Here is a 56,004-nt window from a genome sequence, read left to right as displayed (position 1 = left end):
CGCGCAGCGACTCGACCGACGGCGTCTCGACCTGCAGCGCCATTTCGAGGCTGTCCTTGACCGGCACCAGCGCCTCGGCAAAGCCCTCGATCGCGAATTTGTGGGCACGTGCGATATCGTCCTGGGCGCGGCGTCGGGCATTCTCGGCCTCGGCCTTGGCGCGCAGGAAGGCGTCCTGCAGTTCCTGGATCTGCTGCTGCGCGGTGGCCAGCTGTTCTTCCAGCGTCGGCGCCGCTGCGGCGGGCGCCTCGGCGTCGCCAGCCTTTACCGGCTCTTCCATCGATGCCGCCTGCTCGGCGTACTTGTCCTGGTCTTGCATGAAAAAATCTCCAACAATCAATGGGTTACAGCAACATGGCTGAATGCGGGAATGAATACGAATGCCCACATGGGGCTATCCCCCATGTTTTCAAGAGAGTGGCAGCGGGAAAATTGACGCTCCGCCAACTTTCCGGCCGCGTCCGTGCCGGAGCAACCCGCGATGATAAGGCGAGCAGGCGCCTTGATGTTGTAATTTTTTCGGCTGGCGCGCGGTTGGTTTGCAGCCGCTACGGCTGAAAGTCCTGTGACGCCTGCTCCTCGTCGGCCAGACGCAGTTGCCGGTCGAGTTCCTCGCGCTGCGCAGCATTCGCCAGCGTCGGCCAGCCGATCATGTGCTGCTCGGCGATCTCGGCCAGCGCCGCGATCCAGGCCTCGTGCTCGTTCAGGCACGGAATGTAATGAAAATCGCTGCCGCCGGCCCGCAGGAAGTCCTGCCGCACTTCCATCGCGATCTCTTCCAGCGTTTCCAGGCAATCGCTGGTGAAGCCGGGACAGATCACATCGACGCGCCGCACGCCGTCGCGCGCGAGCTGCTGCAAAGTCGGCGCGGTGTAGGGCTGCAGCCATTCGGCCTTGCCGAAACGCGACTGGAAGGTCACCAGATACTGCTCCGGCGACAACCCCAGCGACTGCGCCAGCAGCCTTGCGGTCTGCTGGCATTCGTGGAAATACGGGTCGCCCTGCTCCAGCGTGCGCTTGGGCACGCCGTGGAAACTCATGACCAGCTTTTCGGGCTGGCCGGCCATTTCCCAGTGCGCCAACACCGACTGCCGCAGCGCGCGCACATAGCCTTCATGGTCGTGGTAATGCTTGACGAAGCGCAGTTCCGGCACATCGCGCACCTGGCGGTAATGCGCGAACACGGCGTCGAAGATGGAAGCGGTGGTGGTACCCGAATACTGCGGGTAGGCCGGCAGCACGAGGATGCGTTCGCAGCCTTCTTCCTTGAGCTTGCGCAGCACCGCCGGCACGCCGGGATTGCCGTAGCGCATCGCATGCACCACGCGCACGCGGTGGCCGCGCCGGTTCAGCGCAAGCGCCAGCAGGCGCGCCTGCCGTTCGGTATGGATGCGCAGCGGCGAACCTTCCTCTTCCCAGATCGCATCGTACTTGGCGGCCGACTGCCCGGAGCGAAACGGCAGGATCGCCAGATGCAGGATGGGCGACCAGACGAGGCGCGGAATCTCGACCACGCGCGGGTCCGACAGGAACTGCTTGAGGTAGCGGCGCACCGCGGAACTGGTCGGCGCATCGGGCGTGCCGAGATTGACCAGCACGATGGCGGTGCCGGTCGGCTTGCCATGGGCGGGCGGAGGTTCGGGAAGGAAGCGCATGGCGGTGTTCTGGACTCCTCGGAGCAAGGGCGATGCAGGGATGGATGGCGGCGCCGCGGTTTGGTTCAAAACCGGTTCAACCGGCCAGCAGTTCGCGCGCATGCGAGCGCGTGGTGGCAGTGATTTCGAGCCCGCCCAGCATGCGCGCGATTTCCTCCACGCGCGCCTCGGCATCAAGCGCGGCGATGGTCGAGACCGTCTTGCCGTCGCTGTTGCGCTTGCTGACCTCGAAATGCCGGTTGGCCTGGCTGGCGACCTGCGGCAGGTGCGTCACGCACAGTACCTGGCGCTCCTGCCCGAGCCTGCGCAGCAGGCGGCCGACGACTTCGGCCACGCCGCCGCCGATGCCGCTGTCGACCTCGTCGAAGATCAGGGTCGGCGTCGCCGTCGCGCTCGATGCGATGACCGAGATCGCTAGCGAGATGCGCGCCAGTTCGCCGCCCGAAGCGACCTTGGCGAGCGGACGCGGCGTGGTGCCGGCATGGCCGGCCACCAGGAATTCGACCTGTTCCAGGCCGAAGGACGCCGGCTCGCACGATTGCAGCGCAATCTCGAAACGGCCGCCGGCCATGCTCAGTTCCTGCATCGCCGTGGTGACCGCCGCGCCCAGCGCCTTGGCCGCCTTGGCACGCGCCTTGGACAGTTTTTGCGCTGCCGCCATGTAGGCCGCCTTCAGTTTGTCCTCCTGCGCGCGCAAGGCATCGAGGTCGCTGGCGTCGGCCAGCTGCTGGAGTTGCGCCGACAAATTGTCGAGCTCCTGAGGCAGCGCGTCGGCGTCGATGTGGAACTTGCGCGAGGCCGCGTGCAGGTCTTCGAGCCGGGTTTCGACCTGGCGCAGCCGTGCCGGGTCGAGCTCGATGCGGGACAGGTAATCGTTGAGCGCATAGACCGCTTCCTGCAACTGGATGCGCGCGGGCTCCAGCACGTCGAGCACCGGCTGCAGGCCGGCATCGAGATCAACCAGCTTGCCGAGGCGGGAATTGATGGCCGACAGCTGCGACAGGATGGGCGCGGCATCGGATTCGGAAATCGCCTGCAGGGCTTCCTGCGCGCCCTCGATCAGCGAGGCCGCATGCGACAGGCGGCTGTGCTCGGCGCTGATCTCGCTCCATTCGCCGGCCCTGGGCGCTAGCTTCTCGAGCTCGCCGACCTGCCATTCGAGGCGTTCGCGCTCGAGCAACACGTTCTTCGCATTGGTTTCGAATTCCTCGCGCTGTTTCGCCAGCGCGCGCCACGCCTTGTAGGCGGCGGCCACGGCTTTCGCCTCCTCCTGCAGGCCGGCCTGATTGTCGAGCAGCACACGCTGCGCGTCGGCCTTCAGCAGCGACTGGTGTGCGTGCTGGCCGTGGATGTCGACCAATTTCTCGCCGAGTTCGCGCAGCTGGGTGGCGGTGGCGGCGATGCCGTTGATGAATGCGCGCGAACGGCCGGCGCTGTCGATCACGCGCCGCAGCAGCGCGCCACCGTCCTCGTTGGCAAAGGCGTTGTCGGCCAGCCAGGCGTCGAGCTCGGGACCAGCGGCGAATTCCGCCGTGATGTCGGCCTTGGCCGCGCCCTCGCGCACCACGCTGGCATCGCCGCGCCCGCCGAGCGCCAGGGCCAGTGCATCGATCAGAATGGATTTGCCGGCGCCGGTCTCGCCCGTGAACACCGAAAATCCCGCGGAAAACTCGAGATCGATGGCATCGACAATGACGAAATCGCGAATGGAAAGCGTGCGCAGCATGGAATGGAATCGGCCCTGTGTCGTTGTTCGTCCGCCTGCGCGGCGTGTGAAAGCCGCGCGGCGGCGATTATTTTAACCGTCCCTCGACAGACAGATACTCGTTCCAGTGCAGCTTCTCGCGCAAGGTATCGTAGTAATTCCAGCCGTAAGGATGCAGGAAGGTCGCCGCGTGCTCGGAGCGCTTGACGACGATGCGGTCATAGTCCTGCAGGCGAGCCACCGACTGCATGTCGAAATTGATGTTGGCCTCGCGACCGCCGAGCACCTGGATCACGATCTCGCTCGAATCGGGCACCACGATCGGCCGGTTCGACAGCGCATGCGGCGCGATCGGCACCATCGCGATGCCATGCACGCTCGGGTGCAGAATCGGCCCGCCGGCCGACAGCGCATAGGCGGTGGAACCGGTCGGCGTCGCCACGATCAGGCCGTCGGAACGCTGGTTGTACATGAAGTTGCCGTCGACCTCGACGTGCAGTTCGATCATGCCGGAGCCGGAACCGCGCGACAGCACCACGTCGTTGAGCGCCAAGTTGTGATGCGTGACCACATCGTCGCGCATGATCACGCCTTCGAGCAGGGTACGTTTTTCGGAGACGACGGAGCCGTTCAGCATTTCCTGCAGCATCGGCATCATGCGGTCGAGCGAAACGTCGGTCATGAAGCCGAGCCGGCCCTGGTTGACGCCGATCAGCGGCACGTCGAACGGCGCCAGCTGGCGTGCGATGCCGAGCATGGTGCCGTCGCCGCCGACGATGATGACGGCATCCGCCGATTCGCCGATCTCGCGCAGCGATTTCGACTCGTAGCCGACCAGCGAGAAATTCTGCACGGTCTCGGCTTCGAACAGCACGCGACGGCCGGTCGCATCGAGACAATCCGCAATCTGCATCAGCGACTGCGCGGTACCGCCGGCCATGTATTTGCCGACGATGGCAATGGTCTGGAAACGCGGCAAGGGAGTGGAATGAGGGGTGGGAAACATGATGCAGCAGATTAGACCATAATTTGTTATTCCATTGCACCCGGACACCGGCCCATTCGCGCAAAAGACACGGCGCGCGCATGGCCCTCGCGACGCATGACAACTCCTCCGATCAAGGCAGTCCTGTTCGACCTCGACGACACCCTGTGGCCGCTCGATGCGGTCATCAAGCGCGCCGAAAACACGCTGTACGAATGGCTGGCCATCCATGCGCCGGGCGTGACGCAGCGTTTTACGCAGGACGGTCTGCGTGCGCTGCGCGCCGACCTGCTGCCGACCGATCCGCGCTACCGCTACGACCTGTGGGCATTGCGCCATGCCACGCTGACCCGTGCCTGCGAGGAATGCGGCGAGGACACCGCGCGCATGCTGCAGGCCATGGCCGTCTTTTCGGAGGCACGCAATGCCGTCACGCCGTTCGACGACGTCGCTTCGGGCCTCGCCAGCCTCGGCCACCGCCACCTGCTGGGCTCGGTGTCGAACGGCTTTGCCGATCTGCAGGCCATCGGCCTCGCGCATCACTTCAGGGCCTCCTTCGCCGCGCGCCAGTTCGGCAGCGCCAAACCCGATCCCGCCATTTTCCTCGCCGCCTGCGAAGCACTCGGCGTGGCACCCGGCGAGACGCTCTACGTGGGCGACGATCCGCTGCTCGATGTGGCCGGTGCGCGGAATGCCGGCCTGCAGGCAGGCTGGATGAACCGCTTCGGCCGAACCTTGCCCGATCACATCGTGCCGGCCGCGCAGTTCACCACGCTGCACGATATCGACCGTTGGCTGCGGCAGCCGGCCTGATGCCTGGCGCGCGGCGGTTCCGCTCTTGAGATTTCCGGCCATGCCGGCATGTTGAGTGTGATACGGTGCAAGCGTCGTCCGACTGCTTGCCGGACGGCATTGCGACTCTTTACAATATGCTCACCATGCAACTCGACAATCGCGCCCAAACCCTGCTCAAGGCTCTGATCGAACGCTATATCGCGGACGGCCAGCCGGTCGGTTCGCGCGAACTGTCACGCATTTCCGGACTGGAGCTGTCGCCGGCCACCATCCGCAACGTGATGGCGGACCTGGAGGAAATGGGGTTCGTCGCCAGCCCGCACACCTCGGCCGGCCGCGTGCCGACGCCGCGCGGCTACCGCGTGTTCGTCGATACCCTGCTGACGGTGCAGACCATCGATCACAGCAGCGTCGAATCGAAACTGCAGTCGTCGCTGCACACGGGTTCGTCGCAGAAGGTGATTTCCAATGCGGCGCAGATCCTGTCGTCGCTGTCCGAGTTCGCCGGCATCGTGATGACACCGCGCCGCGAATCGGTGTTCCAGCAGATCGATTTCCTGCGCCTGTCCGAAAAGCGCATCCTGCTGGTGATCGTCGGCCCCACCGGCGACGTGCAGAACCGCCTGCTGCTGACCGAAACCGACTACACGCCCTCGCAGTTGGTGCAGGCCGCCAACTTCATCAACCAGCATTACGGCGGCCTCAGCTTCGACGAGGTCAAGCTGCGTCTGCAAGGCGAACTGCAGCAGTTGCGCGACGACATGACGCGCCTGATGCAGATCGCGGTCGAAGCCGGCAGCGACGCCATGAACGACAGCAGCGAGGACGTCGTGATCTCGGGCGAACGCAATCTGCTGAGCGTGACCGACCTGTCGTCCAACATGGCCTCGCTGCGCCGGTTGTTCGAACTGTTCGAGCAGAAGACCAGCCTGATGCAGCTGCTCGACAGCTCCAACAAGGCCAGCGGCGTGCAGATCTTCATCGGCGGCGAATCGAACCTGGTGCCGATGGACCAGATGAGCGTGGTGACCTCGCCCTACAGCGTCAACGGCAAGGTGGTCGGCACGCTGGGCGTGATCGGACCGACGCGCATGGCCTACGAACGCGTGATCCCGATCGTCGACATCACGGCCAAGCTGCTGTCGAACGCGCTCAGCCACTCGTCCGGCTGACCTGCCAACAAAAAAGCCGCTCGTCCCTGCGGAGAGCGGCTTTTGCATGAAGCGCGTTTCTTTTATTTCTTTTTCTTCTGGCAATCCTTGCAGTGGCCGTACAGCGCCAGTGCATGGTCGGCGATCTCGAAGCCGTACTGCTGGGCGATGCGCACCTGGCGTTTTTCGATTTCCTCGTCGTAGAACTCTTCGACCTTGCCGCAATCGAGACAGACCAGGTGGTCGTGGTGCGAACCTTCGTTCAGTTCGAACACGGCCTTGCCGGTTTCGAAGTGATTGCGCTGCAGGATGCCGGCTTGCTCGAACTGCGTCAGCACGCGATAGACGGTCGCCAGACCGACATCGAGATTATCGGCCAGCAACATCTTGTAGACGTCTTCGGCGCTCAGGTGGCGCACCTTGGCGTTCTGAAAGATATCGAGGATCTTCAGACGGGGCAGCGTCGCCTTGAGGCCGCTGGCTTTGAGTTCGGATGGATTGTTGGGCATGTTCTTGCTCACGTAATGAATATCTGCCTTATCATATAGCGTTTTCATAGTATTGCTCAACCACCGAGATTCCCTATGCCCCACCTGCCTTTCCAATCCGGCCGCTTCCCGGCAGCCGCCAGCGTTCTGTGCGCGGCGCTGGCCGTACTTGTCGCAGGCTGCGCGACCAAGAAGAATCCGCTGATGGAGGAGCCAACTCCGGTGGCCGCCAGCCAGCCGGCTGCGGCGGCAGACGGCGACAAGGCAAAGAGCGATGCCAAGGCAGCCACGGCAGGCGGCGTGCAGACGGTCAAGGAAAAGCGCTTCCTCGGCTTCCTGCGCCCCTATCGTCCCGACATCCAGCAAGGCAACTTTGTCTCGCAGGAAATGGTGGCCCAGCTCAAGCCTGGCATGACGCAGGACCAGGTGGTGTTCCTGCTCGGCACGCCGCTGCTGACCGATGTATTCCACGCCGATCGCTGGGATTATGCGTTCCGTCTGCAGAAGGGCAACGGCGAGGTCACGACCAGCCACGTGACCGTGCATTTCAAGGATGGCGTGGTATCGAGCTTCGAGGGTGGCGACGACCTGCCGACCGAACAGGATTACCTCGACCGCATCGCCGACAAGGCCAAGAAGAAATAATCCCATCCACCTCATGACTCAACTCAACATCGCGGTGGCCGGCGCTTCCGGCCGCATGGGCCAGATGCTGGTCGAAGCCATTGCCAACGCACCGGACGCCACGCTGGCCGGCGCGCTCGACATCCCCTCTTCCCCCGCCATCGGCCAGGATGCCGGCGCCTTCCTCGGCAAACCGGCCGGCGTGGCGATCGAATCCGACCGGTCCAAGGGCCTGGCGAAAGCCGGCTTCCTGATCGACTTCACGCGCCCCGAAGGCACGCTCGCGCATCTCGAATACTGCGCGGCGCACGGCATCAGGATGATCATCGGCACCACCGGCTTCGACGCCGACGGCAAGGCTGCCATCGCCAGGGCTGCCGAAAAGACCGCCATCGTGTTCGCGCCCAACATGAGCGTGGGCGTCAACGTGACGATGAAGCTGCTCGAAATGGCGGCGAAGAATTTCTCCGAAGGCTACGACATCGAGATCATCGAAGCGCACCACCGCCACAAGGTCGATGCACCGTCCGGCACCGCGATCAAGATGGGCGAGGTGATCGCCGGCGCGCTCGGCAAGGACCTCAACGATGTCGCGGTATGGGCGCGCGAAGGCGTGACCGGCCCGCGCGATCCGTCGTCCATCGGCTTTGCGACCGTGCGCGGCGGCGACATCATCGGCGACCACACCGTGCTGTTCGCCGGCATCGGCGAGCGCATCGAGATTTCGCACAAGTCGTCGAGCCGCGTATCGTACGCGACCGGCAGCCTGCGCGCGGCACGCTTCCTGGCCGACAAGCAGACCGGCCTGTACGACATGCAGGACGTGCTCGGCCTGCGCTGATCCCCTTTTTCATTACCAGCCAACCGGATTCAACGACATGGGTACTGCAGCGAATCAGGGTTTGGGGCTCGCCCACTACTGGGCCCAGGGCGATGCGGTCTCGCACGCGGCAGCCTACGTGCTGCTGGCGATGTCGATATTGAGCTGGTTCTACATCCTGTCCAAGACCTGGAGCTCGTGGCGCATCCGCCGCAGCGCCTCGGCGCTCGAGCGTTTCTGGCAGGCGCCGTCGCTGCCGGACGCGATCGCCGGCCTGCGCGGCGCGGATCGCGAACACGTCTATACGCCGCTGGCCGCGCAGAGCGTGGAAGCCGCCAACCTCAAGCCGCAGACCGGCTCGCTCAATGCCAACACCGATCCCGGCGAACTCATCACGCGCACGCTGCGGCAGGAAATCAACCGCGTCTCGGCGCGGCTCGAAAGCGGACTCACCCTGCTCGCCTCGGTCGGCGCCACCGCCCCCTTCGTCGGCCTGTTCGGCACCGTGTGGGGCATCTATCATGCGCTGATCGCGGTGTCGGCAACCGGCACGGTGCAGATCGACAAGGTCGCCGGCCCGGTCGGCGAGGCGCTGATCATGACGGCGCTCGGACTGGTGGTCGCGATCCCGGCAGTGCTCGCCTACAACGCCTTCGTGCGCGTCAACCGCATCACGCTGGCCGAGCTCGACGCCTTCGCGCACGACCTGCATGCCTACCTGACCACCGGCGCGCGCGTCGGCCAGCGCGCGTGAGCCGGCCATGAGCTTCGGCGGTTTCAACGACAACAAGCAACCGGCGCCGATGGCCGAGATCAACGTCACGCCGATGGTCGATGTGATGCTGGTGCTGCTGGTGATCTTCATCCTGGCCGCGCCGCTGTTCACGCACGCGATCAAGCTCGACCTGCCGGCCGCGCAATCGGAACCGGTACCGGCCGAACCGACGACCGTTTCGCTGTCCATCGACGGCGAAGGCCGGATCTTCTGGAATCTCGATGCCGTCAGCTTCGACCAGCTGCGCCAGAAACTCGAAAAGGCCGCCACCCAGCAACCGCAGCCGCAGGTGCAATTGCGCGCCGACCGCAACACGCGCTACGAAACCATCGCGCAGGTGATGGCCGCCGCGCAATCGCAGGGGCTGACGCGCCTGGGCTTCGTCACCGAGGTGCCGGCGGAAGCGTCGGCACAGGCAGGTCAATGACGATGACCGAGGTCCGACTCGACGGCGCGGCGATCGGCGACTGGCCGGCCTTCCACGCCGCCTGCCGCGATGCGTTCGGCTTCCCGGAGTTCTACGGCAACAACATGAATGCCTGGGTTGACTGCCTCAGCTACCTGCGCGATGACGACGGCATGACGCGCTTCCGGCTCAAGCAGAACGAGGTGCTGCGCATCGTCGTCGCCAACGCCGCCGCGCTGCGCGCCACGGCGCCCGAGATCCTCGACGACCTGCAGTTCTGCATAGCCGCCATCAACGACCGCTACGCCGACTACGGCGAGAAACCGGCGCTCGCACTCGAACTGGCCTGATACGGATTCGCCTTCAAGCGCATAACTGCGTTGGGGCACCTTGCCGTGCGTCAGCACTGCCTGCGGCACCCCGCCTTGTTCTACGCTTGAAGGCAAATCCGTCTGAATCCGATAGTGCCGTGGCAGCGCGCAAGCCTGCCATCGGCAGGGGCGAACCGCTATAATCACCCCTTTGGCCGTGCCCGCGCGGCCGCGCAGTCATTTTCTTTCATCCCTTTCTTTTGGCTTCATCCGTCATGCAAGATAAATACAGCCCCGCCGATGTGGAAAAATCGGCGCAAGACCACTGGCAATCCATCAACGCCTACAAGACGGTGGAGCACGCCACGGACCGGAACGGCAAGGAAAAGAAGAAGTTCTATGCATGCTCGATGCTGCCGTATCCGTCCGGCAAGCTGCACATGGGCCACGTGCGCAACTACACGATCAACGACGTGATGTACCGCTACCTGCGCATGAACGGCTACAACGTGCTGATGCCGATGGGCTGGGACGCGTTCGGCATGCCGGCCGAGAACGCGGCGATGGCCAACAACGTGCCGCCCGCGCAATGGACCTACGCCAACATCGACTACATGAAGACGCAGATGGCGTCCATGGGCCTGGCGATCGACTGGTCGCGCGAGATGACGGCCTGCAAGCCCGAATACTACAAGTGGAACCAGTGGATGTTCCTAAAGATGCTCGAGAAAGGCATCATCTATCGCAAGACCGGCACCGTGAACTGGGACCCGATCGACCAGACCGTGCTCGCCAACGAGCAGGTCATCGACGGCCGCGGCTGGCGCTCGGGCGCGCTGATCGAGAAGCGCGAGATCCCGATGTACTACGCGCGCATCACCGACTATGCCGAGGAACTGCTCGACCACGTCGATCACAAGCTGCCGGGCTGGCCCGAGCGCGTGCGCATCATGCAGTCGAACTGGATCGGCAAGTCGACCGGCGTGCGCTTCGCCTTCACACACGAGATCGAGGACGACGGCCAGCTCATCAACGACGGCAAGCTGTGGGTCTTCACCACGCGCGCCGACACCATCAAGGGCGTGACCTTCTGCGCCGTGGCGCCCGAGCATGCGCTGGCGACCTTTGCCGCCAGGAGCAATCCGGAACTCGCCGAATTCATCGCCGAATGCAAGAAAGGCAGCGTCATCGAGGCCGACATGGCGACGATGGAAAAGAAAGGCATGCCGACCGGCCTGTTCGTCAAGCATCCGCTGACCGGCGCGCTGGTCGAGGTCTGGGTCGGCAACTACGTGCTGATCACCTACGGCGACGGCGCCGTGATGGGCGTGCCGGCGCACGACGAGCGCGACTTCGCCTTCGCCAGGAAATACGTGCTGCCGATCCACCAAGTCATCGCTGTCGAAGGCAAGACCTTCTCCGAAGAGAAATGGCAGGACTGGTATGCCGACAAGGAAAACGGCCGCTGCATCAATTCCGGCAAGTACGACGGCCTGAACCACCAGCAGGCGGTTGATGCGATCGCCGCCGATCTGGAAGAGCTCGGCCTCGGCGAGAAGAAGATCACCTGGCGCCTGCGCGACTGGGGCATCTCGCGCCAGCGCTACTGGGGCACGCCGATCCCGATGATCAACTGCCCGGACTGCGGCCCGGTGCCGGTGCCCGAGAAGGACCTGCCGGTGGTGCTGCCCGAGGACTGCGTGCCCGACGGCAGCGGCAATCCGCTCAACAAGCACGAAGCCTTCCTCAAGTGCGACTGCCCGCAGTGCGGCAAGCCGGCACGCCGCGAGACCGACACCATGGATACCTTCGTCGATTCGTCGTGGTACTTCATGCGCTACTGCTCGCCCGGTTCGAACGATGCGATGGTTGATGCCCGCAACGACTACTGGATGCCGATGGACCAGTACATCGGCGGCATCGAGCACGCCGTGCTGCACCTGCTGTACGCGCGCTTCTGGACCAAGGTCATGCGCGACTTCGGCCTCGTCAAGTTCGACGAGCCGTTCACCAAGCTGCTGACGCAGGGCATGGTGCTCAACGAAACCTATTACCGCGAGGACGCCAGCGGCAAGAAGACCTGGTATAACCCGGCCGACGTCGAACTGACCTTCGACGACAAGGGCCGTCCGCAATCGGCGGTGCTCAAGGCCGACGGCCAGCCGGTCGAGATCGGCGGCACCGAGAAGATGTCCAAGTCCAAGAACAACGGCATCGACCCGCAGGCGCAGATCGAGCAGTACGGCGCCGACACCGCGCGCCTGTTCACCATGTTCGCCTCGCCGCCGGAGCAGACGCTCGAATGGTCGGGCACCGGCGTCGAGGGCGCCAACCGCTTCCTGCGCCGCGTGTGGGCGTTCGCCGCCAGCCAGGCCGCGCGCGTGGCCGCTGCCGGCAGGCTCGATGCAGCCGCGCTGTCCGAACCTCACAAGACGCTGCGCCGCGAAGTGCACAAGATCCTGCAGCAGGCCGATCACGACTATCAGCGCATCCAGTACAACACCGTGGTCTCGGCCAGCATGAAGATGCTCAACACGCTGGAAGGCGCCAAGCTCGACGATTCCGCCGCCTCCAGCGCGGTGATCGCCGAAGGCCTGTCCATCTTCCTGCGCGTGCTCAATCCGGTCGCGCCGCACATCACGCACGTGCTGTGGCAGGAACTCGGCTATGCGGCAAGCTTCGGCGACATCCTCGACGCCGAATGGCCGCAGGTCGATGCCGCCGCGCTCGAGCAGGCCGAGATCGAACTGATGGTGCAGGTCAACGGCAAGCTGCGCGGCAGCGTGGTGGTCGCCAAGGATGCCGACAAGGCAACCATCGAGGCCGCTGCCCTTGCCAACGAAAGCGTGCAGAAGTTCATCGAAGGCACGCCGAAGAAGATCATCGTGGTGCCGGGCAAGCTGGTCAACATCGTCGCCTGAACCCTTACATGAGCCGCTCATTCAACCGCAGGATTCCGTCATGCTGAAAAACCGCCGTCTTCTCTGTCTCGCGCTGGGTTCCACCGTTCTGCTGTCGGCCTGCGGCTTCAAGCTGCGCGGCTCGCTGCTCGGTGACGACCTGCCGTTCAAGAGCATCTATCTCGACATTCCGCAGAATTCGACGCTGGGCGCCGAACTGCGTCGCAACATTCGCGGCAGCGGCGAACTGAAAATCGTCGATACCCGCGAAGAAGCCGAGGCGATCCTCGACATCCCGAGCGAACGGCGCCAGAAGTCCATCCTGTCCCTCAACAGCCAGGGCCGCGTGCGCGAATTCGCGCTCTATTACCACGTCACGGTGCGCGTGCGCGACCAGCACAACGTCGAACTGCTGCCGCCAACGCAAATTTCGCTCAAGCGCGACATGACCTACAACGAGAACCAGGTGCTGGCGAAGGAAGGCGAGGAAGTCATGCTCTACCGCGACATGCAGTCGGACATCGTGCAGCAGATCCTGCGCCGCGTCGCGTCGATCCAGCCTCCCACCAGCATCGCTCCCGCCGGAACGGAATAAGCGGCCATGCAACTGCGCGCCGACGCGCTCGATACTCACCTCGCGAAACCGCTCGCCGGTCTGTACGTGATCACGAGCGACGAGCACCTGCTCGCGCTCGAGGCTGCCGACAAGATCCGCAAGGCGGCGCGCACCCAGGGCCTGACCGAGCGTGAGGTGTTGGTAGTCGAACGCAGCTTCAAGTGGGGTGAGCTGCTGGCGGCAAACCAGTCGCAATCGCTGTTCGGCGACCGCAAGCTGATCGAACTGCGCATCCCGACCGGAAAGCCCGGCAAGGACGGCGGCAAGGCGCTGCAGGATTACGCGGCCTCGCCAAGTCCCGACAACGTCACCCTGATCACGCTGCCCAAGCTCGACTGGCAGACGCAGAAAGCGGCCTGGGTCGCGAGCCTGCAGGCGGCCGGCGTCTGGATCGACATTCCGCTGGTCGAGCGCGCGCAGCTGCCGGCCTGGCTCGGCACGCGCCTGACAGCGCAGAAACAGAGCGCCAGCCGCGAATGCCTGGACTTCATCGCCGACCGCGTGGAAGGCAACCTGCTGGCCGCGCACCAGGAAATCCGCAAGCTCGCCCTGCTCTATCCCGAAGGCCAACTGAGCTTCGAGCAGGTGCACGACGCCGTGCTCAATGTCGCCCGCTACGACGTCTTCAAGCTCAACGAAGCCATGCTCGGCGGCGACGCCACGCGGCTGGTGCGCATGCTCGAAGGCCTGAAGGGCGAAGGCGAGGCGTTGCCGCTGGTGCTGTGGGCGGTGGCCGAGGAAATCCGCACCCTGCTCAAGCTCAAGGCCGGCGTCGAACAGGGCCGGCCGCTGCCGCAGTTGATGAAGGAAGCGCGCATCTGGGGACCGCGCGAACGGCTGATCGCCCCGGCGCTGCGCCGCCTGCGTCTTGCCACGCTGGAAGAAGCCCTGCAGGAAGCCGCGCAAATCGATAAGATGGTGAAAGGTTTGCGCGCCAAGTCGCACAGCGGCGACGCCTGGGACGCCATGCTGCAGCTCGGGTTGAAAGTCGCGCACGGCTAGCGGCGCAGGGTTGATGGCGCTGGCCGAACCCGCATCCCGCAGCACCCGAAGAATTGTCACACCAACCATAGTCACGATCATGGACATCAAGCAATACATGAAGCAGATCGGCGAGCGCGCGCGGCAAGCGTCGCACGCCATGGCGAAAGCCGACAGCGCCGCCAAGAACCGCGCGCTGACGCTGATCGCCGCCGCCATCCGCCGCGACGCCGACGCGCTGCGCGCCGCCAACAAGCTCGACCTCGACGCCGCGCTCGCCAACGGACTGGAGCCGGCGCTGCTCGACCGCCTGACGCTGTCCGACAAGGCGATCGCCACCATGGCCGAAGGCCTGGAACAGATCGTCGCCCTGCCCGATCCGATCGGCGAGATCTCCAACATGAAAGTGCGCCCGACCGGCATCCAGATCGGCCAGATGCGCGTACCGCTGGGCGTGATCGGCATCATTTACGAAGCGCGCCCCAACGTGACGGTGGATGCCGCCGGCCTCTGCATCAAGAGCGGCAACGCCACCATCCTGCGCGGCGGCTCGGAAGCCATCCATTGCAACCAGGCGCTGGCCAAGCTCGTCAAGGAAGGACTGGCAGGCGCCGGCCTGCCGCAGGACGCGGTGCAGGTCGTCGAAACCACCGACCGCGCCGCGGTCGGCGAACTGATCACCATGCCGCAGTACGTCGATGTCATCGTGCCGCGCGGCGGCAAGGGCCTGATCGCACGCCTGATGGCCGAGGCCACGGTGCCCATGATCAAGCACCTCGACGGCATCTGCCACGTCTATATCGACGACAAGGCCGATCCGAAGAAGGCGCTGGATGTCGCCTTCAACGCCAAGTGCCACCGCTACGGCACCTGCAACACGATGGAAACGCTGCTGGTCGCGCGCGACATCGCGCCGTCCATCCTGCCGCAGCTGGCAAAGCTGTACGCCGAGAAGGAAGTCGAACTGCGCTGCGACGACGAGGCGAAGAAGATCCTTGCCGGCTACGCGCACCTGGCTTCGGCCACCGAGGAAGACTGGTCCACCGAATACCTGGCGCCCATCCTCTCGATCAAGACCGTGGGCGGCGTCGATGAAGCGATCGCGCACATCAACCGCTATTCGTCCAAGCACACCGACGCCATCATCACCGAGGATTACTCGCGCGCCTTGCAGTTCCTGCGCGAGGTCGATTCCGCCTCGGTGATGGTCAATGCCTCGACGCGCTTCGCCGACGGTTTCGAATACGGCCTGGGCGCCGAGATCGGCATTTCGAACGACAAGCTGCACGCACGCGGTCCGGTCGGACTCGAAGGGCTGACCTCGCTCAAGTATGTCGTGTTCGGTCACGGAGAAGTCCGAACCTAAGGGTATCGGACCGCTCATGGCCATGTTCTGGATCAAATCGCTGCACCTGATCTTCGTCATCTCGTGGTTCGCCGGCCTGTTCTATCTGCCGCGCATCTTCGTGAACCTGGCGATGGAGACCGATGCCAACGCCACCACGCGCTTGCTGATGATGGCGCGCAAGCTCTATCGCTTCATGACGATACTGGCGGTGCCGGCGCTGCTGTTCGGCATCTGGCTGCTGAGCTTCGGCTTCGGCCAGGGGCCGGGCAATGGCTGGCTGCACGCCAAGCTCGCGCTGGTGGTGCTGCTGGTCGGCTATCACCATGCCTGCGGCCGGTTGCTGCGCAAGTTCGAGGATGGCCGCAACGTGCGCAGCCATCGCTGGTATCGCTGGTTCAACGAAGTGCCGACCGTGCTCATGTTCGCCATCGTGATCCTGGTCGTCGTCAAACCCTTCTGAGCGGAGTCATCCATGCCCCGTGTCTGTGAATACTATTTCGCGCCGCAGTCGCCCTGGTCCTACTTCGGCCATGCGCGGCTGGTGGCACTGGCACGGCAATACGACGTGACGCTCGAACTCAAGCCGATCAGCCTGCCGCACGTATTCAGCGTATCCGGCGGCCTGCCCTTGGCGCAGCGTCCGCCGCAACGCCAGGCATATCGCCTGATCGAACTCAGGCGCTGGAGCGAGAAGCTGAACCTGCCGCTGAATCCGCAGCCGCGCTTCGCGCCGGTCTCGGGCGACGCCGCCGCCAGGCTCATCATCGCCGCGCGCTTCGCACACGGCACCGATGCGGCGCTGGCGCTGACCGGCGCCATCATGCATGCCTTCTGGGCGGCCGACCGCAACATCATGGATGCCGATACGCTGACCGCGCTCGCCAACGAAGCCGGCCACGACGGCAAGGCGCTGCTCAAGGCCTCGGAAACCGCCAGCGTGGAAGCCGAATACCAGCGCTTCACCGACGAGGCGATTGCCGCCAACGTGTTCGGCGCGCCGTGGTACGTGGTGGACGGCGAACCGTTCTGGGGCCAGGACCGCCTCGATTTCGTCGAGGCCGCATTCGCAAGAACGTAATACCGCATCACCCAACAAAACCATCGCGCCGCCTCGCCAGGAAGCGGCGCTTCTTTCAAACGGATAAAGGGTTCCCCGCCATGACGACATTCCATTCCTTCTTCTGTCCCTGCCCGCGCGGCATGGAAGCCGCCCTCGCCGAGGAACTCGACGAGATCGCCCAGCTCGGCAAGGCCGACGGCGGCAAGCTCAAGGTACACAACCAGGTACCGGGCGGCGTGCACTGCTCGGGCACGCTGGCCGACGCGATGCGCATGAACCTGCATTCGCGCATCGCCTCGCGCGTGCTGATGCGCATGGCGCATGCGGGCTACGTCAACGAGAACGACATCTACGACCTGACGCTGGCGCAGCCGTGGGAAGACTGGTTCGGCATCCATCATACGATCCGCATCGACGTCACCGCCATCAAGTCGCCGCTGCGCAGCCTCGAATTCACCACACTCAAGATCAAGGACGGCATCTGCGACCGCTTCCGCGATCTGTGCGGCAAGCGGCCCTCGGTCGATACGCGCATGCCCGACATGCGCATCGTCGGCTTCCTCGACGCCAACAACTTCACCGTCTATCTCGACACCTCGGGCGAGGCGCTGTTCAAGCGCGGCTGGCGGCTCGACACCGGCGACGCCCCGCTGCGCGAGAACCTCGCCGCCGGCCTGCTGCGCGTGGCCGGCTGGAAGCCCGGCATTCCGCTGTTCGATCCGATGTGCGGCTCCGGCACCATCCTCGCCGAAGCCGCGCAGATGGTGGCCGGCATTCCGCCCGGCCTGCACCGCGAATTCGCGTTCGAGAAATTCAACGACTTCGACCAGGATGCCTGGCAGGCCATCAAGGGCAGCGTCAGGCTCAATGCGCTGCCGGCCGAACCGAGCGTGTTCGGCAGCGACATCTCGGGCGACATGGTCGTGATGGCGCGCGCCAACCTGAACCGCGCCGGCATCCGCTTCGACGTACCGCTGAAGCAGATCGAGGCGCAGGAAGTGAAGGCGCCGACCGCCACGCCCGGCATCCTGCTGACCAACCCGCCATACGGCGAGCGCATCGGCGTGCGCGGCGACAAGACGCTGGCCGAGGACGAACTGGCGAAGGAATTCTTCAGCGCGTTCGGCACCACGCTCAAACAGCGCTTCGCCGGCTGGTCGGTGTTCCTGTTCACGGCCGACCTGACCGTGCCGAAGATGCTGCGCCTGAAGGAAGCGCGCAAGACGCCGTTCTTCAACGGCGCCATCGAATGCCGGCTGTTCCGCTTCGACATGGTGGCCGGCTTCAACCGCCGCGAGCAGGCCAAGCCGAAGGATGCGCAGGACGGCCAGGCCTGACGCCGCGCAGGCTTGCCGTCGCACAACCCGGCCTGCCGTCCGGTACGTGGGCCAGCGAACCGTGGCGGCGGCGGTTTCGCGCTAGGTTGTTCCCTTCACTTCCCGCAGGAGAAAGACCATGACGCATCTCCCTCCTCTCGACGATCCCGCCCTGCTACGCTCACAGGCCTACATCGATGGCGCGTGGGTGGATGGCGGCGCACGTTTCGACGTCATCAATCCGGCCGACAACCGCGTGGTCGGCAGCGTGCCGAACCTGGCGCGCGCCGAAACGGAACAGGCGATCGCGGCCGCCGGCGCGGCCTTTCCCGCATGGTCGGCCAGGACCGGCAAGGAACGCGCCAATCTGATGCGCAAGTGGTTCGACCTGATGATGGCCAGCGCCGAGGACCTGGCGCGGCTGATGACGGCCGAACAGGGCAAGCCGCTGATCGAATCGCGCGGCGAGATCGCCTACGGCGCGAGTTTCATCGAATGGTTCGCGGAAGAAGCCAAGCGCGTCTGCGGCGACGTGCTGGCGAGCACCTGGACGAACCGGCGCACGGTCGTCATCAAGCAGCCGGTCGGCGTCTGCGCGGCCATCACGCCCTGGAATTTCCCGATCTCGATGATCACGCGCAAGATCGCGCCGGCGCTGGCTGCCGGCTGCACCATCGTCATCAAGCCGGCCGAGCAGACGCCGCTGTCGGCGCTGGCGCTGGCCGAACTTGCGCACCGTGCCGGCATTCCGCGCGGCGTCATCAACGTGGTCACGGCCGACGCCGACAATTCGGCGACGGTTGGCAAGGTGCTGTGCGCCAGCCCCGTGGTGCGCCACCTGTCCTTTACCGGCTCGACGCCGGTCGGCCGCATCCTGATGGAACAATGCGCGCCGACCGTCAAGCGGCTCAGCCTCGAACTCGGCGGCCACGCGCCCTTCATCGTGTTCGAGGATGCCGACCTCGACGCGGCGGTCAAGGGCGCGCTCGCCTCCAAGTACCGCAATGCGGGTCAGACCTGCGTCTGCACCAATCGCTTCTATGTGCACACCGCCGTGTATGACGAATTCGTGCGCCGGCTGGCCGACGGCTCGGCGCGCATCCGCCTCGGCAACGGTTTCGACGACGGCGTGATGCAGGGCCCGTTGATCGACGACGCGGCCGTGCAGAAAGTCGCGCAGCACGTCGAGGATGCGGTAGCCAAGGGTGCGCGCCTGCTGACGGGCGGCCGCCTGCATCCGCAGCTCGGCGGACGCTTCTACGAGCCGACCGTGCTGGCCGATGCGAAGCAGGACATGACCATCATGCGCGAGGAAACTTTCGGTCCGGTATCGGCCGTGACGCGCTTTTCGAGCGACGAGGAAGTCATCGCCGCTGCCAACGACAGCGAATTCGGCCTTGCGAGCTACTTCTACTCGCGCGGCATCGGCCGCGTCTGGCGCGTCGCCGAACGGCTGCAGTACGGCATGGTCGGCATCAACACGGGATCGATCTCCAACGAGGTGGCGCCCTTCGGCGGCGTCAAGCAATCGGGACTCGGACGCGAAGGATCGAAGTACGGCATGGACGAATACCTGGACATCAAGTACCTGTGCATGGGCGGCATCGATTCGTGACCGCCCGCTGATGCCCGACCTCAACACACATGTCTGATCCCGCGCACACGCCCTCCTCGACACCGCCGGCCGAACCGCCGCTAGCGCTGCTGGTCGGCAGCACGGCACTCGCCATCATGCTGGCGCTGCTCGCCATGCTCGGGCCATTCTCGATCGACACCTACCTGCCGGCCTTCCCCGCCATCCGCGCCTCGCTGCAGGCCAGTCCGCTCGAAATCCAGCAGACGCTGACGGCCTACATGTTCTCGTTCGCCGTCATGATCCTCTGGCATGGCGCGCTGTCCGACGCCTTCGGTCGCCGCAACATCATCCTCGTCTCGCTCGGCGTGTTCGCGCTGGCCTCGGTCGGCTGCGCGCTTGCACCGAGCATCGAAGCGCTGTGGCTGTTCCGCATGCTGCAGGGTATCTCGGCCGGTGCCGGCGTCGTCATCGGCCGCGCCATCATCCGCGATCTCTACGCGGGCGCGGCGGCGGCGCGCCTGCTGTCGCTGGTGACCATGATCTTCTCGATCGCGCCAGCCATCGCGCCCATCATGGGCGGCTGGATCGTCAAGCATCTCGACTGGCGCGCGATCTTCTTCATGTTGGTCGCCTATGCGGTGCTGCTGCTGATCTACTGCTACCGCCGCCTGCCGGAAACACTGCCGCCCTCGCGTCGCCAGCCGTTCCGCCCGAGCGCTCTCTACCGCAGCTACAAGCAGGTATTCCTGTCGCCGCTGTTCCACCTGAAGGGCGGCACGGTCGCCTTCAACTTTGCCGGCATGTTCCTCTACGTGGCGGCCGCGCCGGTATTCCTGGTCGAACATCTGGGATTGGGACCGGACCAGTTCGGCTGGCAGTTCGTGCCGACCGTGGCCGGCATCTTCTGCGGCGCGCTGACCGCCAACCGGCTGGCCGGCCGCATTGCGCTGGCGCGGCAGATCGCGATCGGCTTCACGCTGCTGCTGGGCGCGGCCGGCATCAATCTCGTCTATCACCTGCTGCTGCCGCCGGCGCTGCCGTGGTCGGTCGCGCCGCTGTTCTTCTATACCTTCGGCATGTCGATGGTGGCGCCGGTCGCAACACTGATGGTGCTGGACCTGTTCCCGGCGATTCGCGGCATTGTCGCCTCGTGCCAGTCGTTCACGCAGACACTGCTGGGCGCCGTCATCGCCGGCGTGATGGCGCCGATCCTGTCGCACTCGCCGGTATCGCTGGCGCTGGGCCAGCTCGGCTGCACGTTGATCGCCTTCATGCTCTGGCACGGCGGCGCGGCATGGCGGCGCGCGCACGCGACAGGCGATGCGCAGGAGACGTGGGCGGCGGAACGGGAGCGCTGAAAGGCGGGAGTAGCTAAGCGAACGCCTTGCTCATCAGGCGCAGGCTGTTTTCGTCAACGGAATTCTGGATGGCGAGCAGCGTCTGCTCGAGGTGCTGCTTGACGATGCGCTCGACGCTGCGCGCATTCTTCTTCTCGTAGCCTTCGAGTATCTGTTCGTGCTCGATGTTGTCGGTCGCAAGAATCTGCGGATGGATGAAGATCGACAGCGACACGTACGGTTCGGCGATCACCAGCAGGTTCCTCACCATGTCGTAGAGCCGCGTGTCCTTCTCGCTCGCCATCAGCGTGACGTGGAATTCCTTGTTCAGCGCGGCCCAGCGATGCGGGTCCGACGAGGCCGACATCTCGTGATGGATCAGCCGTGCCGCTTCCAGCGCATCCGGCGCGATGGTGGCGACCGACTTGCGCGCGAGCAGCGGTTCGAGCGCGATGCGCAGCTCGTAGATTTCGGCCACGTCCTTGACCGTCAATCCCTTGACGATCACGCCCTTGTTGGTATCTATCCAGACCAGACCTTCGGAGCGCAGGTCGCGAAACGCCTCCCGCACCGGCGTGGTGCTGACTTCGAAGCGCCGCGCGACCTCGTCCTGCCTGAGCCTGTCGCCGGGCTGATATCTGCCGCCGAGTATGTCCCTGCGCAACTGGTTGAGCACGTACTGTTCGACGGTTTTGTAGTCTTTCGGCATGGCTCGATTATATATGAGGCCTCTTTCCACAAAGCCGCCGCGAGCCGACGGGAACGGCCTCCCTTCTCGCCCCGCAAGCCGTCAGGCGCCCGCGTGCAGCGGACGCGCGAGCCGCGGCAGCATGCCCTCCAACCAGCGTCCGATGCGGATCAGCTGCGCATCGTCGCCGCCGCGTCCCACCAGTTGCACGCCCAGCGGCAGCAGCGTGTCCGAGATGCCGGACGGCACGCCCAGCGCCGGCAGGCCGAGGAAGGTCCACGGCGCGCAGAACGAGGCATCGCCGGTGCGCGCCAGGCCGAACGGCGCGGCGGTCGGCGAGGTGATCGAGAGGATCGCGTCGATGCCGTCCAGCGGCCGGTCGCGCTCCATGCGCATGTTCGCCACCAGCGCGCGCAGGCTGTCGTATTCGTCGGACGAAATGGTCAGCCCCAGTTTGATCAGGTCCTGCGTCCACGGTCCGGCCTGCTCCAGCCTGTCCTTGATGTCGCGGTACAGATGCTGCGTGGTTTCGTAGGCCATGATGCGGTTGCCGGCATCGACGATCTCGCGGATGTCGAGCCCGAGTCCGACTTCCACGCACTGCACGCCGCAGGCTTCGAGCCGCCGCACCACGGCATCGAAGTTGTCCTTCACGTCGCCATCGACCTGGCTCCACTGCGAGGAGCGATAGAGCCCGAGTTTGGTCGGCTTGCGCGCCGCATCGCCGGCCTGCGCGGCATCCTTGCCGTGTGCGCAGACCAGGTCGTGCGCCACCGCGGTCCAGTGCACATCGGACGTGATGAAGCCGAGGTGATCAAGCGTGGGCGACAGGTAGCGCGTGCCGTCGTGCGGAATCGTGCCATAGGTGGGCTTGTAGCCGACCACACCGCAATAGGATGCGGGCCGGATGATGGAGCCCACGGTCTGGGTGCCAATCGCAACATCGACGATGCCGGCGCCGACCGCCGCCGCGGAGCCGCTCGATGAGCCGCCGGGACTGTAGGCCGGATTCCATGGATTGACGGTCGCGCCCGGATCGCGCCATGCGAATTCGGTGGTGACGGTCTTGCCGAAGATGACGGCGCCGGCGTCGCGCAGGCGCTGCACGATCCAGGCGTCGCGCGCGGGACGGTGCCCGGCATAGATCGCCGAACCGTAGGTGGTCGGCATGTCCGCCGTGTCGACGAGGTCCTTGACGGCGACCGGCACGCCGGCGAGCGCGGTCTGCGTCGCTGCGCCGTCGGGGTAGCTGTCCGGACGGAAGTTGAAGGCCTTGAGATCGCCGTCCAGACGGTCGGCGGCGGCGATGGCTGTCTCCAGGCGTGTCGCCGGGGTGGAACTGTTTTCGTTGTCTTGATGTGTATGCATGATGAGAGTGGGCATGGGTGCGGCAGCGTGAACGCTCATTTGATCATGCTGCGGCCTAGCCGTGTTGTCGTTGCAAGCGGCGGCGGATGGATAGTGACGATCGATCGCATCCGCGCCGTCCTTCGATGCGTATCAGCGTTTGAGCTTTTCCGCAAAGCTGTTGTCGATCGCGCCTTCATACGTGACCTCGCCCGGCTTGACGTTGCCGATGTAGAGATTCATATCGACATTGTTCTGGAACGACTGGCGCGAGATCGAGGGATTGGGCGGATAGACGTTCTGCGCCAGCATGCGCTTGACCGCGTTGCTGACCACCACCGGATCGAGCGTCGGGAACTCCTTCTGCGCGACGCGGATCGCGGTCTCCGGCGAGGTGCGCATCAGCGCCTCGGCATCGCCGATCGCCGCCACGAAGTTCTGCACCAGCTGCGGCCGCTTCTCGATCGTTGCCTTCTGCGTGGTCATGGTCGAGAACGCATATTCGGCATCGTATTGCTTGCCGAACTCGTGCACGATCTTGTAGCCGTTGGCCAGCGCCTGGTCAACCTGCGGCTGGTACAGCACGGCCGCCGCCGCGCGGCCGGCACTGACCGGCGACAGCTCGGTGCCGATCTGCACCGTGTTGACCTTCACGTTCGACAACCCTTTTTCCTTCAGCAGCTTCTGCAGCATGTAGGTGCTGGTTGACGGCGGCAGCGCGACCGAAATGGTCTGGTCCTTGAGGTCCGCCAGCGAATTGATAGTCGAATTGCCGGGCGCAACCATCCATACCGGCACGCCGGCCACCACCATCGCCACGTTGCGCAGGTCGGCGCCTTTCAGGTTGGCCAGCACCGCCGTGATCGGATCCTGCAGCGAGAAATCGGCATGGCCGCCGATGACCGCAGCCACGCCCTGCGCACCGCCACCCGCCGTGACCTTCTGCACGTCGAGGCCATGCTTGGCGAACAGGCCCTCGTTGAGCGCCACGTAGAGCGGCAGATACTGGATCGACTGGAAGGCCTGATACACCACCGCCTTCTCGGCCGCCTGCGCCGGCGCCGCAAAGCTGGCCGCCGTCAATGCTGCGGCGAGCAGGCCGCGCATGTACTTCATCGTTCGGATTTCCATGAAACCACCCTTTCCTCTATCAGTTGAACAAACCACGTAAGAAGCGCCGCCATCAAGGTCAGCACGATGACACCCAGCCACACGCTGTTCAGGTCGAACAGCGAGCCCGCGACGAACACCGAATGGCCGAGGCCATGTTCGGACGCGATGAATTCACCGACCACCGCGCCGATCAGGGCGAAGCCGATGTTGATGCGGAAGATCGAGAAGATCCACGGGATCGAAGCCGGCACGATCAGCTTGCGGAAGATCATGGCGCGCCTGGCCTTGAAGGAGCGGAACAGGTTGAGCAGATCGGGATCGACTTCCTTGGCCGCCGCGCAGGCCGAGATCATCGCCACCGCGAACGTGGAGATCACCGCGAGCCAGACCTTGGACACCATGCCGGAGCCGAACCAGATGATGATGAGCGGACCCAGCGCGATCTTCGGTACGCTGTTGAGCAGGATGGAGAACTGCTCCGCGACTTCCGACACGCGCGGCCAGAACCAGAGCATCAGGCCGAGCGCGATGCCGAGTCCGCTGCCGATCACAAGGCCGAGCACGGTTTCCGCCAGCGTGACCCAGGTGTCGTGCAGCAGATCGCCCTTGGTCAGCCCGATCAGTCCGGCCTGGAAGATGCCGAGCGGCGAACCCAGCAGCTGGCCGTTGATCCAGCCGGCCTGCGCCGCTACCTGCCAGAAGATCACGAGCGCGATCAGGATCGTGGTGACGATGAATGCGGAATTGCCTGTCTTGTTCATGTCGTTTTCCCGTTCAGATGGAGGCATGGGTGACGTCGCTCGCGCGCAGCGCATCCCAGACGCGCGTGTGGTACTGGTGGAACTCGGGCGCGCCGCGCGCCGTGATCGCATCGCGCTCGCCGGGCACGGTCAGCACGATGTCTTCCTGCAGGCTGATCTTGGCCGGGCGCCCGCCAAGCACCACGATGCGGTTGCTCATCGCGATCGCCTCGTCGATGTCGTGAGTGACGAGGATGACGCTGGTGCCCTCGGTCCTGGTCAGCGTGATGACGTCGTTCTCGAGCATCAGGCGCGTTTCGTAATCGAGCGCGGAGAACGGTTCGTCGAGCAGCACCACGGTCGGATTGGTCAGCAGCGTGCGCGTCAGCGCGACGCGCTGCTTCATGCCGCCAGACAGCGAGTGCGGATAGGCGTTGGCAACCGATTCCAGTCCGTAGCGCGCAAGCATGGCGCGCGCCCGCGTGCGGTCGGCCTCGGTCACGGGCCGGTGCAGTTCGATGCCGAGCACCGCGTTGTCGAGGATGGTGCGCCATGGCAGCAGCAGGTCCTTCTGCAGCATGTAGGCGAGGCTGCCGGCTTCGCCGTTGGCGCGCTTGCCGAGCGTGATGGTGCCCGCCGTCGGTTTCAGCAGGCCCGAGATCAGGTTGAACAGCGTGCTCTTGCCGGAGCCGCTCCGGCCGACCACCGCCACGATCTCGGCCGGCCCCACGTGGAAGCAGAGGTTGCGGAATATGCGGATTTCCTCGTTGCCCGGCGTGATGAACGCATGACTGAGATTGGTCACTTCCAGACGGTTTTCCAACTTCTTTTCTCCCGTTTTTGAAGACTGGCGGCGAAGGCAAGGCAGCATGCAGGGCGCATGAAACCTCGCTCTCATCAGATTGCATACAATGCATAATGCATTAAGCATCATCCGTACCAGCCTCAAAGACGGCGGTTCTGCACAAAAAAGCGTCATCCGGCGGCATGGCAGGCAAGCTTGCCGGACGCCTGGCGCACTTGAAGCGTGCGGCTGCACTGCATGCGCACATGCGAACGGAATCGATGCAAGGAAATGGACCGCGGCGGCAGGCAAGACTGCCGATATGACAACCGGCACGCCTGCGCAGAGATCGCGATAACAGGCAGCAGCACGGGCTGCGATATCGCCATGCTTGTCTATATAGGAAGCACGCGCCTCCACACTTCCGCCTCGTCACTCGAAACAAATCGACACACTTCTCCTGGCGCGAACGTCATGCCAACACCGCGCCAACACCTTTCTCACGTGGTTCTCACGCGCCACCCATGTGAATGAAAACGACACGTCTATTTTCAAGAAAGGCGTCAACGCCGCCATGCATGCGGCGTTAGAGACAGACGAATCGGCCTTTCGATTCGCGACGAATGACACTCAAAAAAGAGAGAGAGCACGCACATGAAAAAACTGATCGCCACCCTGGTTGCCGCCCTGTTCGCCTCGGCCGCTTTCGCCCAACCGGCCGCCACGCCGGAACCGACCGCTCCGACGGCCGCGCATGCCGAAGGCAAGGCGCCTGCTGCCAAGCACAAGAAAAAGAAAGTCGCCAAGAAGAAAAAGAAAGCGCACAAGCCTGCCGCCCATCAGGCCGCAGCGCCTGCGCCGGACGCAGTGAAGTAAAGCAGTCGCTGAAATGAAAAAGACAGGCCGCGGCCTGTCTTTTTCATATGCGTAGTTTCAAGGTCGCCGTTACGCACCGAGCGCCCGCCCGTCGCTGCGCGGATCGTGCGCGCCCGAGAAGCGCGGCCCCACCGCATCCGCCTCGATGACGATCGCGCCCGGATGGCCCGACAGAAGGCTCTGCGCCGGCAGCGGGCTCAACTCGTGACCGCGCCGCGCGAGTTCCGTCAGCACCTCCTGTCCGACGTCCTGTTCGAGCTTGAGCGTGTCGCGCGTGTCGGAAAAGGTTTTCCCGAGCAGGAAGCGCGGCCGCGACAGGGCCGTGTAGGGACCGAGCCCGTAATCGATCGTGCGCGTCAGGATCGCGGTCAGCATCTGCAGCTGGCCGTCCGCGCCTTGCGTGCCGTACAGGATGCCGGTGTCGCCAGTGTGGAAGACGTGCGGCCAAGCGAGGCTTCGTTGACGAGGATGTAGCGCGAATCGGCATCCTTGAGCCACGCCTGATCCGGAATGTTGTCGAGGATCGCCTTCTGCGGTTGTTCATCGTTGCGCATGCATCCTCCCTTGTTCCTGCCGGCGCAGCGTCAGTCGCGGCGCTCGGCGGCAAGGTCCTGCAGCAACTGGCGGAAGTCGGGCGACGCCTGCAGCAGCGTGGTCGCCGCGCCCCGCAGGTCGCGCACGGTCTGCTTCGGAAGATACAGCGAGGTCGGCACATTGAGCAAGGCGTCGCGCTGCGTCTCGTCCGGCATGTTCTTGAGCGCGATGTTGATGTAGTACATCTGCGGCGGCTTGCGGCCTTCCTTTGCCGCCTCCTGCTTTGCCGACTCGCGCCAGCGGTCGAAGGCGGTCTGGATCACGCGCTCGGATTCCTGCGTGTAGCGCGCGATCGGAATGTCGCCGACGGCGCGGATCACGTCCTTGAAGCCGGGCACGTCCGCATTGTGGTCAATGGTGTGCGCCGGGTCGTTCTGCGCGTTGACCACCACCATCACGAACTTCGTCATCTCCTGCAGACGGAAGTCGCGCCGCACTTCCTCGCTGTCCATCACGGCTTCGAGGTCGAGCAGGCCGCGTATGCTCAGGTTGTCGGCCAGGCCGCCGTCGAGCAGATGGATGTAGGGCCGCTTGTCGCGTTCGAGGTAGCTCAGCAGTTCGCGGCTGCGCGTGCGCGAGGCGGCCGCCAGACGGCTGCGGGCCGTGCCTTCCGCCGCCAGCCGCATCGCGTCCGGCACCTGGTAGTCGCAACTGCCGGCGTAGTTCCACAGTGTGACCGGCGAGAACAGCAGCGGCACCGCGCTCGATGCCGCCACCGCGCGCGAGATCGGGAAGCTGCTCAGGTCCGAGCAGATCAGGTCGAAGGTTTCCTGCGTGAAGTCGAAGCGGCTGCCGCTCGACATGTCGGTCGCGCTGATGATGACGAACGGCCCCTTGCGCCCCTGCGCCATGTCGCCGAAGGTCGCCTTGCCGAACAGCACCTCGTCGAGCTGCTCCTCGAACAGATCGGAGCGGCCGAAGCGCGGCGAGGTCAGGCGCCACTGGTTGGACAGCGAGATCACACGGCTGACGATCTTGTCCTGGAAATCCAGGCTCAGAAAGCGCTTGTCGAAATCCTGCAATACGCGCTCACCGTGCAGGCCGTAATAGGCGGCCAGGATCGATCCGCCGGACACGCCATAGACCAGATCGACTTCGTCGAACAGCCGCATCGGCCTGCCGTTGGCCACGAAGCGGTTGCGCGCAAGTTCTTCCAGCACGCCGTAGCCGAGCGCCGCCGAACGCGCACCGCCGCCCGAGAACATCAGCACCATGAAGATCCTGCCGTCGCCGGGGCCGAGATTGGCCGAGGAAATGCTGTAGCCGTGATCGGGCTGATAAACCGGCAGCGGATCGTTGACGTGATAGTGGACGAGACTGCAGCCGGCGGTGAGGATGGCCGCCACGCAGGCGCACAGCGCGCGGCAAAGCCGCAGGGAGGAATTCATGTTCTGGTCCGGACGCAAGACAAACGGAAATGCCGCGATTATATCGATGCGCCACAGCCATGCGCCTTTGCCGACACAGATTCCGTCGGCGATGCTTCATTCCTGCGCAGGCAAGGCGATACGCGCTGCCGGTTCGGCCGCCTGCCGCAGCACCGGCACCATCTGCGCGAAGGCGGTGCGTTGCCGGTCGGCATCCGGCAATCGCAGCACAGGAGGGCGGCACGCCCGGTGCATCAAACCCGTGCCCGGCCCGATGTTAAAATGCCAAGCTAATTTTCGGCGTAGCGGCCTTCGCGCGGATACGCAGGGCGCCGCCTGTTGCAGCAACGAAATGTATCGCCGCAGGTACCGCACGCGAACGGTCCGGCGAGGTGCCGCGATGCGCTTCTCGTGACTTTCCTTCTGCGGCAGGATCAAAAATTGCTTCGTTTCAAGCCAGCCCGGCTGGCCCTGCCATGCGCCAGAAGACACAGGGCGGTCCGCTTCAAGACAAGGTTTGATGCATGATTATTTATCAGGTCTATCCCCGCAGTTTCCAGGATTCGAACAACGATGGCATCGGCGATCTGGCCGGCATCGAGATGAAGCTCGATTACATCAAGAGCCTGAATGTCGATGCGATCTGGATCAGCCCCTTCTTCAAGTCGCCGATGGTTGACTTCGGCTACGACGTGTCCGACTATCGCGACGTCGATCCGATCTTCGGCAACATGGACGACTTCAAAAGCCTGCTGGCGGCGGCGAAGACGCATGAGATCGGCGTCATCGTCGATATGGTGATCTCGCACACCTCCGAGGAGCATCCATGGTTCAAGGACAGCCGCCTCGGCCGCAACGGCAAGTCGAACTGGTACCTGTGGGCCAGCCCGCAACCGGACGGCAGCCCGCCCAACAACTGGGTCTCGGTGTTCGGCGGCCCGGCCTGGCGCTGGGATGCGGAGCGCCGCCAGTATTATTTCCACTCGTTCTTCTCGAGCCAGCCCGACCTCAACATGCACAATCCCGAAGTGCAGAATCAGGTGCTGTCCGACATGCGCTTCTGGCTCGACATGGGCGTCTCCGGCTTTCGCTTCGACGCCTGCAACCACGTCTTCCAGGACCTGCAGCTGCGCAGCAATCCGCCGCGCGAGGACGTCAGCAACGCACTGCATCCCTACGGCTTCCAGGTGCATGTCTATGATCAGGCGCAGCCCGAGATGCTGCCCTTCCTCGAAAAGATCCGCGTGCTGCTCGACGAATACGGCGCCTTCAGCCTGGCCGAGGTCGGCGGCCACGACGCGATCAAGCTCATGGGCCAGTACACCGAGCCGGGCCGCCTGCATTCTGCCTACAGCTTTTCGCTGATGCAGCCCGACAGCAGCGCGCAGCGCGTGCGCGACGTCATCACCGAACTCGAAGCCAACATCCCCTATCCCAACGCGCCGTGCTATGCCTTGAGCAACCACGACAAGCCGCGCGTGGCGACACGCTGGGCCAACGGCCGCGACCGTGCCGACACCGCCAAGGAAATGCTGGCGCTGCTGTTCGCCATGCGCGGCGACGTCTGCATGTATCAGGGAGAGGAACTCGGCCTGCCGCAGGCCGACGTGCCCTTCGACCGCATCCAGGACCCGTTCGGCAAATCGTTCTGGCCCAAGTTCAAGGGCCGCGACGGCTGCCGCACGCCGATGCCGTGGACCGGCGGCTCGCACGGCGGCTTCAGCGTGTCCGAACCGTGGCTGCCAGTCACCGACGAGCACCGCGCGCTCAATGTGAGCGACCAGGAAGCCGATCCAGATTCCGTGCTCAACTTCTACCGTCAGGTGATCGCCGTGCGCCGCGCCAGCCCGGCGCTGGAAAAAGGCCATATCGAACTGCTCGAAGCGCCGCACGCGGTGCTGGCCTTCCGCCGCAGCTGCGACGAACAGCAGCTCGTCTGCCTCTTCAACATGGATGTCATCGAACACGTGGTGCAATGCGCACCCTACTCGGGCATGCTGCTGGGCCGGCGCGTCACGCTGGATCAGCACAGCGTCACGCTCGGGGTCAACGGATTTTGCATCCTGCAGGAAAAATAGGAAGCAAAACGCGATTCGCGCTCGCGCGACTCCTTCACGGTGCTCCGGCAGCGAGGAATCATCCTCATACTGCCGGAAACCGGCACCGGCTCTTCGGTTGTGTTTCCCGAACGCTGCCGCTGCACTGCAATAGCAGCTGCGGCTCGCGTCCTTACACCAGGGTCAGCGTCACGTCGATGTTGCCGCGCGTGGCATTGGAATACGGGCAGACGATGTGCGCCTTGTCGATCAGGGCCTGGGCCTGATCGCGCTCCAGCCCCGGCAGCGAGATTTTCAGTTCGACTTCGATCGCAAAGCCGGTCGGTACCTGGCCGATACCGACATTGCCCTGCACCGATGCCTCCTTGGGAATCGCGATCTTTTCCTTGGAGGCAACGAACTTCAGCGCGCCGAGAAAGCAGGCCGAATAGCCGGCTGCGAACAATTGCTCGGGATTGGTGACGGCGCCGCCGGCGCCGCCGAGTTCCTTGGGCGTGCCGAGTGCAACGTCGAGCACGCCGTCGGACGACACGGCGCGGCCGTCACGGCCGCCGGTTGCGGTTGCCTGGGCGCGGTAGAGGACTTTGTCGATGATTGCCATGGTGACTCTCCTTGAAAGATGGACAGGTTTGAAAGCAAGGCAGCCCGCTTGGTTCCGGTTCGCCTGCGGCATGGCAGGCGCGCTACCACGGTACAATACGCGGCCTCAGATTCGAACCACCATTTTCACCCCTTTCCAGCATGACCGACCAGACCGACAACGACGGCAAGAAGCCGCTTTTCTACGATCCGACCGAACACCGCATCCGCAGCTTCGTCACGCGTGCGGGCCGCGTGTCCAATGCTCAGGCGCGCGCGTTCGACGAGTTCGGTCCGCGCTTCACGCTGCCTTATCAAAAGGCGGTGCTGAATGTCGAGGAAACGTTCGGCCGCAAGGCGCCCGTGATTTTCGAGATCGGCTTCGGCATGGGCGAAACCACGGCGACCATCGCCACCGGCATGCCGGACAAGGATTTCATCGGCGTCGAAGTGCACACGCCGGGCGTCGGCAGCCTGCTCAAGCTCGCCGGCGAAGGCAACCTCGCCAACGTGCGCATCATCCAGCACGATGCGTATGAAGTGCTGACGCACATGATCGCGCCGGAATCGCTCGACGGCGTGCACGTCTTCTTTCCCGATCCGTGGCACAAGGCGCGCCACAACAAGCGCCGCCTGATCCAGCCGCCGATGGTGGCGCTGCTGTCGTCGCGCCTGAAGAGCGGCGGCTACCTGCACTGCGCGACCGACTGGCAGGAATACGCGGAACAGATGCTGGAAGTGCTGGGCGCCGAGCCCACGCTGCAGAACACTGCCGACGGCTACGCGCCGCGTCCCGACTACCGTCCCGTGACCAAGTTCGAGAACCGCGGTCTCAAGCTCGGGCACGGCGTGTGGGATCTGGTGTTCAGGAAGAAATAAACCCTAGAACTGCCCGCGCAGCGTCAGCATCCAGCTGCGCGGCTCGCCATAGATGTTGCCGTAGCTGGTGGAACCCAGGCGCGCGTAGTAGTGCTTGTCGAACAGATTGTTGACGTTGAGCGCGAGATCCCACTGCTCGGTCAGCCGATAGCCGACGCGCGCATCCCAGACCGCATCGCCGCCCTGCGAGTATCGTCAGAAATCGATGCTGGCCGACAGCATATAGGTACGTGGCGCAGCCGACGTGACCATCTGGTAGGCCGGAGACGAATCCCAATAGCGGCGGTTGAACACATTCTCGACAGTAGCGCGGAACAGAACGGGATGACTGGCGATCCTGGCGGCATAGCGTGCCCCCAAATCAAAACGCGTCCATGAAGGAATCGTTTCGGTGTTGGCTGCGTCGTATGGCATGGAAGACGAGTAGATCACACGCGCAATGGACGTCAGGCCGGGCACCTGCCTGATATCGTACTCGGAACCCAGCTTGACCGACCAGGTCGGTATGCCAAAAGCCCTCGCACCGTTGAACCGCCCGCCCGGGGTGTCGGTCAGGATTGCTCGGGTCCATGCCGCGCCACCCAGCAGGCGCAGACCGCGCGCCGCCTCGCCAAACATGGATAGTTCTACCCCACGGTTGCGCTGTTCTCCGGCCAGGCGATAGAAGTTATCCGTATCCAGAAAGCCGCTCGGACGTTTGATTTCGAATGCACTGAGAGTGGTGGTGAAGGTTCCCCAGTCCACCTTGGCTCCCACCTCCCATTGCTTGGAAACAAAGGGAGCAAAGACTTCGCCGGGATTGTTTGCGGTGGATGGCGCCACCGCGCCTTGCGATAGGGCCTCGACATAGTTGACGTAGATCGAGAGCTTGTCGACGGGCTTAACGACCAGACCCAGCGCGGGCGTGTTCGCACTGCGATTGTAGTTGGACTGCCAGGCGCCAGTGTTCCAGACGTAGGAAGTTACATCGATCTTCTGGTGACGCAGGCCCAGCGTCAGCAATAGGCGCTCGTCCAGCATCGACAGCGTGTTGGTGATCGCGTAGCTGCGCAGGTTCACATCATTCTGAGGAAGAAGCGATCCGTCAAAGCTCATGTCGCCGGGTTCGCTCAGGCGGGCTGGATGGTAGATATTGCTGTTATCGCCCCATGCCGATGTCGGATTGTAGGCGCTGACCTTGGAGTTGTACTCGGTAGCCGCCAGCACGACGGTATGCTTGACGGGACCGGTCTCGAGATTGAATCGCGTGTTGAGTTCGCCGCTATGAGTCTTGTTCCTTTCCCTGATCCCAAAGGCGCTGAAAGCAATGTCTCCGGCGTCATTGATGATTTCGCCCCATGGTGAATTAGCCTTGCGCCTGGTCTCGGCCATGCCAACCGCACCGCCAATACTCCAGGAACTGGTCAGATCGAACTCGGCACGAGCCATGCCGAACACGTAATTCTTGTCTTGATACGACCAATCCGGATAGGGATTGATATCGCCGCGTGGCGCTTCTGGAACCGTGGGGGTCCACACAAAGTAGTTGTTCCTGGCACCGCTGATCTTCTGGGTGCTCGCGCCCACGTCGGCGCTCGCGCGCAAACGCTCGCCGCGATAATCCAAGCCCAGCGTCGCGTTGGAGATGCGCTGCTTCTCGTGATCAACCGCCGAGTCGCCATCACGATGAGCCGCGTTCAGGCGGATGCCAAAGGCATTGTCCCGGCCGAAGCGGCGCCCGATGTCGACATGCGCGCCCAGGTTGCCGTCGCTCAGATAATTGGCCGTGACGCGGTTGAGCGGAGCATCGTCGGCGCGCTTGGGCACCAGGTTGATCGAGCCGCCGGCCGTACCGCGAGGCGAACTGCCATTGAGCAGCGTGCTCGGTCCCTTGAGTACCTCAACCCGCTCGATACCCTCCAACTGCACGCCTTCGACGCTGGCGATGCCATACAGGCCATTGAAGCCGATTTCGGAGCGCTGGTATTCAAACCCGCGGATAATAAAATTATCGAAGAACCACGGACCACCGCTGCTCACACCCGGCGTGTTGTCCAGCACGTCAGTCAGGCTATGGGCCTGCTGATTCCGGATCAGTTCCGAGGTATAGGCGGTCACACTGAACGGCATGTTCATCACGTCGACGTTACCCAACATTCCCAGCCTGGCGCCGCGCGCCACTTGCCCACCGGTATAGGCAGGGGGCAAATCATCGGCATGTGAACCGGCCATGACGCTGACGGCTGGCAATGTGGTTTCAGAATTGGTGGCGGCCGGAAGCACACGTAGTCCAAAGCTGCCGTTCTCCGCCTGCGTCGCCTGCAACTGGCTGTTCCTCAACAACGCATCCAGCCCTTCTTGCAACGAATACGTTCCCTTCAACGCAGGAGCGCTGCGTCCTTGCACCAGCGCCGGATCGAATGACAACGTGATGCCTGCCTGCCGCGAGAAGCGATTCAAGGCATCTTCCAGCGCGTCGGCAGGTAGATCGTAGGTCTTGCGTTCGACAATGCTCTGTGACCAGGCTGGGGTCGGGATTCCAGAGATCGTCAACAAGACCATTCCGGACAACGCAGCGTGGATCAGTAGAGCCAGCGGCTTGGCACGCAGGCGGAATGGACGACGGAAAATGCTCGGTTCAGGCTTCATGAAAAGGTCTCCAGTTTCAGGTAGTGATGCCTGTATGCCGGACGAACCACGCAAAACCCGTAATGTCCTTTGAAAATCTTTTGCCAATTACATCGGCTGCAGCGTGACCCAGTAGCGCGTATGGCTGACCATCGCGATCGGCAGCGTCTGCACCAGCGATGCGAGCGCGCGGTCGGTGTCGTCGAGCTGGAACACGCCGGACACGCGCAGATCGGCAATCGCCGGATCGCAACGCAACCAGCCTCTGCGGTGACGCGCAAGCTGCGCGACCAGATCGCCGAGCCGCATCTGCCGTGCCACCAGCGCACCGTCCAGCCATGCGGTGGCATCGAAGGCGATTTCTTCCAGCGCGCGTGCGCGGCCCTGCGCATCGATGCGCCAGGCCTCGCCTGCGGCGGCGATCAGATCGCTGCTGTTGCCATCGCCCTCGCCGGCACGGATCGCGACGCTGCCCTGCGCCACCTGCAGGCGCGTGTGTTGCGCTTCCTGCTGCACCAGGAAGCCGGTACCGATGGCTTCCAGCCGCGTCTGTGCGGTGCGCACGAAGAAGCGGCGACGTCCACCGGCATGATCGCCATCGCTTCCGGTCTGGATGAAGATTTCGCCGCGATGCAGGACGATGGTGCGCTGCGTCTCGGTATAGCGCACGTCGATCGCGGTGTCGGTATTGAGCGCGACACGCGTGCCGTCCGGCAGCGTGATACTGCGGCGCTCGCCGACAGCCGTCGCATGATCGGCCGCCAGACTGGCGCTCCACGTGCGCCAACCGGGTTGCCATCCCGATTGAGACAGCGACAGCGCGCCGACGGCAACGCCGACACCGCCCCAGCCCAGCACGCGCAGCGCCTTGCGCCGCGACTGGCGCGTGCCGCGATGATGCACGACCGTTTGCAGCGTGCGCGCCGCATGCGCGCGCTGCGTCGCCTGCACCGCCGCGAAGCCCTGCTCCACCGCCTGCAGTTCCTGCCACGCGGCTTCGTGCGCGGGCGCGGCCTGCCGCCATGCCTGCACTTCCTGCTGCAGGCGGCGCTGTGCGGCATCGTCCAGCATCCCCGAGCGCAGCCGCACGATCCAGGCGATGGCCTGATCGAGCGCATCGGAAGAGACGTCGCGGCTGGCGGAGGAAGAAGCGGAACTCATGCGGGCAGGAAACTGGCTGGCGGATGGAACATTCAGGCCGCCTGCAGATGTGCGCGCCGGAAGGCCAGGCAATGCCGAATCGCGGCCGCCATGTATTTCTCGACCGAGCTCAGCGACACCCCGAGACGCGCCGCAATCTCGGGGTAGCTCATGTCTTCGAGGCGCGACATCAGGAAGGCACCGCGCGCCTTCGGATTGAGGCCGTCGAGCAGCGCATCGAGCGCGAGCAGGGTTTCCATCAGTGCCAGCCGCGCCTCGGGCGAGAACGCCTGCGGCTCCGGCAGCTGCGCGATCACTTCGAGATAGGCGCGCTCGACGTCCTGCCGCCGCACGTGGTCAACCACCAGGCCATGCGCGATGGAAGTCAGCCACGCGCGCGGCTCGCGCAACCCCTGCACCTCGTGCGGCCGGCCCAGCACACGCACGAAGGTGTCCTGCGCCAGGTCGGCCGCATCGAAGGCATTGCCGAGCTTGCGCCGCAGCCAGCCGAGCAGCCAGCCGTGATGGTCGCTGTAGAGCGCGCTCAGTTCGTGTTGCAGGGAATTTTCCGGGGCTGACATGCTGGATATACCGATCGACCTGACTGCAGGGACGGCATGCCCCAAATGCAGATAAGAATCATTATCGATCGATTGTAGCCAAGCGCGCCGGGCGGCGCAATTCGCACCGTGCAGATGGTCGCGTGCGCGCCACAGATGACCAGATGCGATGCGTCACGCAAGGCGTCGAGAAATGACGATCAGCCTTCCGCGATCAGCGCGACGATCTCGGCGCCGTAGCTCTCGAGCTTCTTCTCGCCCACGCCGCTAACGCCGCGCAGCGCGTCGAGCGTGGTCGGCTGTACCTTGGCGATCTCGCGCATGGTGGCATCCTGGAACACCACGTAGGCCGGCACATTGTGCTTGCGCGCGGTTTCCATGCGCCACCAGCGCAGCCTTTCGAAGACGGCCTGCTCTTCCGGCGTGAGATCGGTTTCGACATAGCCCTTCGGCTTGCTGGTGCGACGTGCCTTGACCGGCTTCTGGTATTCGCGCAGCTGCACCGTTTCCTGTCCCTTCAGGATGGGACGCGCCGCCTCGGTCAGCTTGAGCGCGCCGTAGGACTCATGATCCACCGCGATCAGCCCGAGCGCGATCGACTGCCGCAGGATGGCGCGCCACTCGGCCTCGCTGCGGTCGGCGCCGATGCCGAAAGTCGAGACTTTGTCGTGGCCCCACTGCTTGATCTTTTCCGAATCGGCACCGCGCAGCACGTCAAGCACGTGCATCGCGCCGAAGCGCTGATCGACACGATAGATCGTCGAGAGCAGTTTCTGCACCGCGACCGTGGCGTCGAACGAACGTGGCGGATTGAGGCAGGTATCGCAATTGCCGCAGGGCTGCGACGGCTGGCCGAAGTAATCGAGCAGGCGCACGCGGCGGCAATGCAGGGTTTCGCACAGGCCGAGCATGGCGTCGAGCTTGGCGGCCTGCACGCGCTTGAAGGTTTCGTCGGCGTCCGATTCGTCGATCATGCGGCGCTGCTGCACCACGTCCTGCAGGCCGTAGGCCATCCATGCGCTGGCCGGCAGGCCGTCGCGGCCGGCGCGCCCGGTTTCCTGGTAATAGCCCTCGATGCTCTTGGGCAGGTCGAGGTGCGCGACGAAGCGCACGTCCGGCTTGTCGATGCCCATGCCGAAGGCGATCGTCGCCACCATCACGATGCCATCCTCGCGCAGGAAGCGCGACTGGTTGACGCTGCGTGTGGCGAATTCCATGCCGGCGTGGTACGGCAAGGCGGTCAGGCCGTTCTCGTTGAGGAATTCGGCGGTCTCCTCGACCTTCTTGCGCGACAGGCAATAGACGATGCCGGCATCGCCCGCATGTTCGCTCTCGATGAAGTCGAGCACCTGCTTGCGGCCGTTGGCCTTCTCGACGATCTGGTAGCGGATGTTCGGACGGTCGAAGGACGACACGAACATGTGCGCGTCCTCGAGCTGCAGGCGATGCGCGATCTCGGCGCGCGTCTGGTGATCGGCGGTGGCGGTCAGTGCGATGCGCGGCACCTGCGGGAAGCGCTCGTGCAGCACCGACAGCCTGATGTACTCGGGACGGAAGTCGTGGCCCCATTGCGAGACGCAGTGCGCCTCGTCGATCGCGAACAGCGCGATGCGCACGGTTTCCAGCATGTCGAGGCAGCGCGGCGTCATCAGGCGCTCGGGCGCCACGTACAGCAGGTCGAGCTCGCCGGCGCGCAGCGCGCGCTCGACGCGCAGCGTCTCGTCGAAATTCTGGGTGGAATTGAGAAAGGCCGCGCGCACGCCGACCTCGGCCAACGCATCAACCTGGTCCTGCATCAGCGCGATCAGCGGCGAGATCACCACGCCCACGCCGTCGCGCAGCAGCGCCGGAATCTGGTAGCACAGCGACTTGCCGCCGCCGGTCGGCATCAGCACCAGCGCATCGCCGCCGCGCGCCACCGCATCGACGATGGCCGCCTGCTCGCCGCGGAAGGACGGATAGCCGAACACCGTTTCCAGGATGTGCAGGGCGCGGGCACCCAGATCGTCACGTGTGTTCATCGGCGGTTCGGTTCTTGTCGTTGGTGTTGCTGGATACGGTGTTGGCGTTCATGCTGCCGTCAATTGCTCGAGCCGCGTCAGGAAGCGCATCGCATGCGCCCGCGTGGCGCCGCACATCTCCGGTTCCGGCTGCAGGCTCGCGCATACCGCCGGCCGCTCGGGGCGGCCGAAGATGCGGCAGCGGTTGACCTCGTCGAGCTGCACGCAGCGCATGCCGGCCGGCTTGCCCAGCGGCATGCCGGGAATCGCGGAGGAAATCGACGGTGCGGTGCAGCAGGCACCGCAGTCGGGGCGGCAGGCCGGCGCCTCATTGACCATCATGCAATAAACCGGAACGGGAAAAAGTACGGACAGACCGCATTTTAACGTGCCGTCGGCACCGGGCGCCGCATCGTTTTGCCGGCATCGCCGTTTTTGTCCGCCGCACCGGGCCGGAAAAGGCGAAGCTGTTGCGATCCGGCACGTATCCTTTGCTAAAATGCCGTCTTTCCTTCTTTTCGTTACCAAGCCATCGCCATGAATATCGAACAAGCCCGTTTCAACATGATCGAACAGCAGATCCGTCCGTGGGACGTGCTGGATACGGACGTGCTGGATCTCCTCGTCGTCGTCAAGCGCGAGGCCTTCGTGCCGGCCGCCTACCGCGCGCTTGCCTTTGCCGACAGCGAAATCCCGCTGCCGGGCGGCGAGAACATGCTGACGCCCAAGCTCGAGGCGCGCATCATGCAGGAACTGGCGGTGCAGAAACACGAGAACGTGCTCGAGATCGGTGCCGGCTCCGGCTACATGGCGGCACTGCTGGCGCACAAGGCGCGCCACGTGACGACGGTCGAGATCAATCCCGAACTGAAGGCCATGGCCGAGAAGAACCTGGCCGACTATGGCGTGACCAACGTCGAAGTTGCCGAAGGCGATGCCGCCCAGGGCTACAAGGGCCTGGTGCAGCCGAACGCGCCGTACGACGTGATCGTGGTGTCCGGTTCGGTGCCGGTGGTGCCGGAAGGCCTGCTGGCGCAGTTGAAGGTCGGCGGCCGCATGTTCGTCGTGGTCGGCACGCTGCCGGCGATGACGGCGCAGATCATCACGCGCACCTCGGAAGTCAATTTCGACACGGTCGGCAAGTTCGAGACCATCGTCAAGCCGCTGCGCAACGTGCCGGCACCATCGCCCTTCAAATTCTGAACCGGAAAAAGGCACGCACATGCAACAGTTGACTGCACCGGAAGTCGCCGCGCTCATCGCCGAATCTTCCGCCAACAGTCCTCTGTTGCTGGACGTGCGCGAACCCTGGGAATTCCAGACCTGCCGCATCGATGGTTCGGTCTCGATTCCCATGAACACCATTCCCGGTGAAATCGACCGGCTCGATCGCGAGACGCCCGTCGTCTGCATCTGCCATCACGGCATGCGCAGCCTGCGGGTCGCGCACTTCCTCGAAGCCAACGGCTTTACCCAGGTCATCAATCTCAGCGGCGGCATTCATGCGTGGGCGCAGCAGGTCGATCCTGCCATGCCCACCTACTGAACCCGCCGCGCCGGGACCACGCGATGCGTCTGCTGAAGCTTTTCTCCCTGTGCGCCGGCTTCTCCCTGTCCATGGCGGCTTCCGCCACCGATCTGCTGCAGGCCTATCGCGATGCGCTCGTCAACGATGCCGTCTATGCCAGCGCACGTGCGCAACTCGCCGCCGGCCAGGAAGCGACCGTGCAGGGCCGCGCCGGCCTGCTGCCGCTGATCGGCATTTCCGGCGCCAACGAGCGCGTGCGGCGCGATGGCGTGCCCGAGTACAGTTCGCGCGGCTATTCGCTGTCGCTGTCCCAGCCGCTCATCGATCCGGCAGCATGGCAGAACTACGAACAGGGAAAACTACAGACAGCCGTCAGCGAGACCGCGTTCACCTTCGCCGGCCAGGACCTGATCCTGCGCGTGGCGCAGGCCTATTTCGACGTGCTCGCAGCGCAGGACACGCTGGCCTCGCTGCGCGCGCAGATGACCGCGATCGAGGAACAGCTGGCATCGGCCAAGCGCAACTTCGAGGTCGGCACCGCGACCATCACCGATACGCATGAGGCGCAGGCGCGCCACGACCTGGCTTCGGCGCAGGAACTGGCAGCGCGGAGCGATCTCGAGATCAAGCGCGCCGCGCTCGAGCAATTGACGGGCAATCCTGCCGGCGCGCTGGCGACGCTGCGTGCCGACGCCGAGCTGCAGCCGCCGCAGCCGATGCAGATGGCGCCCTGGGTCGCGCAGGCGGAAGAAGGCAATCTGGACGTGATCAGCCGCCAGCTGGCGCTGCAGATCGCGCAGCGCGACATCACGCGCAACCGTGCCGGCCATTACCCGACCGTGGACCTGGTGGCGAGCCGCAGCGACACGCGGCAACGCAACAACATCCTGGACCAGAACGGTACCGGGCCGACCACCTCGGTCGGCGTGCAATGGTCGATCCCGCTCTACAGCGGCTTTGCCGTCACCAGCCGCGTGCGGCAGGCGATCGCGCTGGAAGACAAGGCGCGCGCCGATCTCGAATCGTCGCGCCGGATCGCCGCGCAGAGCGCGCGGCAGGCATGGTCGGGAGTCACCAGCGGACTGGCGCAGGTCAAGGCGCTGGAAGCGGCCGAGCGCTCGAGCGCCTCGGCACTGGAATCGAATCGCGTGGGATACGAGGTCGGCATCCGCATCAACCTCGACGTGCTCGATGCGCAACGCCAGCTGTACGCGACCCAGCGCGACCTGGCGGTGGCGCGCTACGACACGCTGGTCAATGCACTGCGTCTGAAGTCTGCGGCCGGCGTGCTGCAGGAAGACGATCTGGTGCGCATCAACACGCTGCTGCAAGCCCCCGCTGCCCGCTGAACGCGGGATCGAACCTCCCGCATCGCGCCGCCCTTCTCCATCATGCCTGCTTCAAACGCTGCGACGGCGCATAGCGCAGGCTGTCGATGCAGGTGTCGATGACCTGTTCGGCCACCTCCGCCAGGTCGAAGGCATCCGGGCAGAACAGCCAGTTCATCAGCAGGCCGATCACCTGCCCATGCAGGGTCAGCACCGCCAGCCGCGTGTTCAGGTCGGCCGGCAGCTGCTTGAGCACGATCGCATCCTTGAGGATGCGCTCCATGTTGTCGAGTCCGCTCAGGTAGCAGGCCTGCTGGCGTATCCAGATCGGATCGTTGCGATCCACCAGTTCGCACTTGAGGAAGAGAATGTCGAGCACGCGACGCGTGCGCTCGTTCTGCGCGGCGTCGTGCAGCAGATGAATCCAGGTGCTGCGCAGATGGCCGAGCGGATCGTTCGCATACTGCTCGAGCGGCGTGTTCATCAGCGATTCCATCGGCAGGCAGACACGATCGGCCATCGCCTCGAACAGGTCGGCCTTGTTCTTGAAATGCCAATAGATCGCGCCGCGCGTCACATCGGCAGCCACGGCAACATCAGCCAGCGAAGTCTGGGCAAGGCCGCGCGCATAAAAAACCTCTTCCGCCGCATCGATGATGCGGTTGCGTGTTTCAAGCGCTTCTTCCTTTGTTGCTCGTGCCATCTGGATTTAATCTCCTCTCACATGCTTTTTGTATTTTCGCTATGCTGAAGCGTTTTTTGCGCCAGGGTTGCCATGAATACATACATTCGCGAATGTATGTATAATACTCGACTTGCAGCCGTTCAGCAAAAAGCACAGCCGCAACAGCCCGTGCCGAGTCTCTTTTCTGCCTTACCCGTTTTCTGGATCTGTCGATTTCCGGCAGCGACTTTATCTATCGTGCGAGACGTATATGAATTCACTTCCCCGTTTGACGCGCATCAGCGCAAGCCTTGCCCTGATTTTTGCCCTCGCCGCCTGCGGCGGAAAATCCGAAGCACCCGCTGCGCCGCCCCCGCCTGAAGTCTCGATCGTCACCGTCACCCCCGCCCCGCTGGCCGTCACCAACGAACTTCCGGGTCGTCTCGAGTCGAGCCGCATCGCCGAAGTGCGCGCGCGCGTGGCGGGCATCGTACTCAAACGCAACTTCCGTGAAGGCAGCGACGTCAAGGCTGGCGAATTGCTCTATCAGATCGATCCCGCGCAATTCCAGGCCAACTACAACAGCGCCAACGCCGCGGTGGAACGCGCCGAAGCGACGCTGCTGCAGAACCAGCTGAAAGCCAAGCGCTACAAGCCGCTGGTCGAAACCAACGCCATCAGCAAGCAGGAATACGATGACGTGGTCGCCGCCGAGAAGCAGGCCATCGCCGATCTGGCCTCTGCCAAGGCGGCACGTGAAAACGCGCGCCTGTCGCTCGGCTACGCCAACGTGACCTCGCCGATCTCGGGCCGCATCGGCCGCGCGCTGGTGACCGAAGGCGCGCTGGTCGGCCAGAACGAAGCCACGCCGCTGGCCGTGGTGCAACAGATCGATCCGATCTACCTGAACATGACGCAGTCGAGCACCGACATCCTGAAACTGCAGCGCGCGATGGCCGATGGCCAGCTGAAGAGCGCCGGCAAGGGCCAGATCAAGATCACGCTGGTGACGGAAGACGGTACCGAATATCCGCGTGCCGGCAAGCTGCTGTTCTCCGACCTGACCGTGGATGAAACCTCGGGCGCGGTCGCGCTGCGCGCCGAGTTCCCGAACCCTGACCGCACCCTGCTGCCTGGCATGTACGTGCGTGCGCGTGTCGAACAGGCCGTCAACGAGAATGCACTGGCCGTGCCGCAACGCGCCGTGATGCAGACTCCGGCCGGCTCCGCCGTGCTGGTGGTCGATGCCGAGAACAAGGTCACCAGCCGCCCGATCAAGACCGGCTCCTCGCATGACAACAGCTGGATCGTGGAAAGCGGCCTCAAGGCCGGCGACCGCGTGATCGTCGAAGGCCTGCAGAAGGTGCAGCCGGGCGCCGTCGTCACGCCGGTTCCCTGGAAAGACCCGGCTGCCGGCAATGCACCCGCCAGCGAGGCAGCCCCCGCCGAGAAAGCTGCACCCGCAGACAAGGCAGACCAACCCGCAACGAAGTAAGGGAGTACCGTAATGGGTAAATTTTTCATCGATCGCCCGGTATTCGCGTGGGTACTGGCGATCTTCATCCTGCTGGCGGGGGCGCTGTCGATCAAGTTCCTGCCCGTGGCGCAATATCCGAACATTGCACCGCCAGCCATCGTGGTCACGGCCAACTATCCGGGCGCAACGGCGCAGACGCTGGACGACAGCGTCACCAGCCTGATCGAGCAGGAAATGAACGGCGCCGACGGCCTGATGTACGTCGAGTCGCAAAGCCAGGCCAATGGCCAGGTGCAGATCACCGTCACCTTCACGCCGGAAACCAATCCCGATCTGGCCGCGGTCGACGTGCAGAACCGCCTCAAGCGCGTGGAAGCGCGTCTGCCGTCGGTGGTCACGCAACAGGGCGTGCAGGTCACCAAGTCGCGCAGCAACTTCCTGCTGTTCATCGGCCTGTCCTCGACCGACAACTCGCTCGATCCAATCGCTCTCGGCGACTATCTGTCGCGCAACGTGCTCAACGAGATCCGCCGCGTGCCGGGTGTCGGCCAGGCGCAGCTGTTCGGTACCGAACGCGCGATGCGCATCTGGGTCGATCCCAACAAGCTGGTCGGCCTGAACCTCACTCCGGCCGACGTCACCGCCGCGATCCGCGCGCAGAACGCGCTGGTGGCCGGCGGTACGCTGGGCGAGCTGCCGAGCCCGACCGATCAGCAGTACGCGGCGACCGTGGTGGTCAACGGCCAGATGACCAGTCCCGAGGAATTCGGCAGCATCGTGCTGCGCGCCAATCGTGACGGCTCGAGCGTGCGCCTGCGCGACGTCGCGCGCGTCGAGGTCGGCGGCCAGCAGTACGCAACCTCCGGCCGCCTGAACGGCAAGCCGACGTCCTTTATCGGCGTGCAGCTGTCGCCGACCGCCAACGCGCTGGAAACCGCCAACTTCGTCCACGCCAAGATGGACGAGCTGTCGAAGTATTTCCCGGCCGGCGTGCGCTACGACATTCCGTACGACACCTCCAAGTTCGTGCAGATCTCGATCGAGGAAGTCGTGAAGACCCTGATCGAAGCCATCATCCTGGTGTTCCTGGTGATGTATCTGTTCCTGCAGAACCTGCGCTACACCATCATCCCGACCATCGTGGTGCCGGTGGCGCTGGCGGGCACGTTTGCGACCATGATGCTGTTCGGTTTCTCGATCAACGTGCTGACGATGTTCGGCATGGTGCTGGCGATCGGTATTCTGGTCGACGATGCGATCGTGGTGGTGGAGAACGTCGAACGCATCATGGCGGAAGAAGGACTGTCGCCGCGCGATGCGACACGCAAGGCGATGGGCCAGATCTCGGGTGCGCTGATCGGCATCACACTGGTGCTGATCGCGGTGTTCATCCCGATGGCCTTCTTCGGCGGCGCGGTGGGCGCCATCTATCGCCAGTTCTCGCTGTCGATCGCGGCCTCTATGGTGTTCTCGGTGCTGATGGCGTTCACGTTGACGCCGGCCCTGTGCGCCACCATCCTGAAGCCGATTCCGAAAGGCGAACATCACGAGAAACGCGGCTTCTTCGGCTGGTTCAATCGCCGCTTCAACAGCACCACGACCGGCTACCAGGGCTTCGTGGCACGCATGCTGACCAAGACCGGACGCTGGATGCTCGTCTACGGCCTGATCATCGGCTGCGTGGCGCTGCTCTACGCGCGTCTGCCGGCCTCGTTCCTGCCGAACGAGGACCAGGGCTACATCGTCACCAACGTCGAACTGCCTGCAGGCGCCAGCACCGGTCGTACGCTGGAAGTCATCAAGCAGATCGAGAACTACTACATGAACGAACCGGCGGTGCAGCACGTGGTCGCCATCACCGGCTTCAGCTTCTCGGGCAACGGCCAGAACGCGGGTATCGTGTTCACGCCGTTCAAGGACTGGAAGGAGCGCGGCAAGGGTCAGTCGGCCGACGAGATCGCGGCCAAGGCCTTCGGCGCCTTCTCGCAGATCAAGGACGCCATCGTGTATCCGCTGAATCCGCCGCCGATCCGCGAACTGGGTAACGCCACCGGCTTCACCTTCCGCTTGCAGGACCGTTCTGGTCAGGGCCACGAAGCGCTGGTCGCCGCACGCAACCAGTTGCTGGGCCTGGCCGCGCAAAGCCCGATCCTGGCCGGCGTGCGTCCGGAAGGTCTGGAAGATGCGCCGCAGCTGCAACTGGACATCGATCGCGACAAGGCCAATTCGCTGGGCGTCTCGTTCGACACCATCAACGCCACGCTGTCGACCCTGCTCGGTTCGTCGTACGTCAACGACTTCCCCAACCAGGGCCGTCAGCAGCGCGTGATCGTGCAGGCCGATTCCCCGCGCCGTCTGCAACCGGAAGATCTGAAGAACCTGTACGCGCGCAATACGCAGGGCGGCATGGTTCCGTTCTCGTCCTTCGTGACGTCGAAATGGATCACCGGTCCGGTGCAACTGATCCGCTACAACGGCTACCCGGCGATGAAGATTTCCGGCGCCACCAAGCCGGGCTACAGCACGGGCGACGCGATGACGGAAATGGAAAACCTGATGACCAAGCTGCCGCCGGGCTTCGGCTTCGAGTGGACCGGCCAGTCGCTGGAAGAGAAGACCTCGGGCGACCAGGCACCGGCGCTCTACGCGCTGTCGCTGATCGCGGTGTTCCTGGTGCTGGCGGCCTTGTATGAAAGCACCTCGATCCCGTTCGCGGTGATGCTGGTGGTGCCGCTCGGCATCCTCGGCGCACTGCTCGGCGTGACGCTGCGCGGCATGCCGAACGACGTGTACTTCAAGGTCGGCATGATCACGGTGGTGGGGCTGTCAGCGAAGAACGCGATCCTGATCATCGAGTTCGCCAAGGACCTGCAGGCGCAGGGCAAGGGTCTGATCGAGGCGACGCTGGAAGCGGTTCACCTGCGTTTCCGCCCGATCATCATGACCTCGCTGGCCTTCATCCTCGGCGTGCTGCCGCTGGTGATCGCCTCCGGCGCAGGCTCGGCCAGCCAGCGCGCCATCGGTACCGGCGTGATGGGCGGCATGATCACGGCGACCGTGCTGGCGGTGTTCCTGGTGCCGGTGTTCTTCGTGGTGGTCCGCAACATATTCAAGGGCAGCGAACGCCAACGCCGCATGTATGCGGCCAACAAGCCACGCAATGAGGATGAAGAATTATGATGAAGCAACTCACACTGACGCTGATCGCGGCCGGCGTACTGAGCGGCTGTTCGATGGCGCCCAAGTACGTGCGTCCCGACGCGCCGGTCGCGGCTGACTATCCGCAGCATGCGGCCACCGCCGCCGATCAGCAGCAGCTGGTTTCCGAACTGGGCTGGCGCAACTTCTTTCCCGACCAGCGCCTGCAGGCACTGATCGGCCGTGCGCTGGAAAACAACCGCGACCTGCGGGTCGCGGCCCTGCGCATCGAGGAAGCGCGCGCGCTGTACAACATCCAGGCCGCCGACCGCCTGCCGCATTTCGATGCGACCGCCACCGGCAACCGCGGCCGTACGCCGGCTTCGCTGTCGCAGACCGGCACCAGCGTGGTCGGCAGCAACTACCAGGTCGGATTGAGCCTGGCTTCGTTCGAGCTCGATTTCTTCGGTCGTGTGAAGAGCCTCAGCGATGCCGCCCTGGCCAGCTATCTGGCGACCGAGGAAGCGCGCCAGGCAGCGCAGATCAGTCTGGTGGCGGAAGTCGCCAAGGCCTATCTGGCCGAGCGCGCCTACACCGAGCAGCAGGAACTCGCGCAGCGCACGCTGGAAAGCCGCAGCAAGGCCTACGATCTGGCCAAGCAGCGTTTCGAAGTTGGCGCCTCGTCGGCACTCGACCTGCAGCAGAACCAGGCTTTGATGCAGACCGCGCGTGTGCAGCAGCTTGCAATGGCGCGCCAGCGCGCGCAGGCATGGAATGCGCTGACGCTGCTGGTCGGCCAGCCGCTCGACGGCCTGCCCGATCCGCAACCGCTGTCGTCGCAGAACATCGTGACCGAACTGCCGGCCGGCCTGCCTTCGGACCTGCTGACGCAGCGCCCCGACATCCGCAGCGCCGAGCAGACCCTGCTGGCAGCCAATGCCAACATCGGCGCCGCACGCGCAGCGTTCTTCCCGCGCATCTCGCTGACCGCGGGCGTGGGCACCGCCAGCAACACGCTCGACGGTCTGTTCGAAAGCGGTTCGCGCGCCTGGTCGTTCACGCCGCAACTGGTGCTGCCGATCTTCCATGCCGGCGCCAATGTCGCCAACCTCAACCTGACCGAAGTGCGCAAGAACATCGCCGTCGCCAACTACGAGAAGAGCATCCAGACCGCCTTCCGCGAAGTGGCCGATGCGCTGGTCGCGCGCGGCCTGCTGGAAGAGCAGATCGATGCACAGCAGCAGGTGCAGGATGCGCAGGCACAACGCCTGAAACTGGCGGACCAGCGCTTCGAGAACGGCATCGCGAGTTCGCTCGACGTGCTCGACGCGCAGCGCGAACTGTTCTCCGCCGAGCAGGAGCTGGTGCAGGCACGACTGCTGCGCCTGACCAATGCGGTCGATCTGTACCGCTCGCTGGGCGGCGGCATTCTCGAGAACACGGCCACCGCTGCGGCGGTGCCTGCAGCTCCGGTAGCAACGCCGGCGCAGTAAGGTATCCGGGAGGAAAACCCTGCCGAACGAAAAAGAGGCCCTTGCGGGCCTCTTTTTTTATGGGATGCGGATGGCGATATCAGGCCATGGCAGGCAACTGCGGATCGGTCGGTCCCTTTGCGAATGTCAGCTTCGAACGCATCTGCTCCGCAAGCTTGTGCGCCAGCGGTTCGAACACGGCGCGACGCTGCTCGGTGAGCGTGTCGCCAGGCTGTCCATGAACCAGACAGATGATTCTGGAAGTGCCGGAGGCACAGACATTGAGCAAAAGGCGGCCAAGCTGGCCCAGTTCGCTATGCCTGAAAATATATTCGTAGGAGGTGGGGGAAATCGGTTTGCGTTGTGCGGTGACGTTCGGGGGTAATTCAATTGCCATACTGCAGTTTCTCCTTTTGTTGCCGTATTTTCGGCTTATCTCGGTGTTTTTCGTATCCCCTTTATATGGGATATCTTGTTGCGATTTCAATGGTGACATGAAAACCGGCAACAAGCATACCCTACTATTCGGGCAAAGGAACCTCTCTTGCCGCTTTGACCTCAAAGCCGGGTATCGCCAATCCGATGGAGCTCTCTCATGCGCACGTTGAAGCAAACCGTTCTTTTATCGCTGTTGTGCGGCACCGCGCTGTCCGCCCATGCCGCCGAACCGCAGATCCGCCCCGGCCTGTGGGAAATCTCGGCCAGTTCCAATCTGCTGTCGCTGGTGGAGCAGGTGCCGCCAGACCAGCGACGCCACCTTGGCAACCTTGCCAAACAGTATGGCTTCGTCATGCCAGACATCAAGGATGGCGCAGCCAGTTCTCAGGTATGCGTGACGCCTGAAATGGCAGCACACAATATTCCCCCGACTTCCTATCATCGGCAGTCGGGCTGCGAAGCGCGCAATGCAAGACAGAGCGACAATCGCTTTACCGCCGACCTGTTCTGCGATGGCGAACAGGTGAATGGCACCGGCTGGACGGAGGCCACACTGGCCGACGCCGAGCACTTTACCGGCAAGACCGCCTTCAAGGGACTGGTGCATGGCGTCACCGTTGACGAGCAGGCCAACACCAGCGGCCGCTGGCTGGCTGCGGATTGCACGGCAGCATCACGCCCCTGATCGTCGAGCTCGGGACGACATGCGCGGGAAACATGTCGTAACACTCCTTACCAATTCACGCTGGTTATCGTCGGCGCCCTGTTATGTAATGGATTCATCGTCACCAGGAGATGGATCATGAAAAAACTCTCAGGCCTTTTCGCAGCCGTTCTTGCAGGCGCAGCCCTGCTCCTGTCAGCGGCCCCCGCCATGGCGCGCGTCAATGTCGATGTACATGTGGGCGTGCCCGCTCCGGTATACGTCTCGCCGCATCCCGTCTATGTGCACCCGCGACCGGTGTATGTGCAACCCCGTCCGGTTTATGTGCATCCGTCCTATTATCGTGGCGACCGTTATCATCACAAGTATTACAAGCACCGCCATCATCGCCACGATTATCGCGGCCATGGCCATCATCATCGATAACGGCAAGGCAATCAGCCGGACGAACAAGCTCGGACGACTCGCATGAAAAACGCCAGAGGATTGACACTGACACTGCTGCTCGCTGCCACGCTGGCAGGGATGCACGCATTGCCAGCCCGCGCGGATCGGCTCAGCACGGTCACGATGGAGCAGATGCAGCAGGACATCCGCTCCCGGATCCAGTATGGGCTGGCGCAAGGATTGATCACGCCGCAGGAGGCGCAGGCACTGTATCAGCGCGAGCGCGATATCCAGTTCCGGGAAATGCGCTATCGCCGCAATCCGCATGCCTCCCCGCGGGAGCGCGATGCACTATGGCGTGATCTGGAGGCCATGCGCGTCGATGTGGAGCGCCGCCTGAATCGTCATGACGGCCGGCGTGGTACCCCTGGCCTGGCGCAGCGGCAGGCGTATATCAACAATCTCGTCGATCATGGCATCGCCGATGGACTGATTGCCCAGAACGAGGCGCACTGGCTGCAACGGCGTCAGCGCGACATCAGCCGACGCGAGGCACAGCTGCGTGCCAATGGCCGGTTCAACGGGGTAGAACAGGAACGCCTGCAGCGCGATCTCGACGCGCTTGAATGGGAAGTGAACCGCCTGCTCGATCGCGCCAACGCTTATCGTTGACGTTTATCGTTGCCCCTTATCGCTGACGGCTCCGATCATTCGCTGTACGGCCCGCAGCAGCTGCACGGGCCATGACCATGTTCAACCCGTCGATAATCGATAGGCGGCTCGGCACCCTGTTCGGCCTGCTCCGCTTTGCTATCTGCCGGCGTGCCGGACTTGCTGTCGGCATTTATCCCGGCCACTTGCCGCAGCGTGTCTTCAGTCTGCTTTTCCGAATCGTTCATCATCCCCGGCCTTCTATCAGTGGTCTCAACAGCGCCATCGTACGCGCCGTCGCTCCGCCATGCTGGCGCGCAAATATCAGCGCGTTCGCCCCCATCTCCGCGCGCAGCGGCGCATCTCGCAGAATCGTCGTGGCCTGCTGCATCATCTGTTCGGCATCTTCGACACGCAGCGCCGCTCCGGCGGCAATCGCGTTCTCTGCCGCCTCCGCGAAATTGAAGGTATAAGGCCCCACCAGAACCGGCTTGCCGACCGCACAAGCCTCGATCAGGTTATGCCCGCCCAATGGCAGCAGGCTGCCGCAGACGCAGGCCAGATCGGCAGCCGCATAGTAGGCAAACATCTCGCCCATGGAGTCGCCGAGCATGACCCGGATCTCGCGCCCGATGACCGCATCACCGGACTCCGAGCGGCGCGCCAATGACAAACCGCGCGAGCGGATCTGCTGCGCCACATCGTCAAACCGCTGCGGATGACGCGGCACGATGATCAGCAGCACATCCTCCACATTCAGCGTCGGCAATGCATCCAGAATCAGTGATTCCTCGCCGTCGCGCGTATTGGCACAGACCAGCACGGGACGTTTGCCAAAGCGTGTGCGCAACGCAGCGCCGCGTTCCAGCATGGCAGGCGGCGGCACGATATCGAACTTGATGCTGCCGGTGACATGTACCTCGGGCGCGCCAAGTTGCCGCACGCGCGCCGCATCGCTGTCGGTTTGCGCGGCCACGACCGTCATCGCCCTGGCGGCCTCGACGAACAGCGAGGGCAGGCGCAGTGCCTTGTTGAGCGACTTCTCGGAAAGACGCGCATTGACCAGCGCCACCGGTACCTGATGGCGGCGGCATTGCCGCATGACGTTGGGCCAGACCTCCGTTTCCATCAGTACGCACAGACGCGGCCGGAAACGGCGCAGGAACCGTCCGACCATCCAGCCGGTGTCATATGGCAGATAGCTCTGCACCACGCGCGACTCCTTGTCGAACAGCGAACGGCCGGTGGCGCGGCCGGTCGGGGTCATGTGCGTCAGCAGGACGACATGGTCGGGATATGCGTCCAGCAACGCTTCGACCAATGGCTGTGCGGCGCGCGTCTCGCCAACCGAGACCGCATGCACCCATAGAACGGGCAATTCGCGTGCGAGCCGGACGTCGCCATAGAAACCGAGACGCTCCGCCACATGGCGACGGTAACCGGACTCCTTGCGGCCGCGAATGAACAACCGCAGCAGCACCAGCGGCAAGGCGAGCCACCATGCAATCGAATAGATCAGGCGCATGGCGAGTGACGGATATCCGTCGCAAACTGCACGGAGAAAATGAGGGGAAATCGCATCAGCCGTATTATGCCGTAGCGGTACCGTGAAAAAGAAATTGCGCGGTACCGTACAAGCAAAAAAGCCGGCTTTCGCCGGCTTTTTCCAAAGGGATCGATGCGTTCAATACGGCATCACGGCATCCGGTTTGGCGTCCAGGATCACGCGCTTGAACTCGCCCTGGATACGTTCCAGCGCCTGCTGCGATTCGGCCTCGAAGCGCATGACGATGACCGGCGTGGTGTTGGAAGAACGCGCCAGCCCGAAACCGTCCGGATATTCGACGCGCAGGCCGTCGATCGAAATGGTCTGGTCCGAACCCGGAAACTTCGCTTCTGCCTGCAACTTGGCGATCAGCGGGAAGCTTTCTCCATCCTCGAGCTTCAACTGCAGTTCCGGCGTGCTGACCGATTGCGGCAACGCGTTGAGCAGGGCCGACGGGTCCTTCTCGCGGCTCAGCAATTCGAGCATGCGCGCACCCGCATACATGCCGTCGTCGAAACCGTACCAGCGATCCTTGAAGAACACGTGGCCGCTCATCTCGCCGCCCAGCGGCGCGCCGGTCTCGCGCATCTTGGCCTTGACCAGCGAGTGACCGGTCTTCCACATCAGCGGCTGGCCGCCGCTCTGCGTGATCCACGGTGCCAGGTAACGCGTGCACTTGACGTCATAGAGAATCTGCTCGCCCGGATGACGCGTCAGCACGTCCTTGGCAAACAGCATCAACTGACGATCCGGATAGATGATCTGGCCGTCCTTGGTCACCACTCCGAGCCGATCGCCATCGCCGTCGAAGGCCAGGCCGATCTCGGCATCGGTTTCGCGCAGGCACTTGATCAGGTCCTGCAGGTTTTCCGGATGGGCCGGATCGGGATGATGATTGGGGAAATTGCCATCCACATCGCAGAACAGCTCGATGACTTCGCATCCCAGCGCGCGATACAGATCGCCGGCAAAGGCGCCGGCGACACCGTTGCCGCAGTCGATCGCGATCTTCATCGGGCGCGCCAGCTTGACGTCGTCGACAATGCGCTTCTGGTAGGCCGCAGCGATATCGTGGGTCCGGTACGAACCCGCGCCTTCCGTAAAGCGCCCTTCGGCGATCGCCTGGTGCAGCGCCTGGATGGTTTCGCCGTAAATGGCTTCACCGGCCAATACCATCTTGAAGCCGTTGTAGTCCGGCGGATTGTGACTGCCGGTGACCATGATGCCGGATTGCGTATCCAGCACATGCGTCGCCAGATACAGCACCGGCGTGGCTACCACGCCCAGATCGATGACATCCACGCCCGCCGACTGCAGGCCTTCTGCCAGTGCCTTGGCCAGTTCGGGGCCGGAAAGGCGTCCATCACGTCCGATGACGACCGCCTTCTCTCCCTTGGCACGCACCGCGCTGCCGAAGGCACGTCCGATGTCGCGCGCAATGCCGGCATCCAGCGTCTTGCCGATGATGCCGCGAATGTCATACGCCTTGAAAATTCCCTGGGTAAGTGTTGCCATGTCTGATCGCTATCCTGTCAAATGTTGTCTCAGACTCCCAGGGCATCCAGCGATTTGCCGCTTGCCAGCCAATCCTTGACCCATTGAGGCTGGCGACCGCGACCGGTCCATTGCAGAGAGGAATTGTCAGGATGACGATAGCGCACTGCGACCGGCTTGCGGGTCTTGGTCTTGACCTTGCCGCCACCGGCACCGAGCAGCTCGTCGAGCGGCACGCCGACGCTTTGTGCAATGGCGATGATCTGTTCACGCGCACGCACGACTTCCTGTTTCTGGCGTTTCTTGAATTCCTGCTTGATCTGTTCCTGCAAATCCGACAATTCGGTCAGCGACAATGCGGATAAATCCATGAGAGTTTCCTTTCGACGATATTCAAATAAAAACAGCGAATACTTTACCAGTCTGCAATTGGCTTTGCATTAAATACCTGAATATCGAAGAATTCAATCGGCAAAGTCGGAATATCTAATTCCGCCTCGCCGGGTGAATCAGGAGATTCAGACTGGCGCCGTTAAAAATAGTTTCATTTATATTAACTTTTTTATCGGCACGCAAAACAAAATGACTTCAAACCTCAATATGGATAAGGGCTACCGCAGAATCGCATGAAGTGCAGTGCATTTCCTTGTTGAAATTTTTTTGTATGTAAAGGGCGACGACAATTAAAACATCGAACCGCGAATAATGTTCTATTCATTACCTTGGTGAGAAATGCGGCTGTAATTAGTGGCTGTAATTAGTTCTTCATGCATTAAAACCGGATACGCGGCAAAATATCCATCTGTTTTCCGCTCAAAACATATTCCCTTCTTATTCGAGTTTTATGACCACCTATGCCATTGGCGACCTGCAGGGCTGCCACGATCAATTGTCCCTTCTTCTTGAAAGGATTGAAACACGCACTCCCGGCGCGAAGTTTGTTTTTGTCGGCGACATCGTCAACCGCGGCCCCCGTTCGCTGGCAACCTTGCGCCAGGTACAGGCGCTGGGCGAGCGCGCCCGCATCGTACTCGGCAATCACGACCTGAATCTGCTGGCAGTCGCCTGCGGACTGCGGCAACCCCATGCATCCGACACGCTGGACGACATCCTGCAGGCCGAAGACCGCGACGAACTGGTCGGCTGGCTGCGACGACAACCGCTGGCCTTTGCCGACGGCGATCATCTGTTCGTGCATGCGGGCGTACTGCCGCAATGGAGTGCCGCGCAGACAGTCGCCTTGTCACGCGAGGTCGAACAGGAACTGCAGGGAACATACTGGGCGGATTTTCTGGGTGCCATGTATGGCAATACGCCTGCGGCCTGGAGCGATGATCTGCGCGGCATCGAGCGCCTGCGCGTCATCGTCAACGCGCTGACCCGCATGCGCCTGTGCAGCAGCGACGGCGTGATGGATTTCAAGACGGCCGAAGGCATCGACCGCATACCGGAAGGCCTGATGCCCTGGTTCGAACTGCCGGATCGCCGCACGGCCGATACCACCGTGGTATTCGGGCATTGGTCCACACTGGGATTGCTGATGCGGCCGCGACTGGTCGGGCTCGATACCGGTTGCGTGTGGGGCGGCAAGCTGACTGCCGTGAACCTGCAGGATCGCTCGCTGGTGCAGGTTGACTGCCCGCAACATCAGAAACCCGGGAAACGCTGATTACCCTGTCTGCAACGCGTCGGCAATTGCCAGCCGCGCATGTTGCGCCAGCTCCCTTCGCTGCAAGCCTGTCCCGTCGATGAGCGGCAGCTCGATCAGCTGCGCACGCATGCCGCGCGCTTTCAGGATCATCATCAGGCTATCGACGAAAGTCGTCTCACCGACAAAATTCGCCGCAGGATGCAGCGCGCCCTGGGCATCGAGATAGCGCAGCGCATACGGCTTGACCGGCACGCCGGCCGTGATCGCGGCTTCGAACAGGTTGGAATGGAACGGCAGCAGCTCGCCCTGGGCCGACGTCGTGCCTTCCGGGAAAAAGGCAATACGCTGGCCGCGCAGAATGCCGACCACCAGTCCCTCCTGCACACGCCGCACTTCACGCTGTCGGCCGCGTGCGATGAAGATGGTACCGGCCTTTTCGCATAGCCAGCCCAGCACCGGCCAGTTGCGGATGTCGGCCTTGGCAACGAAGTGACAGGGCTGCACCGCATTGACGACAAAGATGTCCAGCCAGGACACATGATTGGCAACCACCAGCGCGTTGCGCTGTGATGGCGCGCCGTCGACGAAGCGTGCATCGAGTTGCACGCGCAGGATGCGCAACAGCGCAGCGGACCAGTTCCGGACCAGCACTTCGCGCCGGGCCGGATTGGCAAACGGAAACACGAAGGCACTGGTCGCCAGTCCCTGCAGCAAATGCAGGAGGACACGCAGGAAGGAAAAGACAGTCACGCGACACCCTGCTGCGAAATGACCGGCATCGTGCTCAGCGCTGGAAGGCGATATGACCCGCCACAATCGTGGTCCTGACCTGCCCGGTCAGCTCATAGCCGAGAAAAGGCGTATGTTTGCCCTGGCTGGCCAGCTCGGCGGCACTCACCTTCCAGCGCACGGCCGGATCGAACAGGCACAGATCGGCCACGCTGCCGACGGCCAACTGCCCGGCCTGCAGACCGACGATGCGCGCGGCATCGCTGGTGACCTTGGCAATCGCCTGCGCCATGCCCTTCTTCGACTCCGCGCATTCCTCACCCCACTTCAGGGCCAGCGACAACAGCAGTTCGAGGCCGGTGGCGCCGGACGACGCTTCGCCGAACGGCAGCAGTTTTTCGTCGTCGTCCACCGGCGTGTGGTCGGAACAGATGGCATCGATGGTGCCATCCAGCAGGCCGGCACGAATCGCATCGCGATCGCGCTGACCGCGCAAGGGCGGCGCCAGGCGCGCGTTGGCATCGAAGAAGCCGATGTCGAATTCCGTCATGTGCACGTGATGCGCACCGACGTCACAGGTGATCGGCAAGCCCTCCTTCTTCGCCGCGCGCACCAGTTCCAGACCGGCAGCCGACGACATGCGGCACAGGTGCACGC

At 63.8% G+C, this 56,004-nt stretch carries 56 protein-coding genes (2 of these 56 cut by a window edge); 29 read left to right on the top strand and 27 right to left on the bottom strand.

Translation table 11 applies throughout. The features are described 5' to 3' along the window. From grpE to IEV38_RS08890, 4 genes are all read right to left on the bottom strand, one after another. Positions 1 to 319 carry the 5' portion of a nucleotide exchange factor GrpE gene (gene grpE, locus IEV38_RS08905; RefSeq protein ID WP_188395828.1) on the bottom strand. 224 nt of this gene lie to the left of the window's left edge, so 319 of the gene's 543 nt are visible here — the first part of the coding sequence; the start codon lies at positions 317 to 319; the stop codon falls past the left edge of the window. Positions 320 to 548: 229 nt separating this feature from the next. Beyond that, positions 549 to 1,655 carry a ferrochelatase gene (hemH, locus tag IEV38_RS08900; protein WP_188395827.1) on the bottom strand — a complete coding sequence of 369 codons (1,107 nt, stop codon included), beginning with the start codon at positions 1,653 to 1,655 and terminating at the stop codon, positions 549 to 551. Between the two features lie 76 nt (positions 1,656 to 1,731). After that, the gene (gene recN / locus IEV38_RS08895; RefSeq protein WP_188395826.1) at positions 1,732 to 3,381 is read right to left on the bottom strand and encodes a DNA repair protein RecN; all 1,650 of its coding nucleotides are present in this window, start codon (positions 3,379 to 3,381) and stop codon (positions 1,732 to 1,734) included. A 67-nt stretch (positions 3,382 to 3,448) separates the two neighbouring features. After that, a complete protein-coding gene (locus IEV38_RS08890) occupies positions 3,449 to 4,366 on the bottom strand; it encodes an NAD kinase (protein WP_188395825.1) in 918 nt (305 codons plus the stop codon). Positions 4,367 to 4,462: 96 nt separating this feature from the next. On the opposite strand from IEV38_RS08890, the gene IEV38_RS08885 reads away from it, so the two are divergent. Continuing rightward, positions 4,463 to 5,158 (top strand): HAD family hydrolase, encoded by a 696-nt coding sequence (locus tag IEV38_RS08885; protein ID WP_188395824.1) that lies wholly within the window; start codon positions 4,463 to 4,465, stop codon positions 5,156 to 5,158. A 125-nt stretch (positions 5,159 to 5,283) separates the two neighbouring features. Continuing rightward, entirely contained in the window at positions 5,284 to 6,312 is a 1,029-nt protein-coding gene (gene hrcA, locus IEV38_RS08880) for a heat-inducible transcriptional repressor HrcA (protein WP_188395823.1), read from the top strand. Positions 6,313 to 6,374: 62 nt separating this feature from the next. Here hrcA and fur read toward each other — a convergent pair whose 3' ends face one another. Continuing rightward, the gene (fur, locus tag IEV38_RS08875; RefSeq protein WP_188396118.1) at positions 6,375 to 6,800 is read right to left on the bottom strand and encodes a ferric iron uptake transcriptional regulator; all 426 of its coding nucleotides are present in this window, start codon (positions 6,798 to 6,800) and stop codon (positions 6,375 to 6,377) included. A gap of 75 nt (positions 6,801 to 6,875) precedes the next feature. Between fur and IEV38_RS08870 the strand changes: the two genes are divergently transcribed. The 14 genes from IEV38_RS08870 to IEV38_RS08805 all read left to right on the top strand — a co-directional run bounded on the left by IEV38_RS08870 (position 6,876) and on the right by IEV38_RS08805 (position 20,870). After that, positions 6,876 to 7,424, top strand: coding sequence for an outer membrane protein assembly factor BamE (locus tag IEV38_RS08870; protein WP_188395822.1), 549 nt, complete (start codon positions 6,876 to 6,878; stop codon positions 7,422 to 7,424). 13 nt (positions 7,425 to 7,437) lie between these two features. Further along, positions 7,438 to 8,244 (top strand): 4-hydroxy-tetrahydrodipicolinate reductase, encoded by an 807-nt coding sequence (gene dapB, locus IEV38_RS08865; RefSeq protein WP_188395821.1) that lies wholly within the window; start codon positions 7,438 to 7,440, stop codon positions 8,242 to 8,244. A gap of 37 nt (positions 8,245 to 8,281) precedes the next feature. Further along, the gene (locus IEV38_RS08860; protein ID WP_188395820.1) at positions 8,282 to 8,977 is read left to right on the top strand and encodes a MotA/TolQ/ExbB proton channel family protein; all 696 of its coding nucleotides are present in this window, start codon (positions 8,282 to 8,284) and stop codon (positions 8,975 to 8,977) included. A 7-nt stretch (positions 8,978 to 8,984) separates the two neighbouring features. Further along, positions 8,985 to 9,425, top strand: coding sequence for an ExbD/TolR family protein (locus IEV38_RS08855; RefSeq protein ID WP_188395819.1), 441 nt, complete (start codon positions 8,985 to 8,987; stop codon positions 9,423 to 9,425). Between the two features lie 2 nt (positions 9,426 to 9,427). Beyond that, positions 9,428 to 9,754, top strand: coding sequence for a barstar family protein (locus IEV38_RS08850; protein WP_188396117.1), 327 nt, complete (start codon positions 9,428 to 9,430; stop codon positions 9,752 to 9,754). Positions 9,755 to 9,990: 236 nt separating this feature from the next. After that, entirely contained in the window at positions 9,991 to 12,636 is a 2,646-nt protein-coding gene (leuS, locus tag IEV38_RS08845) for a leucine--tRNA ligase (protein ID WP_188395818.1), read from the top strand. Positions 12,637 to 12,676: 40 nt separating this feature from the next. Next, positions 12,677 to 13,210 (top strand): LPS-assembly lipoprotein LptE, encoded by a 534-nt coding sequence (locus IEV38_RS08840; RefSeq protein WP_188395817.1) that lies wholly within the window; start codon positions 12,677 to 12,679, stop codon positions 13,208 to 13,210. 6 nt (positions 13,211 to 13,216) lie between these two features. Continuing rightward, positions 13,217 to 14,233 (top strand): DNA polymerase III subunit delta, encoded by a 1,017-nt coding sequence (holA, locus tag IEV38_RS08835; protein WP_188395816.1) that lies wholly within the window; start codon positions 13,217 to 13,219, stop codon positions 14,231 to 14,233. Positions 14,234 to 14,312: 79 nt separating this feature from the next. Beyond that, complete coding sequence (locus IEV38_RS08830) at positions 14,313 to 15,578, top strand: glutamate-5-semialdehyde dehydrogenase (RefSeq protein ID WP_188395815.1); 1,266 nt, start codon at positions 14,313 to 14,315, stop codon at positions 15,576 to 15,578. A gap of 22 nt (positions 15,579 to 15,600) precedes the next feature. Further along, a complete protein-coding gene (locus IEV38_RS08825; RefSeq protein WP_188395814.1) occupies positions 15,601 to 16,020 on the top strand; it encodes a CopD family protein in 420 nt (139 codons plus the stop codon). A gap of 12 nt (positions 16,021 to 16,032) precedes the next feature. Next, entirely contained in the window at positions 16,033 to 16,638 is a 606-nt protein-coding gene (locus tag IEV38_RS08820) for a 2-hydroxychromene-2-carboxylate isomerase (RefSeq protein ID WP_188395813.1), read from the top strand. An 80-nt stretch (positions 16,639 to 16,718) separates the two neighbouring features. Beyond that, on the top strand, positions 16,719 to 17,957 hold the full coding sequence (locus tag IEV38_RS08815) for a THUMP domain-containing class I SAM-dependent RNA methyltransferase (RefSeq protein WP_229728951.1): 1,239 nt from the start codon (positions 16,719 to 16,721) through the stop codon (positions 17,955 to 17,957). A 118-nt stretch (positions 17,958 to 18,075) separates the two neighbouring features. Further along, positions 18,076 to 19,551 (top strand): NAD-dependent succinate-semialdehyde dehydrogenase, encoded by a 1,476-nt coding sequence (locus tag IEV38_RS08810; protein ID WP_188395812.1) that lies wholly within the window; start codon positions 18,076 to 18,078, stop codon positions 19,549 to 19,551. A gap of 29 nt (positions 19,552 to 19,580) precedes the next feature. After that, entirely contained in the window at positions 19,581 to 20,870 is a 1,290-nt protein-coding gene (locus IEV38_RS08805) for a multidrug effflux MFS transporter (RefSeq protein WP_188395811.1), read from the top strand. Between the two features lie 13 nt (positions 20,871 to 20,883). On the opposite strand, the gene IEV38_RS08800 is transcribed toward IEV38_RS08805, so the two are convergent. The 5 genes from IEV38_RS08800 to IEV38_RS08780 all read right to left on the bottom strand — a co-directional run bounded on the left by IEV38_RS08800 (position 20,884) and on the right by IEV38_RS08780 (position 25,560). Further along, positions 20,884 to 21,558 carry a GntR family transcriptional regulator gene (locus IEV38_RS08800; RefSeq protein ID WP_188395810.1) on the bottom strand — a complete coding sequence of 225 codons (675 nt, stop codon included), beginning with the start codon at positions 21,556 to 21,558 and terminating at the stop codon, positions 20,884 to 20,886. Positions 21,559 to 21,639: 81 nt separating this feature from the next. Next, a complete protein-coding gene (locus IEV38_RS08795) occupies positions 21,640 to 22,905 on the bottom strand; it encodes an amidase (RefSeq protein WP_229728950.1) in 1,266 nt (421 codons plus the stop codon). A gap of 132 nt (positions 22,906 to 23,037) precedes the next feature. Further along, positions 23,038 to 24,015, bottom strand: a complete 978-nt coding sequence (locus IEV38_RS08790; RefSeq protein ID WP_188395808.1) for an ABC transporter substrate-binding protein — start codon at positions 24,013 to 24,015, stop codon at positions 23,038 to 23,040. Beyond that, positions 23,997 to 24,758, bottom strand: a complete 762-nt coding sequence (locus IEV38_RS08785) for an ABC transporter permease (protein ID WP_188395807.1) — start codon at positions 24,756 to 24,758, stop codon at positions 23,997 to 23,999. The genes IEV38_RS08790 and IEV38_RS08785 overlap by 19 nt, the downstream gene beginning before the upstream one ends. A 13-nt stretch (positions 24,759 to 24,771) precedes the next feature. Then, positions 24,772 to 25,560 carry an ABC transporter ATP-binding protein gene (locus IEV38_RS08780; RefSeq protein ID WP_229728949.1) on the bottom strand — a complete coding sequence of 263 codons (789 nt, stop codon included), beginning with the start codon at positions 25,558 to 25,560 and terminating at the stop codon, positions 24,772 to 24,774. A 615-nt stretch (positions 25,561 to 26,175) separates the two neighbouring features. On the opposite strand from IEV38_RS08780, the gene IEV38_RS08775 reads away from it, so the two are divergent. Next, positions 26,176 to 26,397: a hypothetical protein gene (locus tag IEV38_RS08775; protein WP_188395805.1), complete on the top strand. Its 222-nt coding sequence runs from the start codon at positions 26,176 to 26,178 to the stop codon at positions 26,395 to 26,397. A 69-nt stretch (positions 26,398 to 26,466) separates the two neighbouring features. Here IEV38_RS08775 and IEV38_RS08770 read toward each other — a convergent pair whose 3' ends face one another. The 3 genes from IEV38_RS08770 to IEV38_RS08765 are packed head-to-tail and all read right to left on the bottom strand — an operon-like array spanning position 26,467 to position 28,379. Then, positions 26,467 to 26,808, bottom strand: coding sequence for a gamma-glutamyltransferase (locus tag IEV38_RS08770; RefSeq protein ID WP_371869863.1), 342 nt, complete (start codon positions 26,806 to 26,808; stop codon positions 26,467 to 26,469). Then, positions 26,766 to 26,951, bottom strand: a complete 186-nt coding sequence (locus IEV38_RS15275; RefSeq protein WP_229728980.1) for a hypothetical protein — start codon at positions 26,949 to 26,951, stop codon at positions 26,766 to 26,768. Before IEV38_RS15275 ends, IEV38_RS08770 begins: the two co-directional genes overlap by 43 nt. A 30-nt stretch (positions 26,952 to 26,981) precedes the next feature. Next, positions 26,982 to 28,379, bottom strand: coding sequence for a patatin-like phospholipase family protein (locus IEV38_RS08765; protein WP_188395803.1), 1,398 nt, complete (start codon positions 28,377 to 28,379; stop codon positions 26,982 to 26,984). A gap of 503 nt (positions 28,380 to 28,882) precedes the next feature. On the opposite strand from IEV38_RS08765, the gene IEV38_RS08760 reads away from it, so the two are divergent. After that, entirely contained in the window at positions 28,883 to 30,436 is a 1,554-nt protein-coding gene (locus IEV38_RS08760) for an alpha-glucosidase (RefSeq protein ID WP_188395802.1), read from the top strand. Between the two features lie 151 nt (positions 30,437 to 30,587). Here the strand turns inward: IEV38_RS08760 and IEV38_RS08755 are convergent, their stop codons facing one another. Next, complete coding sequence (locus tag IEV38_RS08755) at positions 30,588 to 31,016, bottom strand: organic hydroperoxide resistance protein (protein WP_188395801.1); 429 nt, start codon at positions 31,014 to 31,016, stop codon at positions 30,588 to 30,590. A gap of 140 nt (positions 31,017 to 31,156) precedes the next feature. Between IEV38_RS08755 and trmB the strand changes: the two genes are divergently transcribed. After that, complete coding sequence (gene trmB / locus IEV38_RS08750; protein WP_188395800.1) at positions 31,157 to 31,873, top strand: tRNA (guanosine(46)-N7)-methyltransferase TrmB; 717 nt, start codon at positions 31,157 to 31,159, stop codon at positions 31,871 to 31,873. Positions 31,874 to 32,068: 195 nt separating this feature from the next. Here the strand turns inward: trmB and IEV38_RS08740 are convergent, their stop codons facing one another. The 5 genes from IEV38_RS08740 to IEV38_RS08720 form a co-directional block, all read right to left on the bottom strand. Further along, entirely contained in the window at positions 32,069 to 34,501 is a 2,433-nt protein-coding gene (locus IEV38_RS08740; RefSeq protein WP_188395799.1) for a TonB-dependent receptor, read from the bottom strand. An 87-nt stretch (positions 34,502 to 34,588) separates the two neighbouring features. Further along, positions 34,589 to 35,641: a FecR domain-containing protein gene (locus tag IEV38_RS08735; protein WP_188395798.1), complete on the bottom strand. Its 1,053-nt coding sequence runs from the start codon at positions 35,639 to 35,641 to the stop codon at positions 34,589 to 34,591. A 32-nt stretch (positions 35,642 to 35,673) separates the two neighbouring features. Then, positions 35,674 to 36,201, bottom strand: coding sequence for a sigma-70 family RNA polymerase sigma factor (locus tag IEV38_RS08730; protein WP_188395797.1), 528 nt, complete (start codon positions 36,199 to 36,201; stop codon positions 35,674 to 35,676). A 179-nt stretch (positions 36,202 to 36,380) separates the two neighbouring features. Then, the gene (gene recQ, locus IEV38_RS08725) at positions 36,381 to 38,201 is read right to left on the bottom strand and encodes a DNA helicase RecQ (protein ID WP_188395796.1); all 1,821 of its coding nucleotides are present in this window, start codon (positions 38,199 to 38,201) and stop codon (positions 36,381 to 36,383) included. A gap of 48 nt (positions 38,202 to 38,249) precedes the next feature. After that, positions 38,250 to 38,522, bottom strand: a complete 273-nt coding sequence (locus IEV38_RS08720) for a YkgJ family cysteine cluster protein (RefSeq protein WP_229728948.1) — start codon at positions 38,520 to 38,522, stop codon at positions 38,250 to 38,252. Between the two features lie 195 nt (positions 38,523 to 38,717). Between IEV38_RS08720 and IEV38_RS08715 the strand changes: the two genes are divergently transcribed. Genes IEV38_RS08715 through IEV38_RS08705 form a run of 3 tightly spaced genes read left to right on the top strand, consistent with a single transcriptional unit; the run spans position 38,718 to position 41,057 of the window. Beyond that, on the top strand, positions 38,718 to 39,383 hold the full coding sequence (locus IEV38_RS08715) for a protein-L-isoaspartate O-methyltransferase family protein (RefSeq protein WP_188395795.1): 666 nt from the start codon (positions 38,718 to 38,720) through the stop codon (positions 39,381 to 39,383). Positions 39,384 to 39,402: 19 nt separating this feature from the next. Next, a complete protein-coding gene (locus tag IEV38_RS08710; RefSeq protein WP_188395794.1) occupies positions 39,403 to 39,726 on the top strand; it encodes a rhodanese-like domain-containing protein in 324 nt (107 codons plus the stop codon). Positions 39,727 to 39,749: 23 nt separating this feature from the next. Then, the gene (locus IEV38_RS08705; protein WP_188395793.1) at positions 39,750 to 41,057 is read left to right on the top strand and encodes a TolC family outer membrane protein; all 1,308 of its coding nucleotides are present in this window, start codon (positions 39,750 to 39,752) and stop codon (positions 41,055 to 41,057) included. A 40-nt stretch (positions 41,058 to 41,097) separates the two neighbouring features. Here IEV38_RS08705 and IEV38_RS08700 read toward each other — a convergent pair whose 3' ends face one another. After that, entirely contained in the window at positions 41,098 to 41,739 is a 642-nt protein-coding gene (locus IEV38_RS08700) for a TetR family transcriptional regulator (RefSeq protein WP_188395792.1), read from the bottom strand. A 232-nt stretch (positions 41,740 to 41,971) separates the two neighbouring features. Here IEV38_RS08700 and IEV38_RS08695 point away from each other — a divergent pair, with 232 nt between their 5' ends. Genes IEV38_RS08695 through IEV38_RS08685 form a run of 3 tightly spaced genes read left to right on the top strand, consistent with a single transcriptional unit; the run spans position 41,972 to position 47,808 of the window. Continuing rightward, positions 41,972 to 43,195: an efflux RND transporter periplasmic adaptor subunit gene (locus tag IEV38_RS08695; protein WP_188395791.1), complete on the top strand. Its 1,224-nt coding sequence runs from the start codon at positions 41,972 to 41,974 to the stop codon at positions 43,193 to 43,195. A 12-nt stretch (positions 43,196 to 43,207) separates the two neighbouring features. Next, entirely contained in the window at positions 43,208 to 46,357 is a 3,150-nt protein-coding gene (locus IEV38_RS08690) for an efflux RND transporter permease subunit (RefSeq protein WP_188395790.1), read from the top strand. Beyond that, the gene (locus IEV38_RS08685) at positions 46,354 to 47,808 is read left to right on the top strand and encodes an efflux transporter outer membrane subunit (RefSeq protein WP_308633594.1); all 1,455 of its coding nucleotides are present in this window, start codon (positions 46,354 to 46,356) and stop codon (positions 47,806 to 47,808) included. The genes IEV38_RS08690 and IEV38_RS08685 overlap by 4 nt, the downstream gene beginning before the upstream one ends. A 79-nt stretch (positions 47,809 to 47,887) precedes the next feature. Here the strand turns inward: IEV38_RS08685 and IEV38_RS08680 are convergent, their stop codons facing one another. Continuing rightward, on the bottom strand, positions 47,888 to 48,184 hold the full coding sequence (locus IEV38_RS08680) for a hypothetical protein (protein WP_188395789.1): 297 nt from the start codon (positions 48,182 to 48,184) through the stop codon (positions 47,888 to 47,890). A 198-nt stretch (positions 48,185 to 48,382) separates the two neighbouring features. On the opposite strand from IEV38_RS08680, the gene IEV38_RS08675 reads away from it, so the two are divergent. The 3 genes from IEV38_RS08675 (at position 48,383) to IEV38_RS08665 (ending at position 49,948) form a co-directional block, all read left to right on the top strand. Beyond that, positions 48,383 to 48,910, top strand: a complete 528-nt coding sequence (locus IEV38_RS08675; RefSeq protein WP_188395788.1) for a DUF3617 domain-containing protein — start codon at positions 48,383 to 48,385, stop codon at positions 48,908 to 48,910. A gap of 117 nt (positions 48,911 to 49,027) precedes the next feature. Next, the gene (locus IEV38_RS08670) at positions 49,028 to 49,315 is read left to right on the top strand and encodes a hypothetical protein (protein WP_188395787.1); all 288 of its coding nucleotides are present in this window, start codon (positions 49,028 to 49,030) and stop codon (positions 49,313 to 49,315) included. 42 nt (positions 49,316 to 49,357) lie between these two features. After that, complete coding sequence (locus IEV38_RS08665) at positions 49,358 to 49,948, top strand: hypothetical protein (RefSeq protein WP_188395786.1); 591 nt, start codon at positions 49,358 to 49,360, stop codon at positions 49,946 to 49,948. 35 nt (positions 49,949 to 49,983) lie between these two features. Here IEV38_RS08665 and IEV38_RS08660 read toward each other — a convergent pair whose 3' ends face one another. From IEV38_RS08660 to IEV38_RS08645, 4 genes are all read right to left on the bottom strand, one after another. Further along, the gene (locus IEV38_RS08660) at positions 49,984 to 50,178 is read right to left on the bottom strand and encodes a hypothetical protein (RefSeq protein ID WP_188395785.1); all 195 of its coding nucleotides are present in this window, start codon (positions 50,176 to 50,178) and stop codon (positions 49,984 to 49,986) included. Continuing rightward, on the bottom strand, positions 50,175 to 51,452 hold the full coding sequence (waaA, locus tag IEV38_RS08655; protein ID WP_188395784.1) for a lipid IV(A) 3-deoxy-D-manno-octulosonic acid transferase: 1,278 nt from the start codon (positions 51,450 to 51,452) through the stop codon (positions 50,175 to 50,177). The genes IEV38_RS08660 and waaA overlap by 4 nt, the downstream gene beginning before the upstream one ends. 159 nt (positions 51,453 to 51,611) lie before the next feature. Further along, positions 51,612 to 52,988 carry a phosphomannomutase/phosphoglucomutase gene (locus IEV38_RS08650; RefSeq protein WP_188395783.1) on the bottom strand — a complete coding sequence of 459 codons (1,377 nt, stop codon included), beginning with the start codon at positions 52,986 to 52,988 and terminating at the stop codon, positions 51,612 to 51,614. Between the two features lie 29 nt (positions 52,989 to 53,017). Beyond that, a complete protein-coding gene (locus tag IEV38_RS08645) occupies positions 53,018 to 53,338 on the bottom strand; it encodes an H-NS histone family protein (RefSeq protein WP_188395782.1) in 321 nt (106 codons plus the stop codon). 473 nt (positions 53,339 to 53,811) lie between these two features. Here IEV38_RS08645 and IEV38_RS08640 point away from each other — a divergent pair, with 473 nt between their 5' ends. Then, positions 53,812 to 54,636 (top strand): symmetrical bis(5'-nucleosyl)-tetraphosphatase, encoded by an 825-nt coding sequence (locus IEV38_RS08640; protein WP_188395781.1) that lies wholly within the window; start codon positions 53,812 to 53,814, stop codon positions 54,634 to 54,636. Here the strand turns inward: IEV38_RS08640 and IEV38_RS08635 are convergent, their stop codons facing one another. Together IEV38_RS08635 and IEV38_RS08630 are read right to left on the bottom strand one after the other, a co-directional pair. Further along, entirely contained in the window at positions 54,637 to 55,368 is a 732-nt protein-coding gene (locus IEV38_RS08635; protein ID WP_188395780.1) for a lysophospholipid acyltransferase family protein, read from the bottom strand. Positions 55,369 to 55,402: 34 nt separating this feature from the next. Further along, positions 55,403 to 56,004: the 3' end of a dihydroorotase gene (locus tag IEV38_RS08630; protein ID WP_188395779.1), read on the bottom strand. 682 nt of this gene lie beyond the right edge of the window; 602 of the gene's 1,284 nt are visible here — the last part of the coding sequence; its start codon lies off the right edge, out of view; the stop codon is at positions 55,403 to 55,405.

Origin of the sequence: Oxalicibacterium flavum (assembly GCF_014635065.1) — a bacterium.
GTDB classification, from domain to species: Bacteria; Pseudomonadota; Gammaproteobacteria; order Burkholderiales; family Burkholderiaceae_D; genus Oxalicibacterium; species Oxalicibacterium flavum.
Note: the sequence above shows the minus strand (reverse complement) of the source record. Positions and strands in the feature narration are given on the sequence as shown.

Coding starts and splice junctions, on each gene's coding strand:
- IEV38_RS08860 (WP_188395820.1), top strand. CDS start 8,282: ATGGGTACTGCAGCGAATCAGGGTTTGGGGCTCGCCCACTACTGGGCC.
- IEV38_RS08890 (WP_188395825.1), bottom strand. CDS start 4,366: ATGTTTCCCACCCCTCATTCCACTCCCTTGCCGCGTTTCCAGACCATT.
- IEV38_RS08695 (WP_188395791.1), top strand. CDS start 41,972: ATGAATTCACTTCCCCGTTTGACGCGCATCAGCGCAAGCCTTGCCCTG.
- IEV38_RS08805 (WP_188395811.1), top strand. CDS start 19,581: ATGTCTGATCCCGCGCACACGCCCTCCTCGACACCGCCGGCCGAACCG.
- IEV38_RS08685 (WP_308633594.1), top strand. CDS start 46,354: ATGATGAAGCAACTCACACTGACGCTGATCGCGGCCGGCGTACTGAGC.
- IEV38_RS08715 (WP_188395795.1), top strand. CDS start 38,718: ATGAATATCGAACAAGCCCGTTTCAACATGATCGAACAGCAGATCCGT.
- IEV38_RS08765 (WP_188395803.1), bottom strand. CDS start 28,379: ATGAATTCCTCCCTGCGGCTTTGCCGCGCGCTGTGCGCCTGCGTGGCG.
- IEV38_RS08830 (WP_188395815.1), top strand. CDS start 14,313: ATGGACATCAAGCAATACATGAAGCAGATCGGCGAGCGCGCGCGGCAA.
- IEV38_RS08810 (WP_188395812.1), top strand. CDS start 18,076: ATGACGCATCTCCCTCCTCTCGACGATCCCGCCCTGCTACGCTCACAG.
- IEV38_RS08820 (WP_188395813.1), top strand. CDS start 16,033: ATGCCCCGTGTCTGTGAATACTATTTCGCGCCGCAGTCGCCCTGGTCC.
- hrcA (WP_188395823.1), top strand. CDS start 5,284: ATGCAACTCGACAATCGCGCCCAAACCCTGCTCAAGGCTCTGATCGAA.
- leuS (WP_188395818.1), top strand. CDS start 9,991: ATGCAAGATAAATACAGCCCCGCCGATGTGGAAAAATCGGCGCAAGAC.
- waaA (WP_188395784.1), bottom strand. CDS start 51,452: ATGCGCCTGATCTATTCGATTGCATGGTGGCTCGCCTTGCCGCTGGTG.
- IEV38_RS08690 (WP_188395790.1), top strand. CDS start 43,208: ATGGGTAAATTTTTCATCGATCGCCCGGTATTCGCGTGGGTACTGGCG.
- IEV38_RS08800 (WP_188395810.1), bottom strand. CDS start 21,558: ATGCCGAAAGACTACAAAACCGTCGAACAGTACGTGCTCAACCAGTTG.
- IEV38_RS08825 (WP_188395814.1), top strand. CDS start 15,601: ATGTTCTGGATCAAATCGCTGCACCTGATCTTCGTCATCTCGTGGTTC.
- IEV38_RS15275 (WP_229728980.1), bottom strand. CDS start 26,951: ATGCGCAACGATGAACAACCGCAGAAGGCGATCCTCGACAACATTCCG.
- IEV38_RS08775 (WP_188395805.1), top strand. CDS start 26,176: ATGAAAAAACTGATCGCCACCCTGGTTGCCGCCCTGTTCGCCTCGGCC.
- IEV38_RS08740 (WP_188395799.1), bottom strand. CDS start 34,501: ATGAAGCCTGAACCGAGCATTTTCCGTCGTCCATTCCGCCTGCGTGCC.
- IEV38_RS08840 (WP_188395817.1), top strand. CDS start 12,677: ATGCTGAAAAACCGCCGTCTTCTCTGTCTCGCGCTGGGTTCCACCGTT.
- holA (WP_188395816.1), top strand. CDS start 13,217: ATGCAACTGCGCGCCGACGCGCTCGATACTCACCTCGCGAAACCGCTC.
- IEV38_RS08790 (WP_188395808.1), bottom strand. CDS start 24,015: ATGGAAATCCGAACGATGAAGTACATGCGCGGCCTGCTCGCCGCAGCA.
- IEV38_RS08700 (WP_188395792.1), bottom strand. CDS start 41,739: ATGGCACGAGCAACAAAGGAAGAAGCGCTTGAAACACGCAACCGCATC.
- IEV38_RS08855 (WP_188395819.1), top strand. CDS start 8,985: ATGAGCTTCGGCGGTTTCAACGACAACAAGCAACCGGCGCCGATGGCC.
- IEV38_RS08720 (WP_229728948.1), bottom strand. CDS start 38,522: ATGATGGTCAATGAGGCGCCGGCCTGCCGCCCCGACTGCGGTGCCTGC.
- IEV38_RS08760 (WP_188395802.1), top strand. CDS start 28,883: ATGATTATTTATCAGGTCTATCCCCGCAGTTTCCAGGATTCGAACAAC.
- IEV38_RS08670 (WP_188395787.1), top strand. CDS start 49,028: ATGAAAAAACTCTCAGGCCTTTTCGCAGCCGTTCTTGCAGGCGCAGCC.
- fur (WP_188396118.1), bottom strand. CDS start 6,800: ATGCCCAACAATCCATCCGAACTCAAAGCCAGCGGCCTCAAGGCGACG.
- IEV38_RS08680 (WP_188395789.1), bottom strand. CDS start 48,184: ATGGCAATTGAATTACCCCCGAACGTCACCGCACAACGCAAACCGATT.
- IEV38_RS08645 (WP_188395782.1), bottom strand. CDS start 53,338: ATGGATTTATCCGCATTGTCGCTGACCGAATTGTCGGATTTGCAGGAA.
- recQ (WP_188395796.1), bottom strand. CDS start 38,201: ATGAACACACGTGACGATCTGGGTGCCCGCGCCCTGCACATCCTGGAA.
- IEV38_RS08675 (WP_188395788.1), top strand. CDS start 48,383: ATGCGCACGTTGAAGCAAACCGTTCTTTTATCGCTGTTGTGCGGCACC.
- IEV38_RS08735 (WP_188395798.1), bottom strand. CDS start 35,641: ATGAGTTCCGCTTCTTCCTCCGCCAGCCGCGACGTCTCTTCCGATGCG.
- IEV38_RS08730 (WP_188395797.1), bottom strand. CDS start 36,201: ATGTCAGCCCCGGAAAATTCCCTGCAACACGAACTGAGCGCGCTCTAC.
- IEV38_RS08850 (WP_188396117.1), top strand. CDS start 9,428: ATGACCGAGGTCCGACTCGACGGCGCGGCGATCGGCGACTGGCCGGCC.
- IEV38_RS08885 (WP_188395824.1), top strand. CDS start 4,463: ATGACAACTCCTCCGATCAAGGCAGTCCTGTTCGACCTCGACGACACC.
- trmB (WP_188395800.1), top strand. CDS start 31,157: ATGACCGACCAGACCGACAACGACGGCAAGAAGCCGCTTTTCTACGAT.
- hemH (WP_188395827.1), bottom strand. CDS start 1,655: ATGCGCTTCCTTCCCGAACCTCCGCCCGCCCATGGCAAGCCGACCGGC.
- IEV38_RS08755 (WP_188395801.1), bottom strand. CDS start 31,016: ATGGCAATCATCGACAAAGTCCTCTACCGCGCCCAGGCAACCGCAACC.
- dapB (WP_188395821.1), top strand. CDS start 7,438: ATGACTCAACTCAACATCGCGGTGGCCGGCGCTTCCGGCCGCATGGGC.
- IEV38_RS08815 (WP_229728951.1), top strand. CDS start 16,719: ATGACGACATTCCATTCCTTCTTCTGTCCCTGCCCGCGCGGCATGGAA.
- IEV38_RS08795 (WP_229728950.1), bottom strand. CDS start 22,905: ATGCATACACATCAAGACAACGAAAACAGTTCCACCCCGGCGACACGC.
- IEV38_RS08870 (WP_188395822.1), top strand. CDS start 6,876: ATGCCCCACCTGCCTTTCCAATCCGGCCGCTTCCCGGCAGCCGCCAGC.
- IEV38_RS08705 (WP_188395793.1), top strand. CDS start 39,750: ATGCGTCTGCTGAAGCTTTTCTCCCTGTGCGCCGGCTTCTCCCTGTCC.
- IEV38_RS08640 (WP_188395781.1), top strand. CDS start 53,812: ATGACCACCTATGCCATTGGCGACCTGCAGGGCTGCCACGATCAATTG.
- IEV38_RS08650 (WP_188395783.1), bottom strand. CDS start 52,988: ATGGCAACACTTACCCAGGGAATTTTCAAGGCGTATGACATTCGCGGC.
- IEV38_RS08660 (WP_188395785.1), bottom strand. CDS start 50,178: ATGATGAACGATTCGGAAAAGCAGACTGAAGACACGCTGCGGCAAGTG.
- IEV38_RS08665 (WP_188395786.1), top strand. CDS start 49,358: ATGAAAAACGCCAGAGGATTGACACTGACACTGCTGCTCGCTGCCACG.
- IEV38_RS08710 (WP_188395794.1), top strand. CDS start 39,403: ATGCAACAGTTGACTGCACCGGAAGTCGCCGCGCTCATCGCCGAATCT.
- IEV38_RS08785 (WP_188395807.1), bottom strand. CDS start 24,758: ATGAACAAGACAGGCAATTCCGCATTCATCGTCACCACGATCCTGATC.
- recN (WP_188395826.1), bottom strand. CDS start 3,381: ATGCTGCGCACGCTTTCCATTCGCGATTTCGTCATTGTCGATGCCATC.